The following is a 57,671-nucleotide window of genomic DNA, read 5'->3' as shown; positions in this document are numbered from 1 at the left end:
GGCCGAAGACCTCACGGACTACTTCCTGGAGCTCGGCATCCAGGTCCGCTACCTGCACAGCGACGTGGACACGCTGCGCCGGATCGAGCTGCTGCGCGAGCTGCGGGCCGGCGAGTACGACGTCCTGGTCGGCATCAACCTGCTGCGCGAGGGCCTGGACCTGCCCGAGGTGTCGCTGGTGGCGATCCTCGACGCCGACAAGCAGGGCTTCCTGCGCTCCGGCACCTCGCTGATCCAGACCATCGGCCGCGCGGCGCGCAACGTCTCCGGCCAGGTCCACATGTACGCGGACAGCATCACCCCGGCGATGGCGCAGGCGATCGACGAGACCAACCGCCGCCGGGAGAAGCAGGTCGCCTACAACACCGCCAACGGGATCGACCCGCAGCCGCTGCGCAAGAAGATCAACGACATCGTCGCCACCATCGCCCGCGAGGAGCTCGACACCGAGGAGCTGCTCGGCACCGGCTACCGCCAGCAGAAGGGCGGCAAGGACGCGAAGGCTCCCGTGCCCGCGCTGGGCGGCCGGGCGGCCAAGGGCGGCAAGGGCGCGAAGGGCGGCGCCAAGGCCGAGGTGCTGACCGACCGGCCCGCGGCCGAACTGGCCTCGCTGATCGAGCAGATGACGGAGCGGATGCGGGCGGCCGCGGCCGAGCTGCAGTTCGAGGTCGCGGCCCGGATCCGGGACGAGGTCGGGGAACTGAAGAAGGAGCTGCGGCAGATGAAGGAAGCGGGCCTCGCCTGAGCCGGGGCCGGTCAGTAGTGTTCGGGCGTGGAACAGCCACAGGTACTCGCTGCCTGGGGGTGGCTATGGAGAGGGGACAGCGCGTGACGGTCAACATGACCAAGGGTCAGGCCATCAGTCTGCAGAAGTCGGACGGAGGCACGCTGACCGCGGTCCGCATGGGCCTCGGCTGGCAGGCGGCCAAGCGCCGCGGCCTGTTCGGCGGCCGTACCAGGGAGATCGACCTGGACGCCTCGGCGGTGTTGTTCGCCGGCAAGGAGCCCGTGGACGTGGTCTTCTTCCGGCACCTGCAGAGCGATGACGGTTCGGTCCGGCACACCGGTGACAACCTGGTCGGCGGCGCCGGTCAGGGCGGGGACGACGAGTCGATCCTCGTCGACCTCCAGCGCGTGCCGGTGCACATCGACCAGATCGTCTTCACGGTGAACTCGTTCACCGGACAGACCTTCCAGGAGGTGCAGAACGCCTTCTGCCGCATCGTCGACGAGACCAACGGGCAGGAACTGGCCCGCTACACGCTCGACGGCGGCGGCCAGTACACCGCGCAGGTCATGGCGAAGGTGCACCGCGCGGGCACCGGCTGGAAGATGACGGCCCTGGGCAACCCGGCCAACGGCCGGACCTTCCAGGACCTGATGCCGGCGATCCTGCCGCACCTGTAGGCACACGGCGGGCCGGGGGTCGCGGCCCGCGCACAAGAGAACACGTACGACGGGGGAGGGGCTGCACGATGACGGCCGAACTGGTCCGGGGGCAGAACCACCCCCTGTCCCGGCACCGGGTGGAGATCAGGGTCTCGGCGGGCACACCCGTGCTCGCCGGGGCCGCGCTGGGCGACGACCAGGGGCGGCTGCCAGGCCCCGGGTCCCTGGCCCATCCGGGGTCGCCGCGGGTGCCCGGCCTGGAGGTGCCCGTGGCGACCGCCGCGCGGCACGCCTTCCCGGTCGACCTGGACGCGGTGCCCGCCGCCGTGCACCGGGTCGCGGTCGTGCTGGCGCTGCCGCCGGGCGGCCCGCTCCGGTTCGGCGCGGTCGCCGCTCCGTACGTCGCCGTCGCCGACCCCGGCGGCGCCGAGCTGGCCGGGTTCACCCTGACCGGGCTGGACGCGGAGACGGCCGTCGTCGCGGTCGAGCTGTACCGCCGCCAGGGCGCCTGGAAGGTCCGCGCGGTCGGCCAGGGGTACGCCGACGGGCTCCCCGGCCTCCTCGCCGACCACGGCCTGAGCGTCCCGGCCGCCGCGGAGCTGGCCGCCGGGGCCCACGCGGCCGCCCACGGCTCCGCCCCGGCACCGGGGACCGCCCCGGCACAGGACCCCGCTCCCGCCGACGCGGTTCCGGTGGACGCGGCGCCCGCCGATGCCGTCCCGGCCCCGGGCTCGCCGTACTCCGCCTCCCCCTCCGCCTCTGCCGCGCCGGGGACCGGGCCCGTACCCCTGGCGCCGCCCGTGGCGTCCGGCACCCCGACCCCGCCGGGCACCCCGGTCGTACCGCAGGCGCCGGTCCCCGGGCCGGTGCCCCCGTCGCCGCCCGCTGACCCCGGGCCCGGGGCCGGAGCGGACGGTCCGCCCACCATCAGCTACGCCCACCCGCGCCGGGGCCGCACCGATGCGCCTCCGCCGCCCCCGCCGCAGGCCCCGCCCGCGCTGCCCGGCGAACCGCCCCGCCCGGTCGCCGGTGACGCCACCGGCTGGTCCATGGACGAGCGGCTCTACAACCAGGTCTGGGGCATGTTCGAGGACCTGGCCCGCTCGGTCTCCGCCTACCGCAGTGCGGCCGACTTCGCCGAGTCCCGGATGGACCGCGAGCTGGACGAGGCCCTCGCCGACCCCCGGAACCGACTCGGTGGCTCCGGCGACGGCGCCCGCGAGCGCGCCAGGGCCCGCCGCGACGACCTCGTCGGCCAGGCCCGGGCCGTGCTCGACCGTGACCTCGCCCAGCTCATGGCCGAGGTGGAGGTGGTCGAGCCCGCGCTTCCCGCCGCCTTCGCCCGCTGGGACAACCCCGTCTGGCACGCCCACCGGATCCCCGCCGAGGCCCCGCTGGCCCTGCGCCTGGGCGATCTGCACCTGCCCGAGGCCCCGGGCCTGCGCATCCCCATGCTGGTGCGGTTCCCGCTGGAGCGCGGCCTGTGGATCGACAACGGCCGTACGGGCTCCGAGGCGGCGATGATGGCGGACACCGCCCCGCTGCGCCGGGCCGCCCTGGACATGGCCGTCGCGCACGCCGTGCGGCTGCTCGCCGTGCACCCCGCGGGCCGGTTCTCGGTGCACGTCATCGACGCCGCCGGGGCCGGGGCCGACGCGCTGGCCCCGCTCGTGCGCGCGGGCGTCCTCGCGGCGCCGCCCGCCGCCGGGGCCGCGGGGGTCACCGCGACCCTCGCGGGACTGACCCGCCGGGTGGACCTCGTACAGATGGCGGTGCGGGCGGGCGCGCCCGAGGACCTGCCGCCGGACCTGGACACCGCCGAGCAGCTGCTGATCGTCCATGACTTCCCGCACGGCTTCGACGACCGGGCCGTCACGCAGTTGCGGTACCTGGCCGACGAGGGCCCGGCGGTCGGCGTCCACCTGCTGATGGTGGCGGACCGTGACGAGGCGTCGGCCTACGGACCGCTGCTGGACCCGCTGTGGCGCTCGCTGATGCGGCTGTCGCCCGTTCCGGACGACCATCTCGCCGATCCGTGGGTCGGTCATGCCTGGACCTTCGAAGCGGCCTTCCCGCCGCCCGGCAGCCGGGTGCTGGACCAGGCGCTGGACCGGATCGCGGAGGGCCGCCGGATGGGCAACGCCTGACCTTCTTTTGGCCTTCCCTTTACCTTGTGTGGTTGACACGGGTACCCTGGTGAACGCGGAGGGGAGTATTCCTGCTTTCCTGCTACGGCGTACCCGTCAATACGGACCACTTCGTTCACATGAACGCGGTCGGTCCCGGGGCGTCGGCCCACGGCCTCCAGGCCGCCCGGGTGGAAGAGACCTCCGGCAGCGATGACGCTGACGAAGTGCTGAGCCATCCGCCGGAGGCGTGTTCGACGTGGACGTTTCGTGGACTCTCTGGGTGCTGACCATTCTCGGTCTGGGCATCCTCATCGGAGCCGATTTCTTCATCGGCCGTAAACCGCACGACGTATCGATCAAGGAAGCGGGCACCTGGACGGTCGTCTGGGTCGCCCTCGCCGCGCTCTTCGGCCTCGGCCTGCTGTTCTTCGGCAACGGCCAGGCCTCGCAGGAGTTCTTCGCGGGCTTCATCACCGAGAAATCGCTGAGCGTCGACAACCTCTTCGTCTTCGTCCTGATCATGGCGAAGTTCTCGGTGCCCTCCCACCTCCAGCAGCGGGTGCTGCTCGTGGGCGTCCTGATCGCCCTGGTGCTGCGCGCGATCTTCATCGCGGCCGGCGCCGCGATCATCACCAGCTTCTCCTGGGTCTTCTACATCTTCGGCGCGTTCCTGATCTACACCGCGTGGAAGCTCATCCAGGAAGCCCGCAAGGACGAGGAAGAAGAGGAATTCGAGGAGAACCGTCTCCTCAAGTCCGTCGAGAAGAAGTTCGGCGTCGCCGACCGCTACCACGGCACCAAGCTCTTCATCCGGAACAACGGCAAGCGCGTCCTGACGCCGCTCATGGTCGTCATGCTCGCCATCGGCACCACGGACATCCTCTTCGCCCTGGACTCCATCCCCGCGATCTTCGGCCTGACCCAGGACCCGTACATCGTCTTCACGGCCAACGCCTTCGCCCTCATGGGCCTGCGCCAGCTGTACTTCCTCATCGGCGGGCTGCTCAAGAAGCTGGTCCACCTCAGCTACGGCCTGTCGGTCATCCTGGGCTTCATCGGCGTCAAGCTCGTGCTGCACGCCCTGCACGAGTCCGGCGTGCACGTCCCGCAGATCTCCATCCCGGTCTCGCTCGGGGTCATCTGCGGCGTCCTGGTGATCACCACGATCACCAGCCTGATGGCCTCGAAGAAGCAGGCGGCGGCCGAAGCCGCCGCCCGTGAGGCCGAGCCGCAGGACCGCATCGGGGCCTGAGGCGCCGGGGATCCGCCGGATCCCCGGGGAGATCCGCTCAGGCGGGGGCGGCCGCTTCGGCCGCCCCCGCCGTGCGTGCGGCGAGCACCGGATTCGTCTCCGGCAGCAGGGCGAAGCAGGCCAGGCTGACCAGGGCGATCCCGGTCAGGTACGCGCCCACGCCCCAGGGCGGCCCCGAGCCGTCGGCCAGCGCCGTCGCCACGACCGGGGTCAGCGCCCCGCCGAGCACCCCGCCCAGGTTGTAGCCGACGGCCGCCCCCGTGCACCGCACGCGCGGCGGGTACAGCTCCGGCAGGTACGCGCCCACCACGGCGAACATCGTCACCATGCCCAGCAGCGCGCCCAGGCAGCCCAGGGTCATCAGCAGGGGATCGGCGGTCCGCAGCAGGGCCACGAACGGGAACATCCACACCGCGCAGAGCGCGCTCCCGGCCAGGCAGAGCGGCCGCCGCCCGTACCGGTCGCCCAGCACCGCGATCAGCGGGGTGAGCGAGCCCTTGATCGCGACGGCCACCATGACGCAGGCGAGCATGACGCTGCGGCCGACCCCCAGGTGCTCGGTCGCGTAGGCCAGGGACCAGGTGGTCACGGCGTAGAAGACGGCGTAGCCGACGGCGAGCGCGCCGCCGGTGAGCAGGAGCAGCCGCCAGTGTCCGCGGAAGACCTCGGCGACCGGCGCGGTCGCCCGCCGGCCATCGGCGGCCAGCCTGCGGAACTCCGGGGTCTCCTCGACCGATCGGCGCAGCCACAGGCCCGACAGGGCGAGCAGACCGGCCGCCCAGAAGGGCACCCGCCAGCCCCAGGACGTGAACTGGCCGTCGGTGAGCGTCGCCGACAGCCCCAGCATCAGCCCGTTCGCCAGCAGGAACCCGACGGCCGGGCCCATCTGCGGGAAGCTCGACCAGAGCCCGCGCCGGTTCTCCGGGGCGTGCTCGGCGGTCAGGAGCACCGCCCCGCCCCACTCGCCGCCGAGGCCGAGGCCCTGGAGGAAGCGCAGCAGGAGCAGCAGCAGCGGGGCGCCGACGCCGATCGAGGAGTACGCCGGTACGCAGCCCACCGCCACCGTGGCCAGCCCGGTCAGCAGCAGGGACGCGAGCAGCACCGGCCGCCGGCCGTACCGGTCGCCGATGTGGCCGAAGAGCACGGAGCCGAGGGGGCGGGCGAGGAAGCCGATGCCGAAGGTGCCGAAGGCCGCGAGGGTTCCGGCCAGGTGCGAGAACGTGGGGAAGAAGAGGGGGCCGAGGACCAGGGCCGCGGCGGTTCCGTAGACGAAGAAGTCGTAGAACTCGATGGCGGTGCCGATGAGCGAGGCCGAGGCGAGGCGCAGCATCGAGGGGGAGCGATCTTGGTGCATGGTGCAGCAATTACCCCGGGCCGCCGGGCCGGGGAAGCGGATCGCGCATCCATCACCGGAAGGAGTGCACCGGCCCGCTGGCATTGACGCGGACGCCCGCCCCACCTCCCCTGAAGGGGCGGGACGGGCGGTCCGGTCGTGGTCAGGCCGTCCTACCAGCCGCGCTCGCGCCACTCCGCGAGGTGCGGGCGCTCGGCGCCGATCGTGGTGTCGTTGCCGTGGCCCGGGTAGACCCAGGCCTCGTCCGGGAGCTGCCCGAAGAGCTTCTCCTGGACGTCGTCGACCAGCTGGACGAACGCCTTCGGGTCGCCCCAGGTGTTGCCGACGCCGCCCGGGAAGAGGCAGTCGCCGGTGAACACGTGCGGGTGCCCGTGCGGGTCGTCGTAGACCAGGGCGATCGAGCCCGGGGTGTGGCCGACCAGGTGGCGGGCGGTCAGCCCGATCCGGCCGAAGGTGATCGTGTCCCCGTCCTCGACCGCGACGTCGGTCGGCACCGGGATGCCCTCGGCGTCGTACCGGCCCGCGTAGGTCCGGGCCCCGGTCGCGTCGACCACCTCGCGCAGCGCGCCCCAGTGGTCGCCGTGCTGGTGGGTGGTGACGACGGACGTGATGCCGTCGTCGCCGATCAGGCTGAGCAGGGTCCCGGCCTCGGCGGCCGCGTCGATCAGCAGCTGCTCGCCGGTCGCCCGGCAGCGCAGCAGGTAGGCGTTGTTGTTCATGCCGCCCACGGCGACTTTGGAAATCATCAGGTCCGCGAGTTCATGCACGTCGGCCGGACCGCCGACCTTCACCGCTCCGCTGTAGGTCATGACCTGATCCTAAAGCGGGGGGAGGAGGGGCAGGGGGCCGCCCGTCGTGGTGAGGGCGTCGCCCTTGTCGCCGCGGCCCGCCAGCCAGGCCAGGAGCTGGGCCGGGGTGCCGGACAGGGTGACGGGAGTGCCGTCGGGGCCGCCGGTGTGCCAGGTGCGGCCGTCCCCGGGGGACAGCGTCACCGGGGGCACCTCGGGGTGCCCGGACCAGCGGTCGGCGAGGAACTCGATCTCGCGGGTGGTGAACTCCTCCGGGAGGTCGGCCAGCTCGTAGCCGATCCCGAGGTCCACGTGGTGCAGCTCGATCTCGACGAGGCGGCGGAAGGGGATCCGGGACGCGCTGTCGGTGACCCCGCCCCGCAGCTCGACCGTGCGGGACCAGTCCTGGGGGGCGTCGGCGACGGCGTCGAAGGCGGCGGCGGAATTCCGCACGTCCTCCAGCTGTTCCACCAGGGGCCGTGAAGCGTCGCGCTCGATGTCCGCGTCGCGGGCGGAGGCGCTCTCGTACATCGGCCGCCCTTCGAACACGTTCACGAGGGCGTCCGCGTTGCGGGCGAGGTGGGCGAGGACGTGACCCCGGGACCAGCCGGGCAGGCGTGACGCCTCGGCCACGGCCGCGTTGTCCATCTTCGCGGCCGCGGTCAGCAGTCGGTCCGTGGCTTCGCGCAGGGATCGCAGGTCGTGCTCATGATCAATCATGTGGCGACCCTAGCGCCGCCACACGATCGGGTGAAGCACTCTTCGGAGTGCCGTAAATCGAATGCACGTGCTATACGCTCGGAGAACAAGACACACCACCCCAGCGGCGCCTCCCCGGCCCCCATACTCTGGATCGCCGGGGCCCGTCCCCCGCTCTCTCAAGAAAGGTGCGGACCGGCGTGACCGACCGTCTCATCGTTCGTGGCGCTCGCGAGCACAACCTCAAGAACGTCTCGCTCGACCTGCCCCGCGACTCACTCATCGTCTTCACCGGACTCTCCGGGTCGGGCAAGTCCTCCCTGGCCTTCGACACGATCTTCGCCGAGGGCCAGCGCCGCTACGTCGAGTCGCTGTCGTCCTACGCCCGCCAGTTCCTGGGGCAGATGGACAAGCCCGACGTCGACTTCATCGAGGGCCTCTCCCCGGCCGTCTCCATCGACCAGAAGTCGACCTCCCGCAACCCGCGCTCCACCGTCGGCACCATCACCGAGGTCTACGACTACCTCCGACTCCTCTTCGCCCGCATCGGCAAGCCGCACTGCCCCGAGTGCAGCCGCCCGATCGCCCGGCAGTCGCCGCAGGCGATCGTCGACCGGGTGCTCGCGCTGCCCGAGGGCAGCCGCTTCCAGGTGCTCTCGCCGCTGGTGCGCGAGCGCAAGGGGGAGTTCGTCGACCTCTTCGCCGACCTCCAGACCAAGGGCTACAGCCGGGCCCGGGTGGACGGGGAGACGATCCAGCTCTCCGAACCGCCCACGCTGAAGAAGCAGGAGAAGCACACCATCGAGGTGGTCGTCGACCGCCTCACCGTCAAGGACGGCGCCAAGCGGCGGCTCACCGACTCGGTGGAGACCGCCCTGGGCCTCTCCGGCGGCATGGTGATCCTCGACTTCGTCGACCTCGCCGAGGACGACCCCGAGCGTGAGCGGATGTTCTCCGAGCACCTCTACTGCCCGTACGACGACCTGTCCTTCGAGGAGCTGGAGCCGCGCTCCTTCTCCTTCAACTCGCCCTTCGGCGCCTGCCCCGAGTGCACCGGCATCGGTACGCGCATGGAGGTCGACCCCGAGCTGATCATCCCCGACGAGGACAAGTCCCTCGACGAGGGCGCGATCTCCCCGTGGTCGCTCGGCCACACCAAGGAGTACTTCCAGCGGCTGGTCGGCGCGCTCGCGGGCGAGCTGGGCTTCCGTACGGACATTCCCTGGGCCGGGCTGCCGCAGCGGGCCAAGAAGGCCCTGCTGTACGGCCACAAGACGCAGATCGAGGTCCGCTACCGCAACCGCTACGGGCGCGAGCGGGCGTACACCACGGCCTTCGAAGGCGCAGTGCCCTTCGTCAAGCGGCGGCACTCGGAGGCGGAGAGCGACACCAGCCGCGAACGCTTCGAGGGCTACATGCGCGAGGTGCCCTGCCCGACCTGTGAGGGCACCCGGCTCAAGCCGATCGTGCTCGCGGTGACGGTGATGGAGAAGTCCATCGCCGCCGTGTCCGCGATGTCGATCAGCGAGTGCGCCGAGTTCCTGGGCGAACTCCGCCTCGACGCGCGCGACAAGAAGATCGCCGAGCGGGTGCTCAAGGAGGTCAACGAGCGGCTCCGCTTCCTCGTGGACGTCGGCCTGGACTACCTCTCGCTCAACCGCGCCGCGGGCACCCTGTCCGGCGGCGAGGCCCAGCGCATCCGGCTGGCCACGCAGATCGGCTCCGGCCTGGTCGGCGTGCTGTACGTACTGGACGAGCCGTCCATCGGCCTGCACCAGCGCGACAACCACCGGCTGATCGAAACGCTGGTGCGGCTGCGGGACATGGGCAACACGCTGATCGTCGTCGAACACGACGAGGACACCATCAAGGTGGCCGACTGGGTCGTGGACATCGGCCCCGGCGCCGGTGAGCACGGCGGCAAGGTCGTGCACAGCGGTTCGCTCAAGGACCTGCTGAAGAACACCGAGTCGATGACCGGGCAGTACCTGTCGGGGAAGAAGTCCATCGAACTCCCCGACGTGCGGCGGCCGGTGGACGAGAGCCGCAAGCTCACCGTCCACGGCGCGCGGGAGAACAACCTCCGCGACATCGACGTGTCGTTCCCGCTGGGCGTGCTCACCGCCGTCACCGGTGTCTCCGGCTCCGGCAAGTCCACGCTGGTCAACGACATCCTCTACACGCACCTGGCGCGCGAACTGAACGGCGCCCGGACGGTTCCCGGGCGGCACACCCGGGTCGAGGGCGACGACCTCGTCGACAAGGTCGTCCATGTCGACCAGTCGCCGATCGGCCGCACGCCGCGCTCCAACCCGGCGACGTACACCGGTGTCTTCGACCACGTGCGCAAGCTGTTCGCCGAGACGATGGAGGCGAAGGTGCGCGGCTATCTGCCGGGCCGCTTCTCCTTCAACGTGAAGGGCGGCCGGTGCGAGAACTGCTCCGGTGACGGCACGATCAAGATCGAGATGAACTTCCTGCCGGACGTCTACGTCCCGTGCGAGGTCTGCCACGGCGACCGGTACAACCGGGAGACGCTGGAGGTCCACTACAAGGGCAAGTCCATCGCCGAGGTGCTCAACATGCCGATCGAGGAGGCCCTCGGCTTCTTCGAGGCGGTCCCGACGATCGCCCGGCACCTGCGCACGCTGAACGAGGTCGGGCTCGGCTACGTCCGGCTCGGCCAGTCCGCGCCGACCCTGTCGGGCGGCGAGGCGCAGCGCGTGAAGCTCGCGTCGGAACTGCAGAAGCGGTCGACGGGCCGGACGGTGTACGTGCTGGACGAGCCGACGACGGGTCTGCACTTCGAGGACATCTCGAAGCTGATCAAGGTGCTGTCGGGGCTGGTCGACAAGGGGAACTCGGTGATCGTCATCGAGCACAACCTCGACGTCGTCAAGACCGCGGACTGGGTCATCGACATGGGCCCCGAGGGCGGGTACGGCGGCGGCCTCGTGGTCGCGGAGGGCACGCCGGAACAGGTGGCCTCCGTGGGGGCCAGCCACACCGGCAAGTTCCTGCGGGACATCCTGGGCGCGGAGCGGGTCTCCGATGCGGGGGTGCCTGTGGCGCGGGCCGTGGCGAAGAAGCGGGCCCCGGCGAAGAAGGCGGTGGGTGCGGCCGCGGCCAAGAAGACGACGGCCGCCGCGAAGAAGGCCGCGGCCCCGGCCCCGGCGAAGAAGGCGACCCGGGCCCGCAAGGCCTAGGGCTGCGCCCGGCATGCCGGTGGGGCAGATTCAGCCCCGCCCGGGGGCACCTCCCAGCGTTAGCTGGGGGAGCTTGAGGCGCCGCCGGAGGCACCGGTCCGGACACCTGGCCCTGACGGCTGGGGCCGGGGACGGCAGTGCCTGCGGCACCCCGGGGCTCCGCCCCGGACCCCGCGCCTCAAACGCCGGCGGGGCTGGAGTTGCCTCCGGCAACCCGGCCGCCGCCGGTGCGTGGGGGCTCGGCTGGGGTTTGCCTGCGGCGATCTGGCCGCCGCTGGCAATCCCAGCCCGCCCGGCGATTGAGGGCTCCCGGCGCGGCCGGGGCAAGCTGAGCCCGCCCGGCGATTGAGGGCGCTTGGGGGGCAGTGGCCCCCCGTCCAGGGATCAGGTGGCTACGCCCAGGGTGTGGTGGGTGGTGGCCGTGTCCGTCAGGGCGGACAGGAGGGCGTCCGCGACGTCGGCGCGGGCGATGGTGCGGCCGCCGGGGAGGTTCGTGTCCACGGCCCGCCGGTAGGTACCGGTCCGGGGCTTGTTCGTGAGCTTCGGCGGGCGGATCACTGTCCATTCCGTGCCGCTGGCGCTGATCGCCGCCTCCATTACCGCCAGGTCGGCGTACACGTCCCGCAGGGCCCGCCGGAGCAGCGGCATGAACACCGCGCGGGCGAGCACCCCGTCGTCCTCGTGTTCCGGACCCAGCGGCGCCGCGCTCACGGCGGAGAGCCGCCGCACCCCGGCCCGGTCCATCGCCGAGACGATGGCTCTGAGCGCGGGTCCGGCCACGGGCGACAGCCGGGCCTGCTTGTTGCTGTTCGAGCCGAGCGCGGAGACCACCGCGTCCTGCCCGCGCAGCACCGGGGCCAGCGCGTCCTCGTCGGTGACATCGGCCACGGTGGCGACCCGGAGCCGTTCGTGCGCGGGCACCGGCAGCCGTGCCGGGTCCCGCACGACGGCGGTGACCTCGTGGCCCGCGTCGAGCGCCTGGCGCACCACCTCGCGGCCGACGCCGCCGGTCGCTCCGAACACTGTGATCTTCATCGTTCGTCCGTCCCCTCTGCTCCGCATCAAGGGTGGGTGAGCATTCACTCACCCGTCCCTTCAGCTAGGGTGAGTGAATGCTCACCCCGAAGTCAAGCGGCCCCGCCCGGCCCACCCCGCAGCGTCTGCTGGACGCGGCCGAGACCCTGATGCGCACGACCGGGCTCGCCAACGCCACGACCAAGGCCATCGCGCGCGAGGCGGGCTGCTCGGAGGCCGCGCTCTACAAGCACTTCGCGAACAAGGAAGAGCTGTTCGTGCGGGTGCTGCTCGAACGCACGCCCAATGCCGGCGCCCTGATGGCCGCGCTCACCGCCGACCCGGGCGAACGGGTTGTGGCGGAGCGGCTGGCCGACATCGCGGGGCATGCCGCGCGCTTCTACGCGGACACCATGCCCATCGCGGGCTCGCTCTTCGCCGAACCCGCCCTGCTGAGCCGGCACCGCGAAGGCCTCCGGGAGATCGGCATGGGCCCGCACGTGGTGCTCGACGCCCTCGTCGACTGCCTGCGCCGCGAGCGCGAGCACGGCCGGATCCGCGCCGACGCCGATCCGCGCGCGGCTGCCTCGCTGCTGCTCGGCGCCTGCTTCCAGCGGGCGTTCTTCCTGCACTTCTCCGGCCCCGCGAGCGTCCAGCCGGTGGCGGAGTTCGCTCCGGCCGTCGCCGGTACCGTGTGGGCCGCCATCCGCTGACCACCCGCCGACTCCCCGCTGACTATCCGCTCAGCTCGGCGGCGTACGGCGGCTCCGCGCCGGCCCGGGTGCAGGTCAGGGCGGCCGCGTGGGCGGCGTACGCGAGCACCTCGGGCCAGTCCACCGGCGCGCCCGGGGCGTTCCCGGGGCGCGTGAGGCGGTGCAGGAGCGCCGCGTTCACGGTGTCGCCCGCGCCGATCGTGTCCGCCACCTCGACCCGCCGCGCGGGCACGGAGTACCGCTCGCCCTCCCGGGTCCACACCGCGAGCCCCGCCGCGCCCCGGGTCAGCACCACCGCCGACGGGCCCGCCGCCAGCCATTGCCCGGGCCCGCCGCCGAGCCAGGCGGCGTCCTCCTCGGAGAGCTTGAGGACGCTGACGTACGGCAGCCAGGACCGGAACCGGGCGCGGTACGCCGCCGGGTCCGCGATCAGCGCCGGGCGGATGTTGGGGTCGAGCAGGGTCAGCAGCCCGCGCGCCGACTCCCGGCGCAGCAGGGCCTCGTAGGCACTCGCGCCCGGTTCCAGGGCGAGCGAACAGGTGCCCAGGGCCAGCGCCCGGGCCGACGGCGGGAGCGCGTCGGGCAGGGTGAACAGCCGGTCGGCGGTGCCTTCGACGTAGAACCCGTAGGCGGCCGAGCCGTCCGGGGCCAGCGAGGGCACGGCCAGCGTGGTCGGCTCCGGCCCGCGCTGGACCGCCGACAGGTCCACCCCGGCCGCCCGCAGCCCGGCGAGCAGGGTCTCCCCGAAGCCGTCCGTCGACACCCGGGAGCAGAAGGCCACTTCGGCGCCGAGCCGGCCCAGCGCCAGCGCCGTGTTGTACGGGCCCCCGCCCGCCCGGGGCACCAGCGCGCCCGGCGGCCGGGCGACGGGCACCAGGTCGATCAGGGCTTCTCCACCGACGACGATCACGCGGGGGAAGCTACCCCATCGGGCGGCGGTATCGTCGGGTGGGCCGCCGGTGCCGCCTCGGCCGTCCCGGCCGCACCACCGGTGACCGTCCGTACCACCCACCGGTGACCGTCCGTACCGCCCACCGGTGTCCGTCCCGCCACCACCGGGCCCCATGGCCCGTACCGCCAGGAGAGCCTCATGTCCGCGCCGCAGTCAGCCGCCGCCCGCCGCACCGTGCTCAAGGGCGCCGCCGCCCTCGCCGGGTCCGCCGGAGCCGCGGTCGCGCTCGGCGCCTGCTCGCCCGGGACCGGCAGCGGCGGCAACGCCCCCGCGACCCCCACCGCCCCCGTGGACCTGGGCGCGGCGGCCGACGTGCCGGTGGGCGGCTCCAAGCTCTACCGGGAGCACAAGCTCCTCGTGCACTGCCCGGCCGCGGGCCAGTACGCGGCGTTCAGCGCCCAGTGCACCCACGCGGGCTGCGTCCTGGACAAGATCGTCGAGGGGCACGGCAACTGCCCCTGCCACGGCAGCCGGTTCGACGCGGCCACCGGCAAGGTGGTGCAGGGCCCGGCGACCGACCCGCTGCCGTCCGTCCCCGTGCGCGCCGAGGGCGGCAAGCTCATCGCGGGCTGAGCCCGCCGGGTCCCGCCCCGCAGAGTCCCGTCCCGCTCAGTCCCACTCCCAGCCGATGCCCAGGATGCCGCGCCGGACCCCCTGTTCCACCAGGTGGACGGCGCGGTGGCCGCCGCTCGGGGTGAGCTGCGACAGCTCGCTGCGCGGGGCGCCCGGCCCCGACTGGCGGAAGCGGCGGCAGGTCACCGGCAGGGCGGCCGCGTCGAAGCGGACCTGGAGCACGTACTGCCCGCCCGCATAGCTGAAGCCCCGGATGTACTCGCTGCTGCGGCTGCCGGTGCCGTCCTCGAAGCCGTAGCCGAAGACGTGGGTGTCCCCGCTGCGCAGCCGCGCGTCGAAGAGCAGCTCGGCCACCACCAGCCCCGCCTCGGCGTCGTGCCGGATCCGCCCGGTCCGGCAGTTCTCGTGGGCCAGGACCCGCACCGCGCCCGGATCGCAGCCGGGGTCGCCGTGGTGGATGGCGAGGTAGCGGTCGACGCCGTCCCGGTGGGCCCGTACGACGTGCTGCGAATCGCGGCCGAGCAGTTCGCGGCGGGCCCCGATCCGGACCCGTTCGTGGTGGCCGACGGTGTGCAGTCCCCCGTCCGCCGGAAGGCCCATGCCGGCCAGTAACACCTCGACGGCCGCGCCCGCGCTGGCCAGTGTCCGGTAGGACCGCGCGGCCGGGCGGACGGTGTCGCCGCCGGTGCCTCCCGGCCCGCCGAGGAGCCGTACGAGCGTGCCCGCGGGCAGTTCCAGGATCTGCTCCAGGGCCCGCACGGCGCGCAGGGATTCGGCGCGCCGGGGCCGCCGGGCGCCCTGCTGCCAGTAACTGAGGCTGGTGACGCCGACCTTGATGCCGCGGGCGGCCAGCCGGTGCTGGACCCGGTGCAGGGGGAGGCCGCGGGCGGCGAGGGCGGCGCGCAGTGCGAGGTGGAAGGGCCCGGCGCGCAACAGCAGCGCGAACTCCTCGGGGTTCAGGGTCTCCGGGGCCGGGGGGCCGCCCGTGCCGCCGCACCCGCTGCTCCGCACGGTCGGCAGCATGGCGACTCCTCTGCGAACGTCCTTCGCGAACGTCCTGTGTGAACGTTCACGCTCGATGGGGCGGGGGACCGCGCCGGTGGCGCCCGGGGTCCAGGTGGCAGGGCGGCAGCCGTTCACACCCTGGCCTCCCCATTCACATTGCAATGTCACCGCGTATTGAAGCGTGTTGACCTGGTCGCGACAACACCCCGATGCTCCTCCACAGCGTCCGGACGCGCTCCTCCACCCCCACTCTCCCCACCTCGGGAGGAACGCGATGCGCAACCGAAACCGGCGGCTTTCCCTGGCCGCCTTCATCACCGCTCTCCTGTTCGCACTGCCCACCGGCACGGCAACCGCCGCCGACGCCGGAACGGGCGGCGCGACACTCGCCGCCAACCGCCTGAACATCACCATGCAGGCACAGCAGAAGACCAACTGGTGCTGGGCCGCCAGCGGCAACACCATCGCCACCTGGTTCGGCCGCAACTACAGCCAGAACCAGTTCTGCAACGCCGCCTTCAACCGCCAGCAGGGCTACGACTGCCCCAACAGCCAGGCCAGCCTCGACAACGTCCAGACCGCCCTGAACTGGGCCGGCATCAACTCCGGCTCCTACGTCACCGGCTGGCTGCGCTACACCACCGTGCAGACCGAGATCAATGCCAACCGGCCGGTCGAGACCCGCATCCAGTGGTCCAACGGCGGCGGCCACATGCACGTCATCTACGGCTACGACACCGCCAACAGCTGGGTGTACTGGGGCGACCCCTGGCCCTCCAGCGACCGCTACAACTGGGCCTCCCACGCCTGGTACGTCGACAACAGCACCTTCTCCTGGACCCACTCGCTCTACCGGATAGGGGCGTGAGCGCCATGAACCGACGCGCAGCCGCCCTGGTCACCGGCGCCCTCGCCGCCACCCTGCTGAGCCTGGCCCCGCAGGCCTCGGCCGCCCCCGTCCCGCAGCCCCAGTCCGCCACCGCCGAGACCAGGGCCGCCGCCCACCAGGCGGCCGCCGCACCCGACACCCTGGCCACCCTCTCCCGGTTCTTCTCCCGGGAGGGCAAGGTCTCGCTGACCGCCGCCCAGCCGCGCATCGAGGGCGACGCGATCCCCGTCAGCTACCTCTCCCCGGACTTCGTCGCGGGCAAGGCGGGCGCACCCGTCGCCCGGCTGGAGTTCCTGGCCAGCAAGGCGGTGGCCTCCGACGGCCAGCAGGCCGCGCTGTGGACCGCCAAGACCGAAGCGGGCTGGCAGGTGGTGAACATCGCCACCGGCGACGACGAATTCCGCTATGCGCAGCTGGGGGCCGCCAAACTCCCCGGCGGGACCGTCTTCCGCGAACCGCAGATCGATGCCTGGTACGTCGCCCAGGGGGCCAGGGTGCTGCCGCTGGACGAGGACGCGACGCGGGCCGTGGGCGCGCAGGGCACGAGCCTTGCCGCGTATCGGGCACGGGTGATCAAGGCGTACGGCGACAAACTTCCCGGCTCCGCCTATGCCAAGGGCGGGAAGGCGGGCGGCTTCGGCCCCACGGAAGCCGATGCTGCCGGGCCGGGCGCCGCCGGGTCCACCGGGCCCGGGGTGCTGCCTCTGGTCGGCGGGGCCGTGGCGGGGGCGCTCGTCCTCGGGGGCGTCGGTGTGCTGACCGTGCGCCGCGCTCGTCGCCGGGAGGTGCGGGTGTAGCCGCCCGGCGGGGGTGGGGTCCGGTCGTCGGGCAGACGGCCGGGCCCCGTCCGGGTGCCGGGTGCGGCGCCGCCGCCGGGGCTCCGCCCCGGACCCCGCGCCTCAAACGCCGGCGGGGCTGGAATTCGCTGCCGTGGTCCGCCCGGCGGGGCTGGATGGGGTCGGGCCCGGACCCCGCGCCTCAAACGCCGGCGGGGCTGGAGTGGGCCGGGGTGGGCTGGAATTCGCTGCCGTGGTCCGCCCGGCGGGGCTGGGGTGGGTCGGGCCCGGTGGGTAGGCCCCTGTTGTCACACCCCGCAAGTAGGCTGATGCCATGGCCGACCCTTCCAGCTACCGCCCCAGACCGGGACAGATCCCCGACTCCCCGGGGGTCTACAAATTCCGCGACGAGCACCATCGGGTGATCTACGTCGGGAAGGCCAAGAGCCTGCGCCAGCGCCTGGCCAACTACTTCCAGGACGTGGCGGGCCTGCACCCGCGCACCGCCACGATGGTGACCACGGCCGCCTCCGTGGAGTGGACGGTGGTCTCCACCGAGGTCGAGGCGCTCCAGCTGGAGTACTCCTGGATCAAGGAGTTCGACCCCCGGTTCAACGTCAAGTACCGGGACGACAAGAGCTACCCCTCGCTCGCCGTCACCCTCAATGAGCAGTACCCCCGGGTCCAGGTCATGCGCGGCCCGAAGAAGAAGGGCGTGCGCTACTTCGGTCCGTACGGACACGCCTGGGCCATCCGCGAGACCGTCGACCTGATGCTCCGGGTGTTTCCGGTACGGACCTGCTCCGCGGGCGTGTTCAAGCGCTCCGCCCAGATCGGCCGCCCCTGCCTGCTCGGCTACATCGGCAAGTGCTCCGCGCCCTGCGTGGGCCGGGTCACCCCCGAGGAGCACCGGGAACTGGCCGAGGACTTCTGCGACTTCATGGCCGGGCGCACCGGCACCTACCTCACCCGCCTCGAAGCCGATATGCGCGAGGCCGCCGAGGAGATGGAGTACGAGAAGGCCGCCCGGCTCCGCGACGACATCGGGGCGCTGCGCCGCGCCATGGAGAAGAGCGCGGTGGTGCTCGCCGACGCCACCGACGCCGATCTGATCGCGGTCGCCGAGGACGAGCTGGAGGCCGCCGTCCAGATCTTCCACGTCCGCGGCGGACGGGTGCGCGGCCAGCGCGGCTGGATCACCGACAAGGTCGAGGCCGTCGACACGGCCGGCCTGGTCGAGCACGCCCTCCAGCAGCTCTACGGGGAGGAGCAGGGCGAGGCCGTGCCCAAGGAGGTGCTGGTCCCGGCCCTGCCCGAGGACGCGCCCGCCGTGGCCGAGTGGCTCGGCGGCCGCCGCGGGTCCCAGGTCAGCCTGCGCATCCCGCAGCGCGGCGACAAGAAGTCCCTGATGGAGACCGTCCACCGCAACGCCCAGCAGTCCCTGGCCCTGCACAAGACCAAGCGCGCGGGCGACCTGACCACCCGCTCCCGGGCGCTGGAGGAGATCGCCGAGGCGCTGGAGCTGGACACCGCCCCGCTGCGCATCGAGTGCTTCGACATCTCGCACCTCCAGGGCGACGACGTGGTGGCCTCGATGGTGGTCTTCGAGGACGGCCTGCCCCGCAAGAGCGAGTACCGCCGCTTCGAGATCAAGGGCTTCGAGGGCCAGGACGACGTCCGCTCCATGCACGAGGTGGTCTCCCGCCGCTTCCGCCGCTACCTGCGCGAGAAGCTCAAGACGGGGGAGTGGTCCCCGGAGGAGAGCGAGGACGCGGCGGGCGGCGAGGTCCCGGCCGAAACGGACGACGGGCGTCCCAGGCGTTTCGCCTACCCGCCCCAGCTCGTTGTGGTCGACGGCGGCCGGCCGCAGGTCGCCGCCGCCCAGCGGGCCCTGGCCGAGCTGGGCATCGACGACGTCGCCGTGTGCGGTCTCGCCAAACGGCTGGAGGAGGTCTGGCTGCCCGGCGAGAGCGACCCGGTGGTGCTGCCGCGCACCAGCGAGGGGCTGTACCTGCTCCAGCGGGTGCGTGACGAAGCCCACCGCTTCGCCATCCAGTACCAGCGCGGCAAGCGGGCCAAGCGGCTGAAATCCGGCCCGCTGGACGACGTACCCGGCCTCGGCGAGAGCCGCAGACTGGCGCTGATCAAGCACTTCGGTTCGGTGAAAAAGCTGAGACAGGCGACAATCGACCAGATCTGCGAGGTCCCGGGCATAGGCCGCAAGACGGCCGAGACCGTGGCCGTGGCCCTCGCCCAGGCGGCTCCCGCCGCTCCGGCCGTCAACACGGCCACAGGAGAGATCATTGAGGACGAAGCCCCCGCGCCCGCGGGAGCATCGTCCGAACGGGGGAGCGAGCAATGACCGAGCACGAATCAGAGCGCGACCGAGACGGAGCACAGGTGAGTACGGGCACGACAGTGGAGCCCGGCGATACCGCCGAGGCGGCCATCCCCGAGCTGGTGATCATCTCCGGCATGTCCGGAGCCGGCCGCAGTACGGCGGCCAAGTGCCTGGAGGACCTGGGCTGGTTCGTCGTCGACAACCTGCCCCCGGCGCTGATCCCCACCATGGTGGAGCTGGGCGCCCGCTCCCAGGGCAATGTGGCGCGGATCGCCGTCGTCGTCGACGTCCGCGGCCGCCAGTTCTTCGACGCGCTGCGCGAATCGCTCTCCGACCTCGAAGCCCGCGGGGTGACCCGCCGCATCGTCTTCCTGGAGTCCTCCGACGACGCGCTGGTGCGCCGGTTCGAATCGGTCCGCCGCCCGCACCCGCTCCAGGGCGACGGCCGGATCGTCGACGGCATCGCCGCCGAGCGCGACCTGCTGCGCGAGCTGCGCGGTGACGCCGACCTCGTCATCGACACCTCCAGCCTCAATGTGCACGAGCTGCGCGCCAAGATGGACGCCCAGTTCGCGGGCGACGAGGAGCCCGAGCTGCGGGCCACCGTCATGTCCTTCGGCTACAAGTACGGCCTGCCCGTCGACGCCGACCTCGTCGTGGACTGCCGCTTCATCCCGAACCCGCACTGGGTGCCGGAGCTGCGCCCCTTCACCGGCCTCAACGAAGAGGTCTCGGGCTACGTCTTCAGCCAGCCCGGCGCCAAGGAGTTCCTGGACCGCTACACCGAGCTGCTCCAGCTCATCGCCACCGGCTACCGCCGCGAGGGCAAGCGGTACGTGACCATCGCGGTCGGCTGCACCGGCGGCAAGCACCGCAGCGTGGCCATGTCCGAGAAGCTCGCCGCCCGCCTCGCCTCCGAGGGAGTCGAGACCGTCGTCGTCCACCGGGACATGGGGCGCGAGTGACCGGACGGAGCCTGCGGCTGCGCCGCCTGCGCCGGCTCACGGCGGGCCGGGGCGGCAACGGCGCCCCGGCCGCCGAGCTGCGGCGCGGCAGCGCGCCCAAGGCGGCCACGCCCAAGGTCGTCGCCCTCGGCGGCGGCATGGGCCTGTCCGCCTCCCTCACCGCGCTGCGCCGGATCACCGGCGACCTCACGGCCGTGGTCACCGTCGCCGACGACGGGGGCTCCAGCGGCCGGCTGCGCGAGGAGCTGGGCGTCCTGCCGCCCGGTGACCTGCGCAAGGCGCTGGCCGCGCTGTGCGGTGACGACGACTGGGGCCAGACCTGGTCCGGGGTCATCCAGCACCGCTTCGAGTCCCGCGGCGATCTGCACGGGCACGCGGTCGGCAATCTGCTGATCGTCGCCCTGTGGGAGAAGCTCGGCGACCCGGTGCAGGCCCTGGACCTGGTCGGCAAGCTGCTCGGCGCGCACGGCCGGGTGCTGCCGATGTCCGCGGTGCCGCTGGAGCTGCAAGCGCTCGTACGGGGCCACGACCCGGCCCGTCCGGATGACGTGGACACCGTCCGCGGGCAGGCCACGGTGGCGCTGACGCCGGGCGAGGTGCAGTCCGTACAGCTGGTTCCGAACGACCCGCCGGCCGTGCCGGAGGCCGTCGCAGCGGTGCTGGACGCCGACTGGGTGGTGCTCGGCCCGGGCTCCTGGTTCTCCTCCGTGATCCCGCACCTGCTGGTGCCGGAACTGCTCGACGCGCTGGTCGAGACGAAGGCCCGGCGGGTCCTCTCGCTGAACCTCGCTCCGCAACCCGGTGAAACAGAGGGCTTCTCTCCGCAGCGTCATTTGGAGGTTTTGGCCCGACACGCCCCTAAACTCGCCCTGGACGTGGTGCTGGCCGACGAGGCCGCCGTGCCCGACCGCGAGTCCCTCGCCGATGCCGCAAAACGGTTCGGCGCCGCGGTCGAGCTGGCGCCGGTGGCCAGGCCCGACGGGGCTCCGAAGCACGATCCGGAGCTGTTGGCCGCCGCGTACGACCGTATTTTTCGGATGCATGGAAGGATCGGCCCATGGCGATGACGCCCGCGGTGAAGGATGAGATCGCCCGGCTGCCCGTCACCCGTACCTGCTGCCGGAAGGCGGAGGTCTCGGCCATTCTGCGGTTCGCGGGCGGGTTGCACCTGGTGAGCGGCCGCATCGTCATCGAGGCGGAGCTGGACGCGGGGATCGCCGCCCGGCGGCTGCGCAAGGACATCCTGGAGATCTTCGGACACTCCTCGGACCTGGTGATCATGGCCCCCGGCGGGCTGCGCCGCGGCAACCGGTACGTCGTCCGGGTCGTCGCCGGAGGCGACCAGCTGGCGCGCCAGACCGGGCTCGTGGACGGCCGCGGCCGCCCGATCCGGGGTCTGCCCCCGCAGGTGGTCTCCGGGGCCACCTGTGACGCGGAGGCGGCCTGGCGCGGTGCCTTCCTGGCCCACGGCTCGCTCACCGAACCGGGCAGGTCCTCCTCCCTGGAGGTCACCTGCCCCGGTCCGGAGGCCGCCCTGGCCCTGGTGGGCGCCGCCCGCAGGCTCTCCATCGCGGCCAAGGCGCGCGAGGTGCGCGGGGTGGACCGGGTCGTGGTCCGCGACGGCGACGCGATCGGCGCCCTGCTGACCCGCCTCGGCGCCCACGATTCGGTGCTGGCCTGGGAGGAGCGCCGGATGCGGCGCGAGGTCCGCGCCACCGCCAACCGGCTCGCCAACTTCGACGACGCCAACCTGCGCCGCTCGGCCCGGGCCGCGGTGGCCGCGGGAGCCCGCGTCCAGCGCGCCCTGGAGATCCTCGCCGACGAGGTCCCCGAGCACCTGGCGGCGGCCGGCCGGCTGCGCATGGAGCACAAGCAGGCCTCCCTGGAGGAGCTGGGCGCGCTCGCCGACCCGCCGCTGACCAAGGACGCGGTCGCGGGCCGGATCCGGCGGCTGCTGGCGATGGCCGACAAGCGGGCCCAGGACCTGGGCATCCCGGGCACCGAGTCCAACCTCACCGAGGCCGAGGAGATGGCCGACAACCTGGTCGGCTGACGCGGCCGGCGGAGCCGACGCGTCCGAAAGGGGCCCGCACGGGATGCCGTGCGGGCCCCTTTCGGCGTTTTCCATTGACATGGGCATGTGGGGGTCGTGAGCCTGTCGTGCGAACTCTTTCGTGGCAGACGACGCCCAGGGGGGCACATGAGGCACCGCGCGAGATCGATCCTCGCCGCTAGCGCACTCGTCTTCGGTTCACTCGCCGCCGTACCGGTGGCCGCACAGGCCCAGAACGGACCGGCGGCCGGACCCGCCGCCGACGAGGTCAGGGTCTACGACGCCGACATCACCAAGGAACAGGTCCCGCTGGTCCTCGCCGCGGGCCAGGACGCCCACGAGCTGACCGAGCAGGCGCCGGAGCACGGCACCGCCAAGGTGGAGCTGTTCCTCACCACCGCCCAGGCGAAGAAGCTCGGCGCCCAGGGCCTGAAGCTCGCCGAGCGCAAGGTCCCGGCCAAGGCCACCGCGCGCGTCAAGGCGGCGGGCGACGGCGTCTTCCGCCCCTACAGCGGCAAGGGCGGTCTCCAGGAGGAGATCGTCAAGACCGGCCAGACCAACCCCGGCCTCGCCAAAGTCGTCTCCATCGGCAAGACCGTCCAGGGCAAGGACATCCTCGCCGTCAAGGTCACCAAGAACGCCCGGCAGGCCAGGGACGGCTCCAAGCCCTCGGTCCTGTACATGTCCAACCAGCACGCCCGCGAGTGGATCACCCCGGAGATGACCCGGCGGCTGATGCACTACTACCTCGACAACTACGGCAAGGACCAGCGGGTCACCCAGCTGGTCGACTCCACCGAGATGTGGTTCGTCCTCTCCGCGAACCCGGACGGCTACGACTTCACGCACACCCCCGACGGCGACCGGCTGTGGCGCAAGAACATGCGCGACAACAACGGCGACGGCAAGCACACCGCCCTCGACGGAGTCGACCTCAACCGGAACTTCCCCTACAAGTGGGGCTACGACAACGAGGGTTCCTCCGCCGACCTCTCCAGCGAGACCTACCGCGGCCCCACGCCGGAGTCCGAGCCCGAGACCGTGGCCCTCGACACCTTCGAGAAGCGCATCGGCTTCGACTACGCCGTCAACTACCACTCCGCCGCCGAGCTGCTGCTCTACGGCGTGGGCTGGCAGGTCGCCACCCCGACCCCCGACGACGTGACCTACAAGGCGCTCGCGGGCACCCCGGAGCACTCCGCGATCCCCGGCTACTACCCGCAGGTCTCCTCGGAGCTGTACACCACCAACGGCGAGGCGGACGGCCACGCGGCCAACGTCAACGGCGTCATGATGTTCACGCCGGAGATGACCACCTGCCAGACCGCCTCCGACAGCGACCCGAACGACCAGTGGAAGTCCGAGGACTGCGCCTCCGGCTTCAACTTCCCGGACGACGAGAAGCTCATCCAGGCGGAGTTCCTGAAGAACGTCCCCTTCGCCCTCTCGGTCGCCCAGTCCGCCGAGCACCCGGACAAGCCGGTCTCCTCGGTGGGCCTGAACGCCGCCGACTTCACGACCGACCCCTTCACCACCTCCTACGCCGCCCGCGGTGAGGACCAGAAGGTCTCCGTCACCGCCCGCAAGGCGCTGAAGGACAAGCGGCTCAACTACCGGATCAACGGCGGCCGCGCCCACGACGAGGACCTCAAGGCCTGGAAGGGCGGCGAGACCTACGGCGGCGACGACAACAACTGGTTCGACGAGTACCGCGCCTCCGTGGAGGGGACGAAGCCCGGGGACAAGGTCGAGGTCTGGTTCACCGGCCGCGACGGCTCCCGGCAGGTCTCCAGCGAGCACTTCACCTACAGCGTGGCCGAGCGGCCCCGCGCGGACGTCCTGGTGATCGCGGAGGAAGGCGCCAAGGCCCAGCAGGCCCAGACCTACGTGGACGCGCTGCGCGCCAACGGCCGCACCGCGGCCGTCTGGGACGTCGCCACCCAGGGCGTCCCGCACCACCTCGGAGTGCTCTCGCACTTCGCCGCCGCCGTCCACTACACCGGCGCCCAGGCCCCCGGCGGGGCCACCCAGCTGGCCGTGCGCGACTTCCTCAACGAGGGCGGCAAGCTGATCGAGGCCGGCGAGCTGGCGGGCGGCAACGCCAAGGTCGGCCGCGCCGTCACCAACGACTTCAGCCAGTACTACCTCGGCGCCTACGACCGCAGCACCGCCACCGGAGCGACCGGCTTCACCGGTGCGGGCCCGCTCGCCGGGGCCAAGGGGAAGCTCGGTGACGCCCCGGGCGCCCCCGGCAACCCGCTGGACCGCCCCGGCGCCTACAGCGTCACCTCCGACAGCCTGCCCGCCGCACGGTTCCCGCAGTTCAAGAGCGCCCAGGCGGGCCTGTACGACGGTGTCGTCAACCCGTACGCCCCCTACGCCGGATCCGGGATGGCCGCGGCCGTCCACAACGACAACGACTGGAAGCGCCTGGTCCGTACGGTCGACCTGACCGGGGTCAGCGCCGCGGACAAGCCGCAGCTCAAGATGGCCCTGAACTGGGACACCGAGCCGGGCTACGACCACGCCGTCCTGGAGGCCCACACCACGGGCGCCGAGGACTGGACCACCCTGCCCGAGGCGGGCGGCCAGAGCAGTGCCACCGTTCCGGCCGAATGCGCGGGCGGCTTCTTCATCAACGGCCACCCCTTCCTGCGCCACTACCTCACCCTCGGCTCCGGCGGCTGCACCGCGCAGGGCAGCAGCGGTGCCTGGAACAGCTTCACCGGATCCTCCGGCGGCTGGAAGCAGGTCTCCTTCGACCTGAGCGCCTACGCGGGCAAGACCGTCGAGGTCTCGCTCTCCTCCATCACGGACCCGGGCAGCGGCGGCCGCGGGGTCTTCGCGGACGAGGCGCGGGTGTCGGTCGGCGGCGTCGACCAGGCGGCCGAGGGCTTCGAGACCTCGCTCGGGGTCTGGACCGCTCAGGGCGCACCTGCCGGAAGTCCCGAAGTTCCGGGAGATTGGTCCCGCTCCGGAGAGCTGTTCAAGTCCTACGCGGCGGTGACTACGCGTAACACGGTGCTCCTCGGCTTCGGCCTGGAGCACCTGCCGGCCGCGAAGGACCGAGCGGTACTCGTCGGTAAGGCGCTCCGCTCGCTGAACCACTGACCTGCGGACCCTCCCGTGCTCACGCTGAGTGAGGGGGGAGAAAGTCCCCGACGGCCCGTACCGGAGCGCGTGGTACGGGCCGCCGGGGCGTGTCAGGCCCCCGTCGATGTCACCCCGAAGCTCACGGAGAGGTAGGGTCATAAGCGGTCGGGGACATCCCATACAGCTCGCCGGCGGACAGGCCGGCGCACCAACGAGGAGATCGGTTCGTGACGATCCGCGTAGGCATCAATGGTTTTGGCCGAATTGGCCGTAACTACTTCCGGGCGCTCCTGGAGCAGGGAGCGGACATCGAGATCGTCGGTGTCAACGACCTGACTGACAACGCGACCCTGGTGCATCTGCTCAAGTACGACACCATCCTGGGCCGCCTCAAGCACGAGGTCTCCCACACGGCCGACACCATCACCGTCGGCGGCAACACCTTCAAGACCTTCGCCGAGCGCGACCCCGCGAACCTCCCCTGGGGCGAGCTGGGCGCCGACATCGTCATCGAGTCGACCGGCATCTTCACCAAGAAGGCCGACGCCGCGAAGCACATCGCCGCGGGCGCGAAGAAGGTCCTCATCTCGGCTCCGGCCAAGGACGAGGACATCACGATCGTGATGGGCGTCAACCAGGAGAAGTACGACGCGGCCAACCACCACGTCATCTCCAACGCCTCCTGCACCACCAACTGCGTGGCGCCGATGGCCAAGGTCCTCCTGGAGAACTTCGGCATCGTCAAGGGCATGATGACGACGGTCCACGCGTACACGAACGACCAGCGCATCCTGGACTTCCCGCACTCGGACCTGCGCCGCGCCCGCGCCGCCGCCGAGAACATCATCCCGACCACCACGGGTGCCGCCAAGGCCACCGCGCTGGTCATCCCGGAGCTGGCGGGCAAGCTCGACGGCATCGCGATGCGCGTCCCGGTCCCGACCGGTTCCGTGACCGACCTGGTCATCGAGCTGGAGCGCGAGGTGACCAAGGACGAGGTCAACGCCGCGTTCCTGAAGGCCTCCCAGGGCCAGCTGAAGGGCATCCTCGACTACACCGAGGACGCGATCGTCTCCTCCGACATCGTGAACTGGCCGTTCTCCTGCACCTTCGACTCTTCCCTGACCATGGTCCAGGGCAAGAGCGTCAAGGTCATCGGCTGGTACGACAACGAGTGGGGTTACTCCAACCGTCTCGTCGACCTCACCGTCTTCGTCGGCGGCCAGCTCTAATCTTCAGGGCAGGCACCGCGATGTGAAGCACCAGGGCTCGGACAGCGCGATGAAGCGCTGTACGGGCCCTGTTGTTTGCCTCGTACCTCTCGCTCCGCACAGGCGAAAGCCATGTATGGGGATAAGGAGTAGAAATACACATGAAGACGATCGACGAACTTCTCGCCGAGGGCGTCTCCGGCAAGCGGGTCTTCGTCCGCGCCGACCTGAACGTGCCGCTCGCGGGCACGGCCATCACGGACGACGGCCGCATCCGCGCCGTCCAGCCGACGATCGCGAAGCTCGCCGCCGCTGGCGCCCGCGTCATCGTCGCGTCCCACCTGGGCCGCCCCAAGGGCGCCCCGGACCCGGCCTTCTCGCTGGCCCCCGCCGCCGCCCGGCTCGGTGAGCTGCTCGGCCAGGACGTGGCCTTCGCCACCGACACCGTCGGCGCCTCCGCCAAGGAGACGGTCGCCGCCCTCGCCGACGGCCAGGTCGCCGTCATCGAGAACCTGCGCTTCAACGCCGGTGAGACCGCGAAGGACGACGCCGAGCGCGGCGCCTTCGCGGACCAGCTCGCGGAGCTGGCCGACGTCTACGTCGGCGACGGCTTCGGTGCCGTCCACCGCAAGCACGCCTCGGTCTTCGACCTGCCCGCGCGCCTCCCGCACGCGGCCGGTTACCTGATCGCCACCGAGGTCGCCGTCCTGAAGAAGCTGACCGACGAGGTCAAGCGCCCCTACGTCGTGATCCTCGGCGGCGCCAAGGTCTCCGACAAGCTCGCCGTCATCGACCAGCTGCTCGGCAAGGCCGACCGCATCCTCATCGGCGGCGGCATGGCGTACACCTTCCTCTACGCCAAGGGCTACGAGGTCGGCATCTCCCTGCTCCAGAAGGACCAGGTCGACGTCGTCAAGGAGTACATGGAGCGCGCCGCGAAGAACGGTGTCGAGCTGGTCCTGCCGGTCGACATCCTCACCTCCACGGACTTCCCCGACCTCAAGGGCAAGACCCCGGCGACCTTCGTCACCGTCGACGCGGACAAGATCCCCGCCGACCAGGAGGGTCTGGACATCGGTCCCAAGACCCGTGAGCTGTACGCCTCGAAGATCGCCGACGCCGAGACCGTGTTCTGGAACGGTCCCGTGGGCGTCTTCGAACACCCCGACTACGCCGGCGGCACCCGCGCGATCGCGCAGGCCCTCGTCGACAGCGACGCGTTCACCGTCGTCGGAGGCGGCGACTCCGCCGCCGCCGTGCGCACGCTCGGCTTCGACGAGAACGCTTTCGGCCACATCTCGACCGGTGGCGGCGCCTCCCTCGAATACCTCGAGGGCAAGACGCTCCCCGGCATCGCCGCTCTGGAGGTCTGACCCCGTATGACCACGCGCACCCCTCTCATGGCCGGCAACTGGAAGATGAACCTCAACCACCTCGAGGCCATCGCACACACCCAGAAGCTCGCCTTCGCGCTCGCCGACAAGGACTACGACGCGGTCGAGGTCGCGGTCCTGCCGCCCTTCGTGGACCTGCGGTCGGTCCAGACCCTGGTCGACGGCGACAAGCTGAAGATCAAGTACGGCGCCCAGGACATCTCGGCGCACGAGTCCGGCGCGTACACCGGTGAGATCTCCGGCGCGATGCTCGCGAAGCTGAAGTGCACCTTCGTGGCCGTCGGTCACAGCGAGCGCCGCCAGTACCACGGCGAGAGCGACGAGCTCTGCAACGCCAAGGTCAAGGCCGCCTACGCGAACGGGATCACCCCGATCCTCTGCGTCGGCGAGGGTCTGGACATCCGCAAGGCCGGCGAGCAGGTCCCGTACACGCTCGCGCAGCTCGACGGCGGCCTCAAGGACATCCCGGCCGAGCAGGTCGAGTCCATCGTGATCGCCTACGAGCCCGTCTGGGCCATCGGCACCGGTGAGGTCGCCACCCCCGAGGACGCGCAGGAGGTCTGCGGGGCGATCCGCACCCGCCTCGCGGAGCTGTACTCGCAGGAGCTGGCCGACAAGGTCCGCATCCAGTACGGCGGCTCGGTCAAGTCCGGCAACATCGCCGCGATCATGGCGCAGCCCGATGTCGACGGCGCCCTGATCGGCGGCGCGGCCCTGGACGCCGACGAGTTCGTCAAGATCGTCCGCTTCCGCGACCAGTGAGTATGCGGTAGGACGGATCCGTCGTACCCTTGCGGGGGCCAGGAGGCTGAATCAACAGCCACTGGCCCCCGCCGGGGTTCCACAGCACGCCAGGGAAAGTCAGAAAGTAGGAATCAGCCGTGATTATGGGGTTCTCGATCGCCCTGATCGTCTTCAGCCTGCTGCTGATGCTCCTGGTGCTGATGCACAAGGGCAAGGGCGGCGGCCTCTCCGACATGTTCGGAGGCGGCATGCAGTCGTCCGTCGGCGGCTCCTCGGTCGCCGAGCGCAACCTCGACCGCATCACGATGGTGATCGGACTGCTCTGGTTCGGGTGCATCGTCGCGCTCGGTCTGCTGATGAAGTCGAACGGCAACTGAACGATCCGGCCATTTCGGCGGTCCGGCAGGCTCCGCCCGATCTATCATGAGGTCCGCGTCAGTGGTCCGGAAGTAGTAACTCCGGTCACTGGACGCGCGTTGGGCCTTACGTAGACTGGGGCGCCCGCGGCGGAATTCCATTTCACGCTTCGCGGCACCATCACGCAGGGAGTTACGACCGTGGCAAGTGGCAACGCGATCCGTGGAAGCCGGGTCGGAGCGGGGCCGATGGGCGAGGCCGAGCGCGGCGAGTCCGCGCCCCGCCTGCGCATCTCCTTCTGGTGCTCGAACGGGCACGAGACGCAGCCCAGCTTCGCCAGCGACGCACAGGTGCCGGACACCTGGGACTGCCCGCGCTGCGGGTTCCCCGCAGGCCAGGACCGGGACAGCCCCCCGGCGCCGCCGCGCACCGAGCCGTACAAGACGCACCTGGCGTACGTACGGGAGCGGCGCACGGACGCGGACGGCGAGGCGATCCTCGCCGAAGCCCTCGCCAAGCTCCGCGGCGAGATCTGACCCAAGACTTCGGGCCCGGCCCGCGGAAGAGCTTCTTCCGCGGGCCGGGTCTCTTTGTGTGTGTTGTCCGGCTTCCGATCCCTTAGGTTGGAGTCCGGCGGGGCACAACAGGACGGAAGAAGTGGGTTGATGTCCGAGATGAACGCAGACGGACGCACGAGGCTCAACCGGACGCCGGAGTGGCTGGCACTCGGCAAGCACCGGGAAGAGCTGGGACAGACGCATCTGCGGGAGCTGTTCGAAGCCGACCCGGGCCGGGGCACCGGGTACACCCTGCGGGCCGGCGACCTGCACATCGACTACTCGAAGCACCTCGTGACCGACGAGACGCTCCGGCTGCTGCGCGAACTCGCCGCCGCGACGGGCGTGGAGCGGCTGCGCGAGCGGATGTTCAGCGGCGAGAAGATCAACAAGACCGAGGACCGGGCGGTCCTGCACACCGCGCTGCGGGCCTCGCAGGACACCGTGGTCGAGGTGGACGGCGAGAACGTCGTCCCCGGCGTGTACGCGGTCCTGGACAAGATGGGGACCTTCGCCGACCGGATCCGGTCGGGGGAGTGGCTCGGCTTCACCGGCGAGCGGATCAAGAACGTCGTCAACATCGGCATCGGCGGCTCCGACCTCGGTCCGGCGATGGCGTACGAGGCGCTGCGCGCCTTCACCGACCGGGAGCTGAGCCTGCGCTTCGTCTCCAACGTGGACGGCGCGGACCTGCACGAGGCCCTGCTGGGCCTGGACCCGGCCGAGACCCTCTTCATCATCGCCTCGAAGACCTTCACCACCATCGAGACGATCACCAACGCCACCTCGGCGCGGGAGTGGCTGCTGGCGGGCCTCGGCGGGGACAAGGCGGCCGTGGCACGGCACTTCGTCGCCCTGTCGACCAATGCCGAGAAGGTCACCGACTTCGGCATCGATCCGGCCAACATGTTCGAGTTCTGGGACTGGGTCGGCGGGCGCTACTCCCTCGACTCGGCCATCGGGCTCTCCCTCATGGTGGCGATCGGCCCCGAGGCCTTCGAGCAGATGCTCCAGGGCTTCCTGGAGATGGACCGGCACTTCCGCACCGCGCCCCCCGAGGAGAACGCCCCTCTCCTGCTGGGCCTGTTGGGGATCTGGTACGGCGGCTTCCACGACGCGCAGGCGCACGCGGTCCTCCCGTACAGCCACTACCTGTCCCGGTTCACCGCCTACTTGCAGCAGCTGGACATGGAGTCCAACGGCAAGTCCGTGGACCGCGAGGGCAATCCGGTGGACTGGCAGACCGGACCCGTCGTGTGGGGCACGCCCGGCACCAACGGGCAGCACGCCTACTACCAGTTGCTCCACCAGGGCACGAAGCTGATCCCCGCGGATTTCATCGGCTTCGCCCGCCCGGTCGAGGCGCTCTCCCCGGCCCTCGCCGCCCAGCACGACCTGCTGATGGCGAACTTCTTCGCGCAGACCCAGGCGCTGGCCTTCGGCAAGACGCCCGACGAGGTCCGCGCGGAGGGCGTGCCCGAGGAACTCGTCCCGCACAAGACCTTCCAGGGCAACCACCCGACGACCACGATCCTGGCGAAGGACCTGACCCCGGCGGTCCTGGGCCAGCTCATCGCGCTCTACGAGCACAAGGTGTTCGTCCAGGGCGCGGTGTGGAACATCGACTCCTTCGACCAGTGGGGCGTCGAGCTGGGCAAGGTCCTGGCCAGGCGGGTCGAGCCCGCGCTCACGGAGGGCGCCGAGGTGCCGGGCCTGGACGCCTCCACGCGGGCCCTGGTGGCCACGTACCGCGAGCTGCGCGGCCGCTGATCCCTCGGGGAGACCCGAGACCGTACGGACGCCAGAGCGCCCCGCACCGGACGGTGCGGGGCGCTCTCGCGTGCGGAGCCGGGCGTCTCAGGCGGAGGCCGGCGGGTACAGCGCGGGCGGCAGCTTCGCGGCGGCCGCGCGGTCCAGCAGCCACAGGGTGCGCGAGCGCCCGTACGCGGCGGCGGCCGGGGCCTGGACCGCGCCCGCCCCGCCGAGCGCCACGGCCACCGCGCCCGCCTTGTCCTCACCGGCGGCCAGCAGCCACACCTCGCGCGCGGCCCGGATGGCCGGGAGGGTGAGGGAGATCCGGGTGGGCGGCGGCTTGGGCGCGCCGTGCACGCCGACCACCGTGCGCTCGGTCTCCCGGGCGGCGGGGTGCTCGGGGAACAGGGACGCCACGTGGGTGTCCGGGCCCACGCCCAGCATCAGCACGTCGAAGCGGGGCACCGGGCCGTGGTCCTCGGGCGCGGAGGCCCTGCGCAGCTCCTCGGCGTAGCCCGCGGCGGCCGCGTCCACGTCCGAGCCGTACGGGCCGTCGGAGGCGGGCATGACGTGCACGCGCGCCGGGTCGACGGGGACGGAGTCCAGCAGGGCGGCGCGGGCCTGGGTGTGGTTGCGCTCGGGGTCGTCGGCGGGGACGTAGCGCTCGTCGCCCCACCACAGGTCGATGCGGGACCAGTCGATCGCGTCCCGGGCGGGGGCGGCGGCGAGGGCGGCCAGCAGGCCGTTGCCGTTGCGGCCGCCCGTGAGGACGACGGAGGCGCTGCCACGGGCGGCCTGGGCGTCGACGATCTTCGTGATCAGCCGGGCCGCGGCGGCCTGCGCCATCAGTTCCTTGTCCCGGTGGACGACGACCTGAGGAGTCGTCATGCCCATGATGGTGCCGCCTTCTTGATCAGAGGTCAGGGGTCAGGGGTGCGGGGAGAACGGGCGTGCCGCCGCACCCGCCCCCGTGTGGGGGCGCGTACGGCGGCACGCCGTGCTCACTTGGCCGCGGTCTTCTTCGCCGCGGCCGGTTTGGCGGCGGGCTTCGCCGCCGGGGCCTTCTTCGCCGCGGGGGCTTCGGCCGCGGGCGCCGCCGGGGCGGCGACCGGGGCGTCCGCCGGACCGGCCAGGCCTTCCACGCCGAACTTCAGCGAGGCCTCGTACGTGTTGTCCGGGTCCAGCCGGCGGAGTTCCTCCGCCAGCAGCTCGGCCGTGTCGCGGCGCTTGAGCGCCACCGCGCGGTCGGGCTGACCCGGCATGCACAGGGTGGCCAGCGCCCCGTCCGCCCGGTCCAGGACGATCGCGCCGTCCTTGGTCTCCAGGCGTACGGCCGTCAGACCCGGGCCGTTGGAGTGGGTGCGCTTGACGGGGACCTCCAGGCGGTCCGCCAGCCACATGGCCAGCAGCTCGCAGCTCGGGTTCTCGTCCTCGCCCTCGACCGTGGCGGAGACGATCCGCAGCGCCTTCTGCTGGTCGAGCGCGGCCGCCAGCATCGAACGCCACGGTGTGATCCGGGTCCAGGACAGGTCCGTGTCGCCGGGCGCGTAGGCGGCCGCCCGGCCGGCGAGGGCCCCGACGGGCTCTTCGGACGCGTAGGTGTCCGTGATCCGGCGCTGGCCCAGGGCCCCCAGCGGGTCGCCCGCCAGGTTTGCCGGCGCGCCCTGCGGCCACCACACGACCACCGGGGCGTCCGGCAGCAGCAGCGGGAGGACCACCGACTGCGCGTGGTCCACCAGCTCCCCGTGCAGCCGCAGCACAACCGTTTCGCCAGAGCCGGAGTCCGCCCCGACGCGGATTTCCGCGTCGAGCCGGGCATCACGGCGACTGCGGGGCGAGCGGCTGACCCGCTTGATCACGACGAGGATCCGCGAGGGGTGCTCGTGGGCCGCGTCGGTGGCCGACTTGAGCGCGTCGTACGCGTTCTCCTCGTCGGTCACGATCACCAGCGTGAGGACCATGCCGATGGCCGGCGTGCCGATGTCCCGGCGCGCCTGCACCAACGCGGCGTTGATCTTGCTGGAGGTGGTCTCCGTGAGGTCGATCTTCATGGCCGGCGCCAGCTCCGTCCGTCTCGTGCGAGCATCTCGTCCGCCTCGACCGGTCCCCAGGTGCCCGAGGGGTACTGCGCGGGCTTGCCGTGCGTGTCCCAGTACTTCTCGATCGGGTCGAGGATGTTCCAGGACAGCTCGACCTCCTGGTGGCGCGGGAAGAGGTTCGCGTCGCCCAGGAGGACGTCCAGGATCAGCCGCTCGTACGCCTCGGGGCTCGACTCCGTGAAGGACTCGCCGTAGGCGAAGTCCATCGTGACGTCCCGGACCTCCATGGAGGTGCCCGGAACCTTGGAGCCGAAGCGGACCGTCACGCCTTCGTCCGGCTGGACCCGGATGACCAGGGCGTTCTGCCCCAGCTCCTCGGTCGCGCCCGACTCGAACGGCAGGTACGGAGCCCGCTTGAAGACCACCGCGATCTCCGTCACCCGGCGGCCCAGGCGCTTGCCCGTCCGCAGGTAGAACGGCACGCCCGCCCAGCGGCGGTTGTTGATCTCCAGGCGGATCGCGGCGTAGGTGTCGGTCTTCGACTTGGGGTCGATGCCGTCCTCTTCGAGGTAGCCGACGACCTTCTCGCCGCCCTGCCACGCCGCCGAGTACTGGCCGCGCACCGTGTGCTTGCCCAGGTCCTCGGGAAGCTCCACGGCCGTGAGGACCTTGAGCTTCTCTGCCACGAGCGCCTTCGGGTGGAAGGAGCCGGGCTCCTCCATCGCGGTCAGCGCGAGCAGCTGGAGCAGGTGGTTCTGGATGACGTCGCGCGCGGCGCCGATGCCGTCGTAGTACCCGGCCCGGCCGCCGATGCCGATGTCCTCGGCCATGGTGATCTGCACGTGGTCGACGTACGACCGGTTCCAGATCGGCTCGAACATCGTGTTCGCGAAGCGGAGCGCCAGGATGTTCTGGACGGTCTCCTTGCCGAGGTAGTGGTCGATCCGGAAGACCTCGTTGGGCGGGAAGACGTCGTGGACCAGCTGGTTGAGCTCCTGGGCACTGGTCAGGTCGTGACCGAACGGCTTCTCGATGACGGCGCGCCGCCAGGAACCCTCCTTCTGGTCCGCCAGCCCGTGCTTCTTGAGCTGGGCGACGACCTTGGGGAAGAACTTCGGCGGGACGGACAGGTAGAAGGCGAAGTTGCCGCCCGTGCCCTGCGCCTTGTCCAGTTCCTCGATCGTCGACTTCAGCGTCTCGAACGCCTCGTCGTCGTCGAAGTCGCCCTGGACGAACCGGCAGCCCTGCACCAGCTGCTGCCAGACCTCCTCACGGAAGGGCGTGCGGGCGTGCTGCTTGACCGCGTCGTGCACCTCCTGTGCGAAATCCTCGTCCTGCCACTCGCGCCGGGCGAAACCGATCAGCGAGAAGCCCGGAGGCAGCAGGCCGCGGTTCGCCAGGTCGTAGACGGCGGGCATCAGCTTCTTGCGCGACAGGTCACCCGTAACGCCGAAAATGACCAGGCCGGACGGCCCCGCGATGCGCGGGAGCCGCCGGTCCTGTGCGTCACGAAGCGGGTTCGCTCCGTTCACAGACAAAATTCTCAGGCCTCCGTGGGGGCGAGGCGCTCAAGCTCCGCCTCGGTGGACTTCAGCAGGTCGTTCCAGGACGCCTCGAACTTCTCGACGCCTTCGTCCTCCAGCAGCTGCACCACATCGTCGTACGAGATGCCCAGCTTCGCGACCGCGTCCAGCTCGGCACGAGCCTGGCCGTAGGTGCCGCGAATGGTGTCGCCGGTGACCTCGCCGTGGTCGGCGGTGGCCTCCATGGTGGCCTCCGGCATGGTGTTCACCGTGCCGGGGGCGACCAGGTCCACCACGTACAGGGTGTCCTTGTACGCCGGGTCCTTGACGCCGGTCGAGGCCCACAGCGGACGCTGCTTGTTGGCCTGCGCCTTGTCCAGGGCCGCCCAGCGCTCGGTGCCGAACACCTCTTCGTAGGCCTCGTAGGCCAGACGGGCGTTCGCGAGCGCCGCCTTGCCCTTGAGGGCCTTGGCCTCGTCGGTGCCGATGCCGTCGAGGCGCTTGTCGATCTCCGAGTCCACGCGGGACACGAAGAAGGAGGCGACCGAGTGGATCTTGGACAGGTCCAGGCCGGCGGCCTTCGCCTTCTCCAGGCCCGCCAGGTAGGCGTCCATGACCTCGCGGTAGCGCTCCAGCGAGAAGATCAGCGTGACGTTGACGCTGATGCCCTTGCCGATGACCTCGGTGATCGCCGGCAGGCCGGCCTTGGTCGCCGGGATCTTGATGAGCGTGTTCGGACGGTCCACCAGCCAGGCGAGCTGCTTGGCCTCGGCGATGGTCGCCGTGGTCTCGTGCGCCAGACGCGGGTCGACCTCGATCGACACGCGGCCGTCCTGGCCCTCGGTGGAGTCGTAGACCGGACGCAGGATGTCGGCGGCGTCACGGACGTCCGCCGTCGTGATCATGCGGATGGCCTCGTCGACGGTGACCTTGCGGGCGGCGAGGTCGGCGAGCTGCTGCTCGTAACCGTCACCGCTGCTGATCGCCTTCTGGAAGATCGACGGGTTGGTGGTGACACCGACCACGTGCTGCTGGTCGATCAGTTCCGCCAGGTTGCCGGACGTGATGCGCTTGCGGGACAGGTCGTCCAGCCAGATCGCCACGCCCTCGTCGGAGAGGCGCTTGAGTGCGTCTGTCATGGGAATTGCATCTCCTACTTGTGTTGTACGGGCGTCAGCGCGCGGCGGCAGCGGCGAGCGAGTCCTTCGCGGCCGCGGTCACGGCCTCCGGGGTGAAGCCGAACTCGCGGAACAGCACCTTCGCGTCGGCCGAGGCACCGAAGTGCTCCAGCGAGACGATCCGGCCCGCGTCGCCCACGTAACGGTGCCAGGTCAGGCCGATGCCCGCCTCGACGGCGACGCGCGCCTTCACCGACGGCGGCAGGACGCTGTCCTTGTACTCCTGGTCCTGCTCCTCGAACCACTCGACGGACGGCATCGAGACCACGCGGGCCGGGACGCCCTCGGCCTGCAGCGCCTCGCGCGCGGCGACGGCGAGCTGGACCTCGGAACCGGTGCCGATGAGGACCACCTGCGCGTCGCCCCCTTCGGCCTCGAAGAGCACGTACCCGCCCTTGGCGGCGTCCTCGTTGCGCTCGTAGGTCGGCACGCCCTGGCGGGTCAGCGCCAGACCGTGCGGCGCGCCCTTGCCGAACACCTTGGTGTGGCGGCGCAGGATCTCGCGCCAGGCGATGGCCGTCTCGTTCGCGTCGGCCGGACGGACCACGTTCAGGCCCGGGATGGCGCGCAGCGAGGCGACGTGCTCGACCGGCTGGTGCGTCGGACCGTCCTCGCCGAGACCGATGGAGTCGTGCGTCCACACGTACGTCACCGGCAGGTGCATCAGCGCGGACAGGCGCACGGCGTTGCGCATGTAGTCGGAGAACACCAGGAAGGTGCCGCCGTAGACGCGCGTGTGGCCGTGCAGGGTGATGCCGTTCATGGCCGCGGCCATGGCGTGCTCACGGATGCCGAAGTGGATGGTGCGGCCGTACGGGTCGGCCTCCGGCAGCGGGTTGCCCACCGGCAGGAACGAGGAGTCCTTGTCGATGGTGGTGTTGTTCGAGCCCGCGAGGTCGGCGGAGCCGCCCCACAGCTCGGGGATGACCGCGCCGAGCGCCGCGAGCACCTTGCCGGAGGCGGCGCGGGTGGCGACGCCCTTGCCGGGCTCGAAGACCGGGATCTGCTCTTCCCAGCCGGCGGGCAGCTCGTTGGCCTGGATCCGGTCGAACTCGGCGGCGCGCTCCGGGTTGGCGGTGCGCCAGGCGGAGAAGTCCTTCTCCCACGCGGCCTTGGCCTCGCGGCCGCGGTCCAGCGCCTTGCGGGTGTGCGTGATGACCGCGTCCGACACCTCGAAGGTCTGCGCCGGGTCGAAGCCGAGGACCGCCTTGGTGGCCGCGATCTCGTCGTCGCCGAGGGCCGAGCCGTGCGAGGCCTCGGTGCCCTGCGCGTGCGGCGCGGGCCAGGCGATGATCGAGCGGGCGGCGATGAAGGACGGGCGCTCCGTCTCGGCCTTGGCGGCCTCCAGGGCGGCGTACAGGGCCTTCGGGTCGAGGTCGCCGTTCGCCTGCTGGGCGACGCGCTGGACGTGCCAGCCGTACGCCTCGTAGCGCGCGATGGTGTCCTCGGAGACGGCCGTCTCCGTGTCGCCCTCGATGGAGATGTGGTTGTCGTCCCACAGCAGGACGAGGTTGCCGAGCTTCTGGTGGCCGGCCAGCGCGGACGCCTCGTGGGAGATGCCCTCCTGGAGGCAGCCGTCGCCCGCGATCGCGTAGATCATGTGGTCGAACGGGGAGGTGCCCGTGGCGGCCTCCGGGTCGAACAGGCCGCGCTCGTAGCGGGCCGACATGGCCATGCCCACGGCGTTCGCCACGCCCTGGCCCAGCGGGCCGGTCGTGGTCTCGACGCCCGCGGTGTGCCCGTACTCGGGGTGACCGGGGGTCTTGGAACCCCAGGTGCGGAACGCCTTGAGGTCGTCCAGCTCCAGGCCGAAACCGCCCAGGTAGAGCTGGGTGTACAGGGTGAGGGACGAGTGCCCCGCGGAGAGCACGAAACGGTCCCGGCCGACCCATTCGGGGTCCGACGGGTCGTGCCGCATCACCTTCTGGAAAAGGGTGTACGCGGCGGGGGCCAGGCTCATGGCCGTACCGGGGTGGCCGTTTCCGACCTTCTGCACCGCGTCGGCGGCGAGAATGCGGGCCGTGTCAACGGCGCGCTGGTCCAGTTCGGTCCACTCGAGCTCTGTGGTCGTCGGCTTGGTGCTCACCGTGGGTCAGGGCTCCTCTCCACATGTCGAATCCCGGTGACGTACCGTGCACCGGCGCGATTCCGAGCCTACCCTCGACAGGGCGTGCAGCTATTCGAGTGCCTCCAGCCCGTCACCACCTTGCCACGTCCGGTTCACCGCCCGGCGCTCGGCGCGATCGGCCCAACACGGGGCGACCCCCGCGCGGGGCGACACAAGGGCAACGTCTACAGTGGCGTGGTACGCGCAAGTCTTTACCGGGCCTTCATGCCCGGAGCTTGCTGGGAGTCTCTGTCAGGGGTGTGCGTGACGGCCGTCGAATCCCGTCCAGCGGGGGTGCTCGGTACCCCTTCCGGTCACCGGCCGTTCGGGGCCCGGGCCATGGCCTTCGTGGCGTTGACGAAGCCGCGGATCATCGAGCTGCTGCTCATCACGACCGTGCCGGTGATGTTCCTCGCCGAGCAGGGCGTGCCGTCTTTGTGGCTGGTCCTCGTGACCTGCTTCGGCGGTTACCTGTCCGCGGGCGGCGCGAACGCGCTGAACATGTACATCGACCGCGACATCGACGCGCTGATGGACCGGACCTCGCAGCGCCCGCTGGTGACCGGCATGGTCAGCCCGCGCGAATGCCTGGTCTTCGGCATCTCGCTCGGGGTGGTCTCCACCCTCTTCTTCGGGCTGCTCGTCAACTGGCTGTCCGCCGCGCTCTCGCTCGGCGCGCTCCTCTTCTACGTCGTGGTCTACACGATGCTGCTGAAGCGGCGCACCTCGCAGAACATCGTGTGGGGCGGGATCGCGGGCTGCATGCCGGTGCTCATCGGCTGGTCGGCGGTCAAGAACGAGGTCTCCTGGGCCGCGGTCATCCTCTTCCTCGTCATCTTCTTCTGGACGCCGCCGCACTACTGGCCGCTGTCGATGAAGGTGAAGGACGACTACGCGCGGGTCGGCGTGCCGATGCTGCCGGTGGTCGCGGGCAACCGGGTCGTGGCGCGGCAGATCGTCCTCTACAGCTGGGTGATGGTGGCGGTCTCGCTGCTGCTGACCCCGCTGGGCTACACGGGGTGGTTCTACACCTCGGTGGCGCTGCTGGCCGGTGGCTGGTGGCTGTGGGAGGCGCACGCGCTGCACGCCCGGGCCAAGTCCGGGGTGACGGGCGCGAAGCTCAAGGAGATGCGGCTGTTCCACTGGTCGATCACCTATGTGTCCTTGTTGTTCGTGGCGGTCGCCGTGGATCCCTTCCTCCGCTGATTACTCGCCGGTAGCATGCCGTCCATGGCAGAAACCGCAGCAGTCACTCCCGACAAGAAGCAGGACCGCACCGCGGCGAAGCTGGCCAAGCAGATCGACGCCTTCGCCAAGTTGCACGGCGGCGCCGAGGGCCAGCTCGCGTACATCGGGCAGGCGGGCACCCGGATCGTGCTCGTCGGCGCCGACGGCGGCTGGGGCGACCTGGTGGCCCCGGCGTACGAGGTCGCGCAGCTCGCGGCGGCGAAGGCGGGCCTGACGCTCCACGAGGCCTTCGACGGCGAGATGGCGGCGAAGGTACGGACCGGCCCGTACGAGTGGACCCGGATGGCGGGCATCCAAGTGGGCGGCCCGGCGAACCCTCCGCTTGCCGCTGTGGCTGTCGCCGAGCCGGAGCCTGAGCCGGTGGCGGCACCGGAGCCGGTGGCTGCCGCCGAGCCCGCACCGAAGCCGGTGGCTGCCGCCAAGCCCGCGGCGAAGCCGGAGGCTGCCGCCCCGGCCCCCGTTGCGGCGAAGCCCGCCGCGGCTGCGCCTGCGGAGGCCGCTGCCTCTGCTGAGGCGAAGCCCGCCGCTGCCGTGGCGAAGGCGGAGGCTGCCGCTCCCGCCGCCGCTGAGGCGAAGCCGGTGGCTGCTGCCGAGCCCGCGGCGAAGCCGGAGGCTGCCGCCCCGGCCTCCGTTGCGGCTAAGCCCGCCGCCGCGGCTGCGCCTGCGGCGCCGGAGGCCGCTGCCGCTGCCTCTGCTGAGGCGAAGCCCGCCGCTGCTGAGGCGAAGCCGGAGGCTGCCGCCCCTTCCGCCGTTGAGGCGAAGCCCGCGGCCGCGGCCCCGAAGCCGGAGGCTGACGCCCCCGCCCCCGTTGCGGCGAAGCCCGCCGCTGCCGTGGCGGAGGTGGAGGCCGTGGCCGCTGCTGAGGCTGAGCCCGCCACCCCGGCTGCTGAGCCCAAGCCGGAGGCTGTCGTGGAGTCCGATGAGGGGACTGGCCCGGCGGCTGGGTAGCCGCGCCACTCCCGGGGGGGGCGTACTCGGGGTCGGGTGGGCGGGCCGTGTCCGTGCCGGTGCCCCGCACGAGTGTCTCCTCGGCTCGCGGGCGCGGGCCGGTCGGACAGTGCGTCCGGTGGTGACCGCTCGTCCTGCGGGGACACTCCTGCGTGTCCCCGTCCCGGCCACGACCCGCCGCGGCGTCAGGGCGGTGGGGTCGGGCCGCGAAGGAGGGTCCCCGCAGGACGAGCGGACAGCACAGCTGCGCTTCTCCGACCCGCCGAGTTCCGCGAGCCGAGGAGACACTCCGTAGGGGGCCGGCGCCACCGCCCTGACACCCCACCGACCCCGGGTGCGGGGGCACCCCTCAAGCCTCGCCGGCGTTTGAGGCGCCCCCGGAGGGCGGGGCGGACTGCTCGGTCAACAGCGCGAGCAACACCTCACACCCCGCTCACCCGTTAGGACATGTGGAAGCGCACCCACACGTTCGCCCACGTCCGCAACGGGATGCCCGGATGATCGAAACGCCGCCCCTGGTGGACCAGTACTGCCACGGAGTGCTCCGTACGGAGCTCGGCCTCGGCACCTTCGAGGCCCGGCTGGGCCGGTCGGTGGGGCCGGCCGCCGCCGGGACCACCTTCTTCGACACGCAGGCCGGATTCGCCGTGCGCCGCTGGTGCCCGCCGCTGCTCGGGCTGGAGCCGCACTGTCCGCCCGCCCACTACCTGGCCCGGCGCCGCGAGCTGGGCGTCGTGGAGTCGGGGCGGCGGCTGCTCCGCGGTGCGGGGACCGGTACCTACCTCGTCGACACCGGCGCGCCGGGGGACCTGACCGGCCCCAAGGAACTCGCGCTGGCCGGGGACGCCGAGGCGTACGAGAGCGTCCGGCTGGAGTTACTGGCCGAGAACGTCGCCGACACTTCCGGCACCGCCGAGGGGTTCCTCGCCAACCTCGCCGAGGCGGTCCAGCACGCGGCCGCCGGAGCCGTGGCCTTCACCGCGGGCGCGGGCGAGGGCACCGGCGCGGGGGCCGGTTACGGCGCGGTGCTGGCGTTCGCGCCCGCGCCCCCCGGCCCCGACGAGGTGCGCGACGCGGCGGCGCGGTGGCTGGCCCGGCGGGCCAAGGGCGGGCCGGTGCGGGACCCCGTACTCGTACGGCACCTGCTGTGGAGCGCCGTCGAGTCGGGGCTGCCGCTCCAGCTGCACACCGGCGCGGGGGACCCGCGGGAGCGGCCGGACCGGGGCGATCCGGCCCTGCTGACGGACTTCGTCCGGGCGACGGCGGGCGTGGGCGGCGACCTGGTCCTGCTGCACGGGTACCCGTACCACCGGCAGGCCGCGCAGCTGGCGGCCGCCTTCCCGCACGTGTACGCCGACCTCGGCCCGGCCCTCGCCCGGACCGGGGCGCGCGCCGACGCGGTGCTGGCGGAACTGCTGGAACTGGCACCGTTCGGCAAGCTGCTGTTCTCCAGCGGCGGCCACGAGCTGCCGGAGCTGCACGTGGTCGCGGCCAGGGTGTTCCGGGAGGCGCTGGGCCGGGTGCTGGGCGGCTGGGTCGCCGACGGGGCCTGGTCCTGGCGGGACGCGGAGCGGGTGGCGGCCCTGCTCGCGGCGGGCAACGCCCGCCGCGTCTACCGGCTGGACGAGCCTTAGCCCGTCAGACCGCAGCCGAGAGCGCCGGGTCCGGCTGGGACGGGATCTCCGCCCGCTCGGCGGGGCGTTCGCGCAGGCTCAGGGCGACCCGCAGGACGGCGATCCACACCAGGCAGGAGCCGAGCATGTGGGCGGCGACCAGGGCCTCCGGCACCTTGGTGAAGAACTGGACGTACCCGATGGCGCCCTGGGCGAGCAGCACGATCAGCAGGTCGCGGGCGCGCGCCCGGGTGTCGTCCGGGGCGTCCACCACCCGCAGCACCAGCCACATCGCGACGGCCAGCGCGCACACGAGCCAGGCCGCGACGGCGTGCACGTGCGCGGTGGTGGACCAGTCGAACGGCATCCGCTTGATGTCGCTGCTGTCCCCCGCGTGCGGACCGGTACCGGTGACCACCGTGCCCGCCGCGATCAGCACCAGCGTCGCCGCGAGCATCGCCCATGACAGCTTGCGCACCGGCGCGGGAACGCGCGGCCGCGGCGCCGTGTCGCCCTCGCGGGTGCGCTGCCAGGTGACGGTGGTGACGGTGATCAGCGAGGTGGCGAGCAGGAAGTGGCCCGCCACGCTGTAGGGGTTGAGGCCCGTCATCACGGTGATGCCGCCGAGTACCGCGTTCCCCATCACGATGGCGAACTGCAGCCATCCGAGCTTCGTCAGCGACCGGCGCCACGGCGCGGCCGAGCGGGCCGCGATGATGCCCCAGCCGACGGCCGCGCACAGGACGTACGTCAGCATGCGGTTGCTGAACTCGATCGCACCGTGGAAGCCCTGGGCCGGCGTCGCGAACAGGCTGTCGTCGGTGCACTTGGGCCAGGTGTCGCAGCCCAGCCCGGAGCCGGTCAGGCGGACCGCGCCGCCGGTGACGACGATGACCACACTCATCAGGACCGCGGTCAGCGCGGCCCGCTGGACGGTGCGCGGTGACGGCGTCCAGCGGCTGGCGATATAAGCGAGGGGGGAGAACACGCCCCCTATCGTAGGCGGCGCCTTGTGCAAACTTTCACGAGGGGGTGCCGTCAGGTGTGTCAGGCGCGTCACTTGGCGACTCGGGCGCGATCACCAGTCGGAACCGGGCCCCCGCCGGGTCGCCTTCCTGCTGCCACCACACCCGGATCCGCCAATGAGCGCCGGGGCCGGGGTAGTCCGGGGACTCGGTGAAGCCGCGGAACAGTTCCTGCGCCACCTCCTCCGCCGTCCGGTTCGTCACTTCTGCGGAGCTGTGCCAGGGATGTCCCTGTACGTTCCACAGGCCGTCAGCACCCCGCACGTCGAACCGCCACACCGCGAGCCAGGGCAGGGCGGCCAGCGTCTCGGCCACCCGGTCCCCGTCCAGCCGCAGCCCCGCCGCGATCCGCTCCGGCGGCACCCCCTGGATCCGGGCGGCCACCACGGCCTGGGGGAGCAGCCGTTCGGGCAGCAGCCCGTCCGCGCGCAGACCCACCAGGGACTCGAAGTCGAGGAAGCGCAGCCGCAGTTCCAGCTGCCGCTCGATGTGCGCCAGGGCGTCCTCGGCCTCCTGGGCCTCCTCCGGGCCCGGGCCCACCTGGAGCAGCCGCCGGAAGTCCCGCTCGGCGTCGACCGCCCACGCCACCGAGTCCTCGGCCAGCCCCAGCTCGGCGAGCCGGTCCCCGAGGAACACCTTGGCCTGCGCCAGGCCCCGCTGGTTGACCGGATCGTGCGGGTCCAGCCCGGCCAGGACGTCCACCGCCGAGCGGGTCACGTCCAGCGCGCGCTCCCCGGCCGCCCGCTCCATCGGGCTCGGACCCTCCTCGGCCGCCGCGCCCAGCGGGTGCCGGGGCAGCCGGTCCCCGTCGCTCAGCGGCCAGGCCAGCCAGACCCCTTGGTTGATCAGGCCGCGGGCGTACCAGCGGGCGTATTCGGGGGCGTGCCCGGCGGCCTGCTGCGCGTGCCGCAGCCCCTCTTCAAGGGCGGACAGCGCCCCGGCCCGGTCCCCGTCCGCGAACCGGCGGGCCGCCAGGTCACCCAGGCGCAGGCCGAGCCGGGCCGCGCACTCGGGGTCGCTGCGGGCGGGCTCCCGCAGTACGGAGATCAGCTCGGCCAGCAGCCGCTCGCGCTCCCCGGGTTCCGCGTGTGCGGCGCCCGACCGGATCCGCGCCCACTGTTCGTCCAGCCGCAGTGCGGCCTCTCGCTGCGCCATGCCCGCCCCCCGGCTTCGTGTCGTGTGGAGGCGTCCATCCTCGCGGGAAGGCCGCGGCAGGGGGAAGGCCTTCTCTCCCGGCGCAATACGGAACCGGTCACTCCCGCGCCGGCCCGCTTACGGTGCCTCCGCGCGGCCGCTCCACTGCTCGGCTGCTCCGCTACTCCCAGCGGAAGAAGCGGGCCGCCGCGCCCAGGCCCAGCGCCGACCAGACCGCCAGCACGGCCGCGTCCCCCCACGGCAGCGCGGACCCCTGCTGGAGCACCGCGCGCAGCCCGTCGGAGAGGGCCGTGATCGGCAGCAGCTCCAGGACCGAGCGCACCGCCTCCGGGAACTTTTCCATCGGCACGATCACCCCGCCGCCGACCAGCAGCAGCAGGAACACCAGGTTGGCGGCCGCCAGCGTCATCTCGGCCTTGAGGGTGCCCGCCATCAGGAGCCCGAGTCCGGAGAAGGCGGCGGTGCCGAGCAGCAGCAGCGCGGCCACGGACAGGGGGTTCCCCTGCGGGGACCAGCCGAGGCCGAGCGCGATCACCGACAGCAGGGCGATCTGGAGCACCTCGGTGACCAGGACCGACAGGGTCTTGGCGGTCAGCAGGGCCCGGCGCGGCAGCGGCGAGGCGCCGAGCCGCTTGAGGACCCCGTAGCGGCGGTCGAAACCGGTGGCGATGGCCTGGCCGGTGAAGGCGGTGGACATCACCGCGAGGGCGAGGACGCCGGGGGCGAGGAAGTCCACCGACTTCGCGGCACCGCCCTCTTTCGCGGGCACGGTGATGATGTCCACCGTCGAGAACAGGACCAGCAGCAGCGCCGGGATGATCACGGTCAGCAGCAGCTGTTCGCCGTTGCGCAGCAGCATCCGGGTCTCCAGCGCGGTCTGCGCGAAGATCATGCGGGACACGGGCGCGGCCCCCGGCCCGGGGGTGAACGTACCGGCGCTCATGCGCGCAGCTCCTTGCCCGTGAGTTCCAGACTGTGTCTTCCCGGGGGACAACCCCCGGACCCCCGGCGAGGGTCTGTGCTGACCGGCGTCATGCGCGCAGCTCCTTGCCCGTGAGTTCCAGGAAGACGTCTTCGAGGGTGTGCCGCTCCACCGTGAGGCTGTCCGGCATGACCCCGTGCTGGGCGCACCAGGAGGCGACCGTGGCCAGCAGCCGCGGGTCGATGTCGCCGGTGAGGCGGTAGACGCCGGAGCTGGTCTCGGCGGCCTGGGTGCCGTCGGGCAGTGCCTTGAGCAGCGAGGCGAGGTCGAGCGCGGGGCGCCCGGTGAAGCGCAGGGTGTTCTCGGCGCCGCCGCGGCACAGCCGCTCGGGGCTGCCGTGGACGATGACCCGGCCCGCGTCGACGATGGCGACCTCGTCGGCGAGCTGCTCGGCCTCGTCCATGTGGTGGGTGGTGAGCACGACGGTGACCCCGTCGGAGCGCAGTTCCCGTACGAGGTCCCAGGTCGCGCGGCGGGCCTGCGGGTCCAGGCCAGCGGTCGGCTCGTCGAGGAAGACCAGCTCGGGGCGGCCGACGACGGCCATGGCGAGGGCCAGGCGCTGCTGCTGGCCGCCGGAGAGGCGGCGGTAGGGGGTGCGGCCGCAGCCGCCCAGCCCGAGCCGCTCCACGAGCATGCCGACGTCGAGCGGGTCGGCGTACAGGGCGGCCATGTGGCGCAGCATCTCGACGGCGCGGGCGCCGGAGTAGACCCCGCCGGACTGGAGCATCACGCCGATCCGCGGGCGCAGTGCCGGGGCGTCGGCGACCGGGTCGAGCCCGAGGACGCGGACGGATCCGGCGTCGGGTCGGTGGTAGCCCTCGCAGATTTCCACAGTGGTCGTCTTGCCCGCGCCGTTGGGACCAAGGACTGCGGTCACCGAGGCCCTCGGGACGGTGAGGTCGAGGCCGTCCACCGCCGTTTTGGGGCCGTACCGCTTCACCAGTCCGCGGATCTCCACGGCGGGGTCGTTGCTCATGCCGGTGAGTCTACGGAGGGGCGCAGGGGGTCCTAGGTCCCGGGTCCCGAAGGTCACGGGTCCGCCCTTTCGTGACTTTTTCATACCGAATGGAGCATGGGGGAGGGCCTAACTTCGAAAGGTGAACAGCATCGCGCAGAACGTTGAAGCCACCTCGGGGCAGGCCGAGCACAAGGCGCACGATCTCGGGCATCCGACGCGCTATTTCGTCTCGGCGATGCTTGCCGGCGCTTACATCGGGATCGGGGAGATCCTGCTGCTGGTCGCCGTTTCCCCGTTCGTGGCCAAGGGCTCGGCGGCGGTGAAACTGCTGGAGGGCGGGGTTTTCCCGATCGCCCTGACCATCGTGATGTTCGCCGGTGCCCAGCTCTTCACCAGCAATGTGATGGTCATGCTGGTCGGCGCGCTGTCGGGCCGGACCGGGATGAGGGACCTGCTCTCGTCCTGGGGGCTCTCGCTGAGCGGGAATCTGGTGGGAGCCTTCGGTTTCGGCGCCATGGTGCACGCCTCGGGCGTGACCTCCTCGCCGTCCGCGCGGACCATGCTGGCGGAGATGGTGCACGGGAAGACGGCGCTCGGCGGCGGTCAGCTGTTCTGGCGCGCGGTGCTCTGCAACATGCTGGTGTGCCTGGCGATCTGGATGTTCACCCGGGCGCGCGGGGACGCGGCCAAGATTTTCGTCCTGTGGCTGCCCGTGGCGGTGTTCGTGGCGGTCGGATTCGAACACTGTGTAGCAAACATGGCCGTTTTCAGTCTGGCGATCCTGGACGGTCAGGCCGGATTCGGTGACCTTTTTCGGAACCTGATGTTCACCGTGCCCGGAAACATCGTGGGCGGAGGTCTGCTGGTGGGGGCCGTGTACTGGTTCACGGGCGGCGCACGGCGCGAGCGCGGAGTAATCGCTTCCGGTTGACCGGCGTCACGCTGCGTCGACAAATAAGGTAACCCTTAGTGATGGAGGCCACCAGGGGTGGCCTCCATCACGGCTTGTCGGGCCCCGGGTAATTACGCAACAATGGCGTTGTGAAATACGGCGAACGGCTGACCGAGGCTCCCCACGGGGAACTCGCGACCGGAGAGCGGTCCACCCGCAACCGGGTCGCGCGGTCGATCCTGGACCACGGTCCGTCGACCGTCGCCGACCTGGCCCAGCGGCTCGGCCTCACCCAGGCCGCCGTCCGGCGCCACCTGGACGCCCTCGTCGCCGACGACGTGGTCGCCTCCCGGGAACAGCGGGTGTACGGCGCCCGGACCCGGGGCAGGCCCGCCAAGGTCTTCGCGCTCACCGACTGCGGCCGGGACGCCTTCGACCAGTCCTACGACGCCCTCGCCACCGAGGCCCTGCGCTGGATCGCGCAGTCCGCGGGCGGCGGGGAGCAGGGCGAGGCGGCGGTGGCCGCCTTCGCCAGGGCGAGGCTGGACGCGCAAGCGGTGGCCTACCGGGCAGCGGTCGAAGCGGCGGATCCCGCGGACCGCACCGAGGCCCTTGCCAGGGCGTTGACCGTGGACGGGTACGCTGCTACGGCGAAGAGCGCCCCGGGGCCGCACAGTGGAGAGCAGCTCTGCCAGCACCACTGCCCGGTCGCCCACGTGGCCGAGCAGTTCCCACAGCTGTGCGAGGCGGAGACCGAGGTCTTCTCCCGCCTGCTCGGGACGCACGTGCAACGGCTCGCCACCATCGCGCACGGCGACGGGGTGTGCACGACCTTCATTCCAGGAAGCGCCGGGCCCGCCGCGCACGCCCCACAGACCGACACATCAGCATCAGCTTCTGTACGCACCGCCGGGAGGAACCCCGCATGACCACGGAGATTGCTCACCCTGAGCTGGATGGCCTGGGCACCTACGAATACGGCTGGGCCGACTCCGACGCGGCCGGCGAGGCTGCCAAGCGAGGCCTGTCCGAAGAGGTCGTCCGCGACATCTCGGGGAAGAAGTCCGAGCCCGAGTGGATGCTGAAGCTCCGCCTCAAGGGCCTGAAGCTCTTCGACAAGAAGCCCATGCCGAACTGGGGCTCCGACCTCTCCGGCATCGACTTCCAGAACATCAAGTACTTCGTGCGTTCGACCGAGAAGCAGGCCGCTTCCTGGGAGGACCTGCCCGAGGACATCAAGAACACGTACGACAAGCTCGGCATCCCGGAGGCGGAGAAGCAGCGCCTCGTCGCCGGTGTCGCGGCCCAGTACGAGTCCGAGGTCGTCTACCACCAGATCCGTGAGGACCTGGAGGAGCAGGGCGTGATCTTCCTCGACACGGACACCGCGCTCAAGGAGCACCCGGAGCTCTTCCAGGAGTACTTCGGCACGGTCATCCCGGTCGGCGACAACAAGTTCGCCTCGCTGAACACCGCCGTGTGGTCGGGCGGCTCGTTCATCTACGTCCCCAAGGGCGTCAAGGTCGACATCCCGCTCCAGGCCTACTTCCGCATCAACACGGAGAACATGGGCCAGTTCGAGCGGACGCTGATCATCGTCGACGAGGACGCCTACGTCCACTACGTCGAGGGCTGCACCGCGCCGATCTACTCCTCGGACTCGCTGCACAGCGCCGTCGTCGAGATCATCGTGAAGAAGGGCGGCCGCTGCCGCTACACGACGATCCAGAACTGGTCGAACAACGTCTACAACCTGGTCACCAAGCGCGCCGTGGCGTACGAGGGCGCGACCATGGAGTGGATCGACGGCAACATCGGTTCCAAGGTCACCATGAAGTACCCGGCCGTCTACCTGATGGGCGAGCACGCCAAGGGCGAGACCCTCTCCATCGCCTTCGCGGGCGAGGGCCAGCACCAGGACGCCGGCTCCAAGATGGTCCACATGGCGCCGAACACCTCCTCGAACATCGTCTCCAAGTCGGTGGCGCGGGGCGGTGGCCGCACCTCGTACCGCGGTCTGGTCGAGATCGGCGAGGGCGCGCACGGCTCCAAGTCCAACGTGCTGTGTGACGCGCTCCTCGTCGACACGATCTCCCGCTCGGACACGTACCCGTACGTGGACGTCCGCGAGGACGACGTGTCCATGGGCCACGAGGCCACCGTCTCCAAGGTCTCCGACGACCAGCTCTTCTACCTGATGAGCCGCGGTCTGACGGAGTTCGAGGCGATGGCCATGATCGTGCGCGGCTTCGTCGAGCCGATCGCGCGCGAGCTGCCCATGGAGTACGCGCTGGAGCTGAACCGGCTGATCGAGCTGCAGATGGAGGGTTCGGTCGGCTAATCCGGCCGCCGCCCACCCCGCAGCGCAGATCCCTTTGACGCACGACGCAGGAAGAGAGCAAGACGACAGCCATGGCAGAGGCTCAGAACGCTCCCCAGGACCAGACGGTCCAGGGAGGTACCCCCGCGGCGGGTTCGACCACCGCCGGCGCGATCGCGGTGGCCGCCGAATCCACCGTCGCCACCCGGATGAGCGCGCCCCCGTCCTTCGACGTGGCGGACTTCCCCGTGCCCCACGGCCGTGAGGAGGAGTGGCGCTTCACCCCGCTGGCCCGCCTGCGCGGTCTCCACGACGGCACCGCGGTCGCCAACGGCACCATGAAGGCGCAGATCGATGCGCCCGAAGGCGTCACCATCGAGTCGGTGGACCGCGACGACGCCCGCGTCGGCAAGGCCGGTACGCCGGTCGACCGCGTCGCGGCCCAGGCGTTCTCGTCGTTCGCCAAGGCCACGGTCGTCACCGTGCCCAAGGAGGCGGTGCTCACCGAGCCGGTGCGCGTCTCCCTCCACGGCGAGGGCGGCACCACCTTCGGTCACACCGTCTTCGACGTGCAGGCCTTCGCCGAGGCGATCATCGTCATCGACCACACCGGTGACGGCGTGCGCGCCGCCAACGTCGACTTCCTGGTCGGCGACGGCGCCAAGCTCACCGTGGTCTCGGTCCAGGACTGGGACGACACCGCCGTCCACTGCTCCCAGCACAACGCGCTGGTCGGCCGTGACGCCACCTTCAAGTCGATCGTGATCACCTTCGGCGGCGACCTCGTCCGGCTGCACCCGCGCGTGAACTACGCCGGTCCCGGCGGCGAGGCCGAGCTGCTCGGCCTGTACTTCACCGACCAGGGCCAGCACCAGGAGCACCGCCTCCTGGTCGACCACGGTGCCCCGCACTGCAAGTCCCACGTGGTCTACAAGGGCGCGCTGCAGGGCCAGGACGCGCACGCGGTCTGGATCGGCGACGTCCTGATCGAGAAGACCGCCGAGGGCACCGACACCTACGAGATGAACCGCAACCTCGTCCTCACGGACGGCGCGCGGGTCGACTCGGTGCCGAACCTGGAGATCGAGACCGGCGAGATCGTCGGCGCCGGCCACGCCTCCGCGACCGGCCGCTTCGACGACGAGCAGCTCTTCTACCTGCAGTCCCGCGGCATCCCGGCCGACGAAGCCCGCCGCCTGGTCGTGCGCGGCTTCTTCGCCGAGCTGGTCCAGCAGATCGGTGTCGACGACATCGAGGAGCGCCTGCTGGCGAAGATCGACGCCGAGCTGCAGGCGTCCGTCTGATGACGTACGTCAAGGCCTGTGCGCTGAGCGAGCTGGAGAAGGACACCCCCAAGCGGGTGGAACTCGACGGCACGCCGGTGTCCGTCGTCCTCACCGAGGGGGAGGTGTTCGCGATCAACGACATCTGCTCGCACGCGAACGTCTCCCTCTCGGAGGGCGAGGTCGACGACTGCATGATCGAATGCTGGCTGCACGGCTCGGCGTTCGATCTGCGGACCGGCAAGCCGTCCGGCCTTCCGGCGACGCGTCCCGTCCCCGTATACCCCGTAAAGATCGAAGGGGACGACGTGCTCGTCTCCCTCACCCAGGAGTCCTGAGGTATCCATGGCAACGCTTGAAATCCACGACCTGCACGTCTCCGTCGAGGCCGAAAACGGCGCCCGCGAGATCCTCAAGGGCGTCGACCTCACCGTCAAGCAGGGTGAGACGCACGCCATCATGGGTCCGAACGGCTCCGGCAAGTCCACCCTCGCGTACTCGCTCGCCGGTCACCCGAAGTACACCATCACCGGTGGCACCGTGACCCTCGACGGCGAAGACGTCCTGGAGATGTCCGTCGACGAGCGTGCCCGCGCGGGCGTCTTCCTCGCCATGCAGTACCCGGTCGAGGTCCCCGGCGTCTCGGTCTCCAACTTCCTGCGTACGTCGGCCACGGCGATCCGCGGCGAGGCCCCCAAGCTGCGCACCTGGGTGAAGGAGGTCAAGTCCGCGATGGAGCAGCTCCAGATGGACCCGGCCTTCGCCGAGCGCAACGTCAACGAGGGCTTCTCCGGCGGTGAGAAGAAGCGCCACGAGATCCTCCAGCTGGAGCTCCTCAAGCCGAAGATCGCGATCCTCGACGAGACCGACTCCGGCCTCGACGTCGACGCGCTGCGCCAGGTCTCCGAGGGCGTCAACCGCGTCCGCGAGACCGGCGAGGTCGGCACCCTGCTGATCACGCACTACACGCGGATCCTCCGTTACATCAAGCCCGACTTCGTCCACGTCTTCTCCGAGGGCCGCATCGTCGAGTCCGGCGGCGCCGAACTCGCCGACAAGCTGGAGGCCGAAGGCTACGAGGCGTACAGCACGAAGGGTGGCGCTACCGCGTGACACAGCTGCCTGGCCTCCTCGACATCGAGGCGATCCGCAAGGACTTCCCCCTGCTGGATCGTGTGGTCCACGACGGGAAGAAGATCGTTTATCTGGACAACGCGGCGACTTCGCAGAAGCCGCGCCAGGTGCTCGACGCGCTGAACGAGTACTACGAGCAGCACAACGCCAACGTCCACCGCGGCGTGCACGTGCTCGCCGAGGAGGCCACGGCGCTGTACGAGGGCGCCCGCGACAAGGTCGCCGCCTTCATCAACGCGCCGAGCCGCGACGAGGTGATCTTCACCAAGAACGCCTCGGAGTCGCTCAACCTGGTCGCGAACATGCTCGGCTGGGCGGACGAGCCCTACCGGGTCGACCGCGAGACCGAGATCGCCATCACGGAGATGGAGCACCACTCCAACATCGTGCCGTGGCAGCTGCTCTCGCAGCGCACCGGCGCGAAGCTGAAGTGGTTCGGCCTCACCGACGACGGCCGCCTCGACCTGTCCAACATCGAAGAGGTCATCACGGAGAAGACGAAGATCGTCTCCTTCACGCTGGTCTCCAACATCATGGGCACGGTCAACCCGGTCGAGCAGATCGTCCGGCGCGCGCAGGAGGTCGGCGCCCTGGTGCTGATCGACGCCTCGCAGGCCGCTCCGCACATGCCGCTCGACGTACAGGCGCTCGGCGCCGACTTCGTGGCCTTCACCGGCCACAAGATGTGCGGCCCGACCGGCATCGGCGTCCTGTGGGGACGCCAGGAGCTGCTGGAGGACCTGCCGCCGTTCCTCGGTGGCGGCGAGATGATCGAGACCGTGTCGATGCACGCCTCGACCTACGCCCCCGCACCGCACAAGTTCGAGGCGGGTACGCCCCCGATCGCCCAGGCCGTCGGCCTCGGCGCGGCCGTGGACTACCTGACCGCGATCGGCATGGACAAGATCGCCGCGCACGAGCACGCGATCACCGAGTACGCGGTCAAGCGCCTGCTCGAAGTCCCCGACCTGCGGATCATCGGCCCCACCACGGCCGAGGACCGCGGCGCGGCCATCTCCTTCGTGCTCGGCGACATCCACCCGCACGACGTCGGCCAGGTCCTGGACGAGCAGGGCATCGCGGTCCGCGTGGGACACCACTGCGCGCGCCCCGTCTGCCTGCGCTACGGAATTCCCGCGACCACGCGAGCGTCGTTCTACCTGTACTCCTCTCCTGCCGAGGTCGACGCACTGATCGACGGGCTGGAGCACGTACGGAACTTCTTCGGCTGACGAGGACGAGGACGACGAGGACGCTGTGAAGCTGGATTCGATGTACCAGGAACTGATCCTGGACCACTACAAGCACCCGCACGGGCGTGGCCTGCGCGACGGCGACGCCGAGGTGCACCACGTCAACCCGACGTGCGGTGACGAGATCACGCTGCGCGTGAAGTACGACGGCGAGACGCTGACCGACGTCTCCTACGAGGGCCAGGGCTGCTCCATCAGCCAGGCCAGCGCGTCCGTACTGAACGAGCTGCTGGTCGGCAAGGACCTCGCCGACGCGCGCCGGATCCAGGAGACCTTCCTGGAGCTGATGCAGTCGAAGGGCAAGATCGAGCCCGACGAGGCCATGGAAGAGGTACTGGAGGACGCGGTCGCGTTCGCCGGTGTCGCCAAGTTTCCCGCGCGGGTCAAGTGTGCTCTGCTGAGCTGGATGGCGTGGAAGGACGCGACCGCCCAGGTGCTGGGCGACGCGGAGAGGAAGACGGCATGACCGAGAACGCGACGCCCGAGGCGTCGATCACGCCGGCCAGTGAGGAAGAGGTCCGCGAGGCCCTCTACGACGTGGTCGACCCCGAGCTGGGCATCGACGTCGTCAACCTGGGGCTGATCTACGGCATCCACGTCGACGACGCGAACATCGCCACCCTCGACATGACGCTGACGTCCGCGGCCTGCCCGCTGACCGACGTGATCGAGGACCAGGCGAAGTCGGCGACGGAGGGCATCGTCAACGAGCTGCGCATCAACTGGGTGTGGATGCCGCCGTGGGGCCCGGACAAGATCACCGACGACGGCCGCGAGCAGCTGCGCGCGCTCGGCTTCAACGTCTGACCGGTCTGATCGCAGATTTTTGACACGGGACCCCCCGCACGCGAGTGCGGGGGGTCCCGTGCTTTCCGGGGGCCGCTGTTCTCCCGGCGGACGGGCCGCGTGCACCGGGAGTTGGCCACGGTGGCCGAATCTTCTCGACGGCCGTCATGTCCTGGCGGCGCAGCAGTCGAGAGGACCCCCCGTGAACCTTCGTCCCGCACCGGCACGCCGCCTGGGCGCCGTGGGAGCCGCCGGGGCCGCGGCCCTGCTCGTCGCCGGGCTCACCGCGCCCGCCTTCGCGGCGGAGGCGCCCGCGCCGACCATCGCGCTCTCCGCCGGGTACCTGTCGGGCGCCGTCGGCGCGGTCGGAGACCCGGGGGTCGGCGTGGACGTCACGCAGGCCGGGGCGCCCGGAGCACAGCTCAAGGTCAGCGTCATCGCCTCCAGCAATCCGGCGGTCGCCGCGCCCGGCGACGTACGCATCGACCGCACCCGGGGCGGGCGCGAGCTGACCGTGCGCCCGCGCGGGCGGGGCTACACCGAGCTGACGGTCCAGGTCACCGGGCGCGGCGGGAAGACGGCCACCGCCACCCTCGGCTACGCCGCCTCGGCGCGGGTGAGCGGCGGCGCGGCGGGCACGCGCTACCTCACCGGCTCCTCGGACGCCTCGGCGGCCGTGGACGCGGGCGGCGGGTACGCGCTGGTGGCCGACGACGAGACCAACGTGCTGCGGCTGTACGACCGTTCCCGGTCCGGCGCGCCGGTCAAGACCTGGGACCTCGGCGCCGCGCTCGGCGTGAAGAAGGAAGTCGACATCGAGGCCGCCGCCCGGGTCGGCGACACCGTCTACTGGACGGGTTCGCTCGGCAACAACAAGGACGGCAAGTACAAGGCGGACCGCAACACGCTCTTCACCACGAAGATCACCGGCAGCGGCGCCGCCACCGAGGTCACCTTCACCGCCGCGTACAAGGGTCTGCGCGAGGACCTGATCGCCTGGGACACGGCGAACGGGAACCGCTACGGCTTCGCCGCGGGCACCGCCGCCGGGCAGGTCCCCAAGCGGATCGACGGGTTCAACGTGGAGGGCCTGGAGTTCGCGCCCGGCTCCACCACCACCGCCTACCTGGGCTTCCGCGCGCCGCTGGCGCCCGCCGTCCCCGGCGGCAAGGCCCTGATCGTGCCCGTCACGAACATCGACCAGGTGGTGGCGAAGGGGGCGAAGGCCGTCTTCGGGCCGGCCATCGAGCTGGACCTGGGCGGGCTCGCCATCCGTGACATCCGCAAGAACGCGGCGGACCAGTACCTGATCCTGGCGGGCTCCTGGGCCGCCGACGACAACACCGACCCCTACGCCCTCTACTCCTGGGACGGGGTCCCCGGCCACGCGCCGAAGAAGCGGCTCGACCTGCCCACCACCGACCCCGGTGGCTGGGAAGCGGTGGTCGCCGTGCCCGACCTGCGGGCGCCCGGCGCCCGCGTCCAGCTGATCACCGACAGCGGCTCCGCCGACCTGTACGGCGACGGCACCGAGGCCAAGGACCTCGGCCACCCGGAGTGGAAGAAGTCCCGGTCCGCATGGTTCACGCTCAATTCCGTCCGTGGGGGAACTCGATGAAGAAGCAGACGCAGAAGCGGCTGGGTACCGCGGGGATCGCCGCGCTGATGCTGGCCGGCCTGATGAACATGCCCGCGCAGGCGGCGACGTACGGCACGCCGACCATCGCGCTGTCCGCCGGATACCTCTCCGGCGCCGTCGGCGGGGTCGGCGACCCGCTGGTCAACGTCACCGTCGCGCAGAGCGGCGCCGACGTCTCGGCGCTCACCGTCAGCGCGTCCGCATCGAGCACGTCCTCGGTGGCCGGGACCGGCGACGTGACCGTCACCGGGGCCGGAGCGGTCCGGCAGCTCGCCGTCACCGCGCGCGGCCGCGGCTACACCAACCTCACCGTCAAGGTGACCGGTCTGGGCGGCAAGAGCGCCACCAAGACCCTGTCCTACGCGGCCTCGGCGGCCGTGCAGAACCCGGCCGACGCCCGCTATCTGACCGGATCCTCGGACGCCTCGGCCGCCGTGGACGTCGGCGGCGGCTACACCGTCGTCGCCGACGACGAGTCCAACGTGCTGCGGATGTACGACCGTTCCGCGTCCGGGGCGCCCGTCAGGACCTGGGACTTCAGCGCGCAGCTCGGGGTCACCAAGGAGGTGGACATCGAGGGCGCCACGCGCATCGGCGACACCATCTACTGGACCGGTTCGCTCGGCAACAACAAGGACGGCGAGTACAAGGCCCCCCGGAACACGGTGTTCACCACGACCGTGAGCGGGTCCGGCTCCACCACGCAGCTCGCCTACGGGCGTTCGTACGCGAAGCTCCGCGACGACCTGGTCGCCTGGGACACGGCGAACGGCAACCGCTACGGCTTCGCCGCGGGCACCGCCGCGGGTCAGGCGCCCAAGCAGATCGACGGGTTCAACGTGGAGGGCCTGGAGTTCGCGCCCGGCTCCACCACCACCGCCTACCTGGGCTTCCGCGCGCCGCTGGCGCCCGCCGTCCCCGGCGGCAAGGCCCTGATCGTGCCGGTGACCAACTTCGACAGGGTGCTCGCGAGCGGCGCCAAGGCCGTCTTCGGGCCGGGCATCGAGCTGGACCTGGGCGGGCTCGCGATCCGTGACATCCGCAAGAACGCGGCGGACCAGTACCTGATCCTGGCGGGCTCCTGGGCCGCCGATGACAACACCGACCCCTACGCCCTCTACTCCTGGGACGGGGTTCCCGGGCACGCCCCGGTGAAGCGGACCGACCTGCCGACCAGTGACGCGGGCGGCTGGGAGGCCATCGTCGACGTGCCGGACCTGAACGTGCCCGGGGCGCGGGTGCAGCTGATCACCGACTGCGGTTCGGCGGACCTGTACGGGGACGGGATCGCGGCCAAGGACCTGACGCACCCGGAGTGGAAGAAGTCACGCTCGGGCTGGTTCACGGTCGGCTAGCCGACCCGGCTGGGCATGGATGTGTACGGGGGTACACAACGATGTGTACCCTTGTACGCATGCCGTACGTACTGCTCGCCGCAGCCATCGCCGCCGAGGTGGCCGGGACCACCGCCATGAAGTTCAGCGACGGGTTCACCCGGCTGTGGCCCTCGCTCGGGACCCTGCTCGGCTACGTCATCGCCTTCACCCTGCTCGCGCAGACGCTGAAGACCCTGTCGGTCGGCACGGCGTACGCGATCTGGGCCGGGGTCGGCACCGCCGCCATCGCCGCGATCGGCATGGTCTTCATGGGCGAACCGGCCACCGCCGCGAAGATCGCCGGGATAGCGCTGGTCATCGGTGGTGTGGTCCTGCTGAACGTGGGCGGGGCGCACTGATGGGCCCGGGCGCCGGGGGCGTGCGCCGGTACGACCCCGAGCGGCGGCAGCGGATCATCGACGCGGCGATCCGGATCGTCGGCGACAAGGGGATCGCGGGGCTGACGCACCGCAGCGTGGCCGCCGCCGCGGACGTACCGCTCGGCTCGACGACCTACCACTTCAAGACCCTGGACGAACTCCTGGTCGCGGCCCTGCGCCAGGCCAACGAGGGCTTCGCCCGGGCGCTGGCGCAGAGCCCCGATCTGGCGGACCCGGCGGGCGACCTGGCGGCCGCGCTGGCCCGGGTGCTGGGCGGGACGCTGGCGGCGGACCGGGGGCGGGTGGAGCTGGAGTACGAGCTGTACCTGGCCGCCCTGCGCCGCCCCGCGCTGCGGCCGGTGGCCGCGGAGTGGGGCGAGGCGGTGGCCGCCATCCTCGCGGAACGCACCGATCCGGTGACGGCGCGGGCGCTGGTGGCGGTGCTGGACGGGATCGGCCTCCAGGTGCTGCTGACGGGGGCCGACTACGACGAGGCCTACGCCCGCGAGGTCCTGTCCCGGGTGCTCCGGCCGGCCGCCGGCTGAGGGCGCCTCGGTGTTCCAGCCGCCCGGAGGGCAATTCCAGCGGTGCTCCGGCCCGTCGCCGGCTGAGCGCACCCCGGTGTT

50 protein-coding genes and 1 pseudogene (1 of these 51 running past the window's edge) are annotated in these 57,671 nt (G+C 71.4%); 36 read left to right on the top strand and 15 right to left on the bottom strand.

Going from position 1 to position 57,671, the window contains the following annotated elements:
- From uvrB to OHS33_RS08845, 4 genes are all read left to right on the top strand, one after another.
- A protein-coding gene (uvrB, locus tag OHS33_RS08860) for an excinuclease ABC subunit UvrB (RefSeq protein ID WP_330329825.1) crosses the window boundary here: on the top strand, positions 1-745 show its 3' end. Its footprint begins 1,394 nt before the window's first position; the window shows 745 of its 2,139 coding nt (coding positions 1,395-2,139); the start codon falls outside the window, past its left edge; its stop codon occupies positions 743-745.
- Between the two features lie 83 nt (positions 746-828).
- Positions 829-1,407, top strand: a complete 579-nt coding sequence (locus OHS33_RS08855) for a TerD family protein (protein ID WP_330329824.1) — start codon at positions 829-831, stop codon at positions 1,405-1,407.
- 68 nt (positions 1,408-1,475) lie between these two features.
- Complete coding sequence (locus OHS33_RS08850) at positions 1,476-3,536, top strand: TerD family protein (protein WP_330329823.1); 2,061 nt, start codon at positions 1,476-1,478, stop codon at positions 3,534-3,536.
- A gap of 238 nt (positions 3,537-3,774) precedes the next feature.
- Complete coding sequence (locus tag OHS33_RS08845) at positions 3,775-4,770, top strand: TerC/Alx family metal homeostasis membrane protein (protein ID WP_330329822.1); 996 nt, start codon at positions 3,775-3,777, stop codon at positions 4,768-4,770.
- A 37-nt stretch (positions 4,771-4,807) separates the two neighbouring features.
- Here OHS33_RS08845 and OHS33_RS08840 read toward each other — a convergent pair whose 3' ends face one another.
- From OHS33_RS08840 to OHS33_RS08830, 3 genes are all read right to left on the bottom strand, one after another.
- A complete protein-coding gene (locus OHS33_RS08840) occupies positions 4,808-6,124 on the bottom strand; it encodes an MFS transporter (protein ID WP_330329821.1) in 1,317 nt (438 codons plus the stop codon).
- 152 nt (positions 6,125-6,276) lie between these two features.
- On the bottom strand, positions 6,277-6,933 hold the full coding sequence (locus OHS33_RS08835; RefSeq protein ID WP_330329820.1) for an MBL fold metallo-hydrolase: 657 nt from the start codon (positions 6,931-6,933) through the stop codon (positions 6,277-6,279).
- Positions 6,934-6,942: 9 nt separating this feature from the next.
- Positions 6,943-7,632: a maleylpyruvate isomerase family mycothiol-dependent enzyme gene (locus tag OHS33_RS08830; RefSeq protein ID WP_330329819.1), complete on the bottom strand. Its 690-nt coding sequence runs from the start codon at positions 7,630-7,632 to the stop codon at positions 6,943-6,945.
- A 179-nt stretch (positions 7,633-7,811) separates the two neighbouring features.
- Between OHS33_RS08830 and uvrA the strand changes: the two genes are divergently transcribed.
- Complete coding sequence (gene uvrA, locus OHS33_RS08825; protein ID WP_330329818.1) at positions 7,812-10,817, top strand: excinuclease ABC subunit UvrA; 3,006 nt, start codon at positions 7,812-7,814, stop codon at positions 10,815-10,817.
- Between the two features lie 384 nt (positions 10,818-11,201).
- Here uvrA and OHS33_RS08820 read toward each other — a convergent pair whose 3' ends face one another.
- Positions 11,202-11,852 carry an NAD(P)-dependent oxidoreductase gene (locus OHS33_RS08820; protein ID WP_330329817.1) on the bottom strand — a complete coding sequence of 217 codons (651 nt, stop codon included), beginning with the start codon at positions 11,850-11,852 and terminating at the stop codon, positions 11,202-11,204.
- Positions 11,853-11,929: 77 nt separating this feature from the next.
- Between OHS33_RS08820 and OHS33_RS08815 the strand changes: the two genes are divergently transcribed.
- Complete coding sequence (locus OHS33_RS08815; protein WP_330329816.1) at positions 11,930-12,544, top strand: TetR/AcrR family transcriptional regulator; 615 nt, start codon at positions 11,930-11,932, stop codon at positions 12,542-12,544.
- A gap of 22 nt (positions 12,545-12,566) precedes the next feature.
- Here OHS33_RS08815 and OHS33_RS08810 read toward each other — a convergent pair whose 3' ends face one another.
- Positions 12,567-13,454 (bottom strand): carbohydrate kinase family protein, encoded by an 888-nt coding sequence (locus OHS33_RS08810; protein ID WP_330329815.1) that lies wholly within the window; start codon positions 13,452-13,454, stop codon positions 12,567-12,569.
- Positions 13,455-13,634: 180 nt separating this feature from the next.
- Between OHS33_RS08810 and OHS33_RS08805 the strand changes: the two genes are divergently transcribed.
- A complete protein-coding gene (locus OHS33_RS08805) occupies positions 13,635-14,069 on the top strand; it encodes a Rieske (2Fe-2S) protein (RefSeq protein ID WP_330329814.1) in 435 nt (144 codons plus the stop codon).
- A 36-nt stretch (positions 14,070-14,105) separates the two neighbouring features.
- On the opposite strand, the gene OHS33_RS08800 is transcribed toward OHS33_RS08805, so the two are convergent.
- The gene (locus tag OHS33_RS08800) at positions 14,106-15,092 is read right to left on the bottom strand and encodes a hypothetical protein (RefSeq protein WP_330329813.1); all 987 of its coding nucleotides are present in this window, start codon (positions 15,090-15,092) and stop codon (positions 14,106-14,108) included.
- A gap of 256 nt (positions 15,093-15,348) precedes the next feature.
- Between OHS33_RS08800 and OHS33_RS08795 the strand changes: the two genes are divergently transcribed.
- The 13 genes from OHS33_RS08795 (at position 15,349) to pgi (ending at position 31,224) form a co-directional block, all read left to right on the top strand.
- Entirely contained in the window at positions 15,349-15,942 is a 594-nt protein-coding gene (locus tag OHS33_RS08795; RefSeq protein WP_330329812.1) for a papain-like cysteine protease family protein, read from the top strand.
- Positions 15,943-15,947: 5 nt separating this feature from the next.
- Positions 15,948-16,760 (top strand): hypothetical protein, encoded by an 813-nt coding sequence (locus OHS33_RS08790; RefSeq protein ID WP_330329811.1) that lies wholly within the window; start codon positions 15,948-15,950, stop codon positions 16,758-16,760.
- A 313-nt stretch (positions 16,761-17,073) separates the two neighbouring features.
- Positions 17,074-19,101: an excinuclease ABC subunit UvrC gene (gene uvrC / locus OHS33_RS08785; RefSeq protein ID WP_330329810.1), complete on the top strand. Its 2,028-nt coding sequence runs from the start codon at positions 17,074-17,076 to the stop codon at positions 19,099-19,101.
- Positions 19,098-20,045: an RNase adapter RapZ gene (gene rapZ, locus OHS33_RS08780; RefSeq protein ID WP_330329809.1), complete on the top strand. Its 948-nt coding sequence runs from the start codon at positions 19,098-19,100 to the stop codon at positions 20,043-20,045. The genes uvrC and rapZ overlap by 4 nt, the downstream gene beginning before the upstream one ends.
- Positions 20,042-21,112, top strand: coding sequence for a gluconeogenesis factor YvcK family protein (locus tag OHS33_RS08775; protein WP_330329808.1), 1,071 nt, complete (start codon positions 20,042-20,044; stop codon positions 21,110-21,112). The genes rapZ and OHS33_RS08775 overlap by 4 nt, the downstream gene beginning before the upstream one ends.
- Positions 21,103-22,098: a DNA-binding protein WhiA gene (gene whiA, locus OHS33_RS08770; protein ID WP_330329807.1), complete on the top strand. Its 996-nt coding sequence runs from the start codon at positions 21,103-21,105 to the stop codon at positions 22,096-22,098. The genes OHS33_RS08775 and whiA overlap by 10 nt, the downstream gene beginning before the upstream one ends.
- Positions 22,099-22,245: 147 nt before the next feature.
- Positions 22,246-25,209, top strand: a complete 2,964-nt coding sequence (locus OHS33_RS08765; RefSeq protein ID WP_330329806.1) for a M14 family metallopeptidase — start codon at positions 22,246-22,248, stop codon at positions 25,207-25,209.
- Between the two features lie 209 nt (positions 25,210-25,418).
- Positions 25,419-26,423, top strand: a complete 1,005-nt coding sequence (gene gap / locus OHS33_RS08760) for a type I glyceraldehyde-3-phosphate dehydrogenase (protein WP_330329805.1) — start codon at positions 25,419-25,421, stop codon at positions 26,421-26,423.
- Between the two features lie 140 nt (positions 26,424-26,563).
- Positions 26,564-27,775: a phosphoglycerate kinase gene (locus OHS33_RS08755; protein ID WP_330329804.1), complete on the top strand. Its 1,212-nt coding sequence runs from the start codon at positions 26,564-26,566 to the stop codon at positions 27,773-27,775.
- 6 nt (positions 27,776-27,781) lie between these two features.
- Positions 27,782-28,558, top strand: coding sequence for a triose-phosphate isomerase (gene tpiA / locus OHS33_RS08750; protein WP_330329803.1), 777 nt, complete (start codon positions 27,782-27,784; stop codon positions 28,556-28,558).
- 119 nt (positions 28,559-28,677) lie between these two features.
- Positions 28,678-28,917 (top strand): preprotein translocase subunit SecG, encoded by a 240-nt coding sequence (gene secG, locus OHS33_RS08745; protein WP_330329802.1) that lies wholly within the window; start codon positions 28,678-28,680, stop codon positions 28,915-28,917.
- 180 nt (positions 28,918-29,097) lie between these two features.
- Entirely contained in the window at positions 29,098-29,433 is a 336-nt protein-coding gene (locus tag OHS33_RS08740; RefSeq protein ID WP_008741068.1) for an RNA polymerase-binding protein RbpA, read from the top strand.
- A 138-nt stretch (positions 29,434-29,571) separates the two neighbouring features.
- Positions 29,572-31,224: a glucose-6-phosphate isomerase gene (pgi, locus tag OHS33_RS08735; RefSeq protein ID WP_330334967.1), complete on the top strand. Its 1,653-nt coding sequence runs from the start codon at positions 29,572-29,574 to the stop codon at positions 31,222-31,224.
- 87 nt (positions 31,225-31,311) lie between these two features.
- Here pgi and pgl read toward each other — a convergent pair whose 3' ends face one another.
- The 5 genes from pgl to tkt all read right to left on the bottom strand — a co-directional run bounded on the left by pgl (position 31,312) and on the right by tkt (position 38,032).
- Positions 31,312-32,094 (bottom strand): 6-phosphogluconolactonase, encoded by a 783-nt coding sequence (pgl, locus tag OHS33_RS08730; protein ID WP_330329801.1) that lies wholly within the window; start codon positions 32,092-32,094, stop codon positions 31,312-31,314.
- 113 nt (positions 32,095-32,207) lie between these two features.
- Positions 32,208-33,257, bottom strand: a complete 1,050-nt coding sequence (gene opcA, locus OHS33_RS08725; protein ID WP_330329800.1) for a glucose-6-phosphate dehydrogenase assembly protein OpcA — start codon at positions 33,255-33,257, stop codon at positions 32,208-32,210.
- A complete protein-coding gene (gene zwf / locus OHS33_RS08720) occupies positions 33,254-34,786 on the bottom strand; it encodes a glucose-6-phosphate dehydrogenase (RefSeq protein ID WP_330334966.1) in 1,533 nt (510 codons plus the stop codon). Before zwf ends, opcA begins: the two co-directional genes overlap by 4 nt.
- A gap of 2 nt (positions 34,787-34,788) precedes the next feature.
- A complete protein-coding gene (gene tal, locus OHS33_RS08715) occupies positions 34,789-35,907 on the bottom strand; it encodes a transaldolase (protein ID WP_330329799.1) in 1,119 nt (372 codons plus the stop codon).
- Between the two features lie 34 nt (positions 35,908-35,941).
- On the bottom strand, positions 35,942-38,032 hold the full coding sequence (gene tkt / locus OHS33_RS08710; protein ID WP_330329798.1) for a transketolase: 2,091 nt from the start codon (positions 38,030-38,032) through the stop codon (positions 35,942-35,944).
- A 285-nt stretch (positions 38,033-38,317) separates the two neighbouring features.
- Here tkt and OHS33_RS08705 point away from each other — a divergent pair, with 285 nt between their 5' ends.
- The 3 genes and pseudogenes from OHS33_RS08705 to OHS33_RS08695 all read left to right on the top strand — a co-directional run bounded on the left by OHS33_RS08705 (position 38,318) and on the right by OHS33_RS08695 (position 41,883).
- Complete coding sequence (locus tag OHS33_RS08705; protein WP_330329797.1) at positions 38,318-39,259, top strand: heme o synthase; 942 nt, start codon at positions 38,318-38,320, stop codon at positions 39,257-39,259.
- Between the two features lie 24 nt (positions 39,260-39,283).
- A pseudogene (locus OHS33_RS08700) lies at positions 39,284-39,616 on the top strand (hypothetical protein); the annotation flags it as partial.
- Between the two features lie 1,130 nt (positions 39,617-40,746).
- The gene (locus OHS33_RS08695; protein ID WP_330329796.1) at positions 40,747-41,883 is read left to right on the top strand and encodes an amidohydrolase family protein; all 1,137 of its coding nucleotides are present in this window, start codon (positions 40,747-40,749) and stop codon (positions 41,881-41,883) included.
- Positions 41,884-41,887: 4 nt separating this feature from the next.
- Here OHS33_RS08695 and OHS33_RS08690 read toward each other — a convergent pair whose 3' ends face one another.
- The 4 genes from OHS33_RS08690 to OHS33_RS08675 form a co-directional block, all read right to left on the bottom strand.
- Positions 41,888-42,880 (bottom strand): COX15/CtaA family protein, encoded by a 993-nt coding sequence (locus OHS33_RS08690; RefSeq protein WP_330329795.1) that lies wholly within the window; start codon positions 42,878-42,880, stop codon positions 41,888-41,890.
- A 4-nt stretch (positions 42,881-42,884) separates the two neighbouring features.
- Positions 42,885-44,042 (bottom strand): hypothetical protein, encoded by a 1,158-nt coding sequence (locus OHS33_RS08685; RefSeq protein WP_330329794.1) that lies wholly within the window; start codon positions 44,040-44,042, stop codon positions 42,885-42,887.
- Between the two features lie 160 nt (positions 44,043-44,202).
- Positions 44,203-44,985, bottom strand: coding sequence for an ABC transporter permease (locus OHS33_RS08680; protein WP_330329793.1), 783 nt, complete (start codon positions 44,983-44,985; stop codon positions 44,203-44,205).
- 88 nt (positions 44,986-45,073) lie between these two features.
- A complete protein-coding gene (locus tag OHS33_RS08675) occupies positions 45,074-46,000 on the bottom strand; it encodes an ABC transporter ATP-binding protein (protein ID WP_330329792.1) in 927 nt (308 codons plus the stop codon).
- A 121-nt stretch (positions 46,001-46,121) separates the two neighbouring features.
- Here OHS33_RS08675 and OHS33_RS08670 point away from each other — a divergent pair, with 121 nt between their 5' ends.
- From OHS33_RS08670 to OHS33_RS08610, 13 genes are all read left to right on the top strand, one after another.
- On the top strand, positions 46,122-46,913 hold the full coding sequence (locus OHS33_RS08670; RefSeq protein WP_330329791.1) for a formate/nitrite transporter family protein: 792 nt from the start codon (positions 46,122-46,124) through the stop codon (positions 46,911-46,913).
- 110 nt (positions 46,914-47,023) lie between these two features.
- On the top strand, positions 47,024-47,803 hold the full coding sequence (locus OHS33_RS08665) for a helix-turn-helix transcriptional regulator (protein WP_330329790.1): 780 nt from the start codon (positions 47,024-47,026) through the stop codon (positions 47,801-47,803).
- Complete coding sequence (sufB, locus tag OHS33_RS08660; RefSeq protein ID WP_330329789.1) at positions 47,800-49,215, top strand: Fe-S cluster assembly protein SufB; 1,416 nt, start codon at positions 47,800-47,802, stop codon at positions 49,213-49,215. The genes OHS33_RS08665 and sufB overlap by 4 nt, the downstream gene beginning before the upstream one ends.
- A 71-nt stretch (positions 49,216-49,286) precedes the next feature.
- Positions 49,287-50,498: a Fe-S cluster assembly protein SufD gene (gene sufD, locus OHS33_RS08655; RefSeq protein WP_330329788.1), complete on the top strand. Its 1,212-nt coding sequence runs from the start codon at positions 49,287-49,289 to the stop codon at positions 50,496-50,498.
- On the top strand, positions 50,498-50,815 hold the full coding sequence (locus tag OHS33_RS08650; protein ID WP_330329787.1) for a non-heme iron oxygenase ferredoxin subunit: 318 nt from the start codon (positions 50,498-50,500) through the stop codon (positions 50,813-50,815). The genes sufD and OHS33_RS08650 overlap by 1 nt, the downstream gene beginning before the upstream one ends.
- Positions 50,816-50,822: 7 nt before the next feature.
- Entirely contained in the window at positions 50,823-51,590 is a 768-nt protein-coding gene (sufC, locus tag OHS33_RS08645) for a Fe-S cluster assembly ATPase SufC (RefSeq protein WP_330329786.1), read from the top strand.
- Entirely contained in the window at positions 51,587-52,843 is a 1,257-nt protein-coding gene (locus tag OHS33_RS08640; RefSeq protein ID WP_330329785.1) for a cysteine desulfurase, read from the top strand. Before sufC ends, OHS33_RS08640 begins: the two co-directional genes overlap by 4 nt.
- Positions 52,844-52,868: 25 nt before the next feature.
- On the top strand, positions 52,869-53,330 hold the full coding sequence (sufU, locus tag OHS33_RS08635; RefSeq protein ID WP_330329784.1) for a Fe-S cluster assembly sulfur transfer protein SufU: 462 nt from the start codon (positions 52,869-52,871) through the stop codon (positions 53,328-53,330).
- Positions 53,327-53,671 (top strand): metal-sulfur cluster assembly factor, encoded by a 345-nt coding sequence (locus OHS33_RS08630; RefSeq protein WP_330329783.1) that lies wholly within the window; start codon positions 53,327-53,329, stop codon positions 53,669-53,671. Before sufU ends, OHS33_RS08630 begins: the two co-directional genes overlap by 4 nt.
- A gap of 181 nt (positions 53,672-53,852) precedes the next feature.
- The gene (locus OHS33_RS08625) at positions 53,853-55,268 is read left to right on the top strand and encodes a DUF3616 domain-containing protein (protein ID WP_443065268.1); all 1,416 of its coding nucleotides are present in this window, start codon (positions 53,853-53,855) and stop codon (positions 55,266-55,268) included.
- Positions 55,269-55,315: 47 nt separating this feature from the next.
- Positions 55,316-56,644 (top strand): hypothetical protein, encoded by a 1,329-nt coding sequence (locus OHS33_RS08620; protein WP_443065425.1) that lies wholly within the window; start codon positions 55,316-55,318, stop codon positions 56,642-56,644.
- Between the two features lie 59 nt (positions 56,645-56,703).
- On the top strand, positions 56,704-57,024 hold the full coding sequence (locus OHS33_RS08615) for a DMT family transporter (protein ID WP_330329781.1): 321 nt from the start codon (positions 56,704-56,706) through the stop codon (positions 57,022-57,024).
- Positions 57,024-57,590 carry a TetR/AcrR family transcriptional regulator gene (locus OHS33_RS08610; protein WP_330329780.1) on the top strand — a complete coding sequence of 189 codons (567 nt, stop codon included), beginning with the start codon at positions 57,024-57,026 and terminating at the stop codon, positions 57,588-57,590. The genes OHS33_RS08615 and OHS33_RS08610 overlap by 1 nt, the downstream gene beginning before the upstream one ends.
- Positions 57,591-57,671: the final 81 nt, after the last annotated feature.

It is taken from the genome of Streptomyces sp. NBC_00536 (assembly GCF_036346295.1).
Lineage (GTDB): Bacteria > Actinomycetota > Actinomycetes > Streptomycetales > Streptomycetaceae > Streptomyces.
The sequence above is the reverse complement of the archived record's forward strand: the minus strand, read 5'-3'. Positions and strand labels throughout refer to the sequence as shown.

Excerpts from the sequence above, each read along its gene's own strand:
- OHS33_RS08685 (WP_330329794.1), bottom strand. The coding sequence starts at position 44,042 with ATGGCGCAGCGAGAGGCCGCACTGCGGCTGGACGAACAGTGGGCGCGG.
- OHS33_RS08840 (WP_330329821.1), bottom strand. The coding sequence starts at position 6,124 with ATGCACCAAGATCGCTCCCCCTCGATGCTGCGCCTCGCCTCGGCCTCG.
- OHS33_RS08680 (WP_330329793.1), bottom strand. The coding sequence starts at position 44,985 with ATGAGCGCCGGTACGTTCACCCCCGGGCCGGGGGCCGCGCCCGTGTCC.
- pgl (WP_330329801.1), bottom strand. The coding sequence starts at position 32,094 with ATGACGACTCCTCAGGTCGTCGTCCACCGGGACAAGGAACTGATGGCG.
- uvrC (WP_330329810.1), top strand. The coding sequence starts at position 17,074 with ATGGCCGACCCTTCCAGCTACCGCCCCAGACCGGGACAGATCCCCGAC.
- OHS33_RS08620 (WP_443065425.1), top strand. The coding sequence starts at position 55,316 with ATGCTGGCCGGCCTGATGAACATGCCCGCGCAGGCGGCGACGTACGGC.
- tal (WP_330329799.1), bottom strand. The coding sequence starts at position 35,907 with ATGACAGACGCACTCAAGCGCCTCTCCGACGAGGGCGTGGCGATCTGG.
- OHS33_RS08695 (WP_330329796.1), top strand. The coding sequence starts at position 40,747 with ATGATCGAAACGCCGCCCCTGGTGGACCAGTACTGCCACGGAGTGCTC.
- opcA (WP_330329800.1), bottom strand. The coding sequence starts at position 33,257 with ATGAAGATCGACCTCACGGAGACCACCTCCAGCAAGATCAACGCCGCG.
- sufB (WP_330329789.1), top strand. The coding sequence starts at position 47,800 with ATGACCACGGAGATTGCTCACCCTGAGCTGGATGGCCTGGGCACCTAC.
- pgi (WP_330334967.1), top strand. The coding sequence starts at position 29,572 with ATGAACGCAGACGGACGCACGAGGCTCAACCGGACGCCGGAGTGGCTG.
- OHS33_RS08675 (WP_330329792.1), bottom strand. The coding sequence starts at position 46,000 with ATGAGCAACGACCCCGCCGTGGAGATCCGCGGACTGGTGAAGCGGTAC.
- rapZ (WP_330329809.1), top strand. The coding sequence starts at position 19,098 with ATGACCGAGCACGAATCAGAGCGCGACCGAGACGGAGCACAGGTGAGT.
- OHS33_RS08630 (WP_330329783.1), top strand. The coding sequence starts at position 53,327 with ATGACCGAGAACGCGACGCCCGAGGCGTCGATCACGCCGGCCAGTGAG.
- OHS33_RS08765 (WP_330329806.1), top strand. The coding sequence starts at position 22,246 with ATGAGGCACCGCGCGAGATCGATCCTCGCCGCTAGCGCACTCGTCTTC.
- OHS33_RS08795 (WP_330329812.1), top strand. The coding sequence starts at position 15,349 with ATGCGCAACCGAAACCGGCGGCTTTCCCTGGCCGCCTTCATCACCGCT.
- sufC (WP_330329786.1), top strand. The coding sequence starts at position 50,823 with ATGGCAACGCTTGAAATCCACGACCTGCACGTCTCCGTCGAGGCCGAA.
- OHS33_RS08800 (WP_330329813.1), bottom strand. The coding sequence starts at position 15,092 with ATGCTGCCGACCGTGCGGAGCAGCGGGTGCGGCGGCACGGGCGGCCCC.
- whiA (WP_330329807.1), top strand. The coding sequence starts at position 21,103 with ATGGCGATGACGCCCGCGGTGAAGGATGAGATCGCCCGGCTGCCCGTC.
- OHS33_RS08755 (WP_330329804.1), top strand. The coding sequence starts at position 26,564 with ATGAAGACGATCGACGAACTTCTCGCCGAGGGCGTCTCCGGCAAGCGG.
- OHS33_RS08790 (WP_330329811.1), top strand. The coding sequence starts at position 15,948 with ATGAACCGACGCGCAGCCGCCCTGGTCACCGGCGCCCTCGCCGCCACC.
- OHS33_RS08820 (WP_330329817.1), bottom strand. The coding sequence starts at position 11,852 with ATGAAGATCACAGTGTTCGGAGCGACCGGCGGCGTCGGCCGCGAGGTG.
- OHS33_RS08815 (WP_330329816.1), top strand. The coding sequence starts at position 11,930 with ATGCTCACCCCGAAGTCAAGCGGCCCCGCCCGGCCCACCCCGCAGCGT.
- sufD (WP_330329788.1), top strand. The coding sequence starts at position 49,287 with ATGGCAGAGGCTCAGAACGCTCCCCAGGACCAGACGGTCCAGGGAGGT.
- OHS33_RS08850 (WP_330329823.1), top strand. The coding sequence starts at position 1,476 with ATGACGGCCGAACTGGTCCGGGGGCAGAACCACCCCCTGTCCCGGCAC.
- OHS33_RS08650 (WP_330329787.1), top strand. The coding sequence starts at position 50,498 with ATGACGTACGTCAAGGCCTGTGCGCTGAGCGAGCTGGAGAAGGACACC.
- OHS33_RS08610 (WP_330329780.1), top strand. The coding sequence starts at position 57,024 with ATGGGCCCGGGCGCCGGGGGCGTGCGCCGGTACGACCCCGAGCGGCGG.
- OHS33_RS08830 (WP_330329819.1), bottom strand. The coding sequence starts at position 7,632 with ATGATTGATCATGAGCACGACCTGCGATCCCTGCGCGAAGCCACGGAC.
- OHS33_RS08835 (WP_330329820.1), bottom strand. The coding sequence starts at position 6,933 with ATGACCTACAGCGGAGCGGTGAAGGTCGGCGGTCCGGCCGACGTGCAT.
- OHS33_RS08615 (WP_330329781.1), top strand. The coding sequence starts at position 56,704 with ATGCCGTACGTACTGCTCGCCGCAGCCATCGCCGCCGAGGTGGCCGGG.
- tpiA (WP_330329803.1), top strand. The coding sequence starts at position 27,782 with ATGACCACGCGCACCCCTCTCATGGCCGGCAACTGGAAGATGAACCTC.
- OHS33_RS08805 (WP_330329814.1), top strand. The coding sequence starts at position 13,635 with ATGTCCGCGCCGCAGTCAGCCGCCGCCCGCCGCACCGTGCTCAAGGGC.